A 47002-nucleotide genomic window follows, 5' to 3' on the forward strand; every position below is an offset into this window, starting at 1 on the left:
TGGGGTGTCCGCCCGCCCCGGATCAGGTCAGCTCTCGTCCGGTGTCGGTACGCGTCCGGGGGGCTCCGGTTCGGCGGTCGGCAGGAACCTGCCGATGAGGAACTTGTAGAGGCCGGCTCCCAGCAGACCGCCGATCAGCGGGCCGATGATCGGCACCCAGAAGTAGAAGTGCCCGTACTGATCTCTCCATGCCCCTCCGTACCCGGTGAGGAAGCTGGCCAGCCGGGGGCCGAGGTCACGGGCGGGGTTGATCGCATACCCGGCGTTGGTGCCCCAGGCCATGCCGATCGCCACGACGATCAGCCCGACGATGAACGGGGCGAGGTTGGCACCGGGAGGCGTGCCCAGCAGGTCCGTGACCGCGAGGATCAGCAGGAGCAGGATCGCGGTGCCGATGATCTGGTCGCGCAGTGCGCCCCACTCGGTCACCGGCAGGTTCGTGTTCCCGTTGGCCGGCAGCGTGGAGAAGACGCCCTGCGTCTTGATGGTGTGGCCGGGGTCGGCCTTCGCCAGCGCCTCGGTGTAGTTCCAGCGGACGATCAGGGCGGCAACGAAGGCTCCGGCGAGCTGGGCCAGCGCGTAGGGGGCCACCTTGCTCCACGGGAAGCCCTTGAACGCCGCCAGGGCGACGGTCACCGCGGGATTGAGGTGGGCGCCGCTCAGCCTCGCCGCGACGTAGACGCCCAGGGTCACGCCGAGACCCCAGGCCCAGGCGATGCTGTCGTGGTTTCCGAGGCCGCCCGCAGGGTCAGTCAGGGCTCCGCCGGCGACGACCTGGGCCACGACGCCACAGCCGAAGAGGATGAGGATCATGGTGCCGGCGAATTCGGCCGACAGTTCGCCGACCAGCCCATGTGCTGTGAGGCGCTCCTTCATGGGTGCCCGCTTCCCGCCGGTCCGAAGGCCGGCATTCGACTGCCCCGAGCCCCCCGGTTCAGCGTAAGACGGGTCGCCCGGACCGGAAAGGCGAGGGCGGTCCGGTTGCGCGGAGGCCGGTGCACGCTTCGGGTTCCTCGATCCTCTTCCGAGGCGATCGCCCGAGTTCTCGCGGATGTCCGCGGCGTGGCAGCACACTGTTCGTATGGCGTGCCTCGCTGACGCGCCTGCCCGGCGCGCGGTGATCGGTGCTCCGTGACGGCGTCGGACGCTCACCCGTCGGCTCCGACCGGGAGGCACACGATGAAGATGCTGATCAACAGTCCCCAGACCGTGGTCGCGGACGCCCTGCGGGGGCTGGCCGCGGCCCACCCGGAACTGGACGTGGACGCCGAGGCCCGGGTCGTCGTACGGCGGGACGCGCGGCAGGGCGGGCGGGTCGGTCTCGTTTCCGGTGGCGGCTCCGGACACGAGCCCTTGCACGCCGGCTTCGTCGGATACGGAATGCTGTCCGCCGCCTGTCCGGGCGAGGTGTTCACTTCCCCCGTGCCCGACCAGATGGTGCGGGCGGCCAAGGCCGTGGACTCCGGCCAAGGGGTGCTGTTCGTCGTCAAGAATTACACCGGCGACGTACTGAACTTCGACATGGCCGCCGAGCTCGCAGAGGAGGACGGCATCCGGGTCGAGCGGGTGCTGGTCAACGACGACGTCGCCGTGACCGACAGCCTCTACACCGCCGGACGGCGCGGCACCGGGGCCACGCTCTTCGTCGAGAAGATCGCCGGGGCGGCCGCGGAGGAGGGCGCGCCGCTGGAGCAGGTCGCCGCAGTCGCCCGGCGGGTCAACGAGGCCTCGGGCAGCTTCGGCGTCGCGCTGAGCGCCTGCACCACCCCCGCCAAGGGCAGTCCCACCTTCGACCTGCCGGACGGGGAGCTGGAGCTGGGGATCGGTATCCACGGCGAACCGGGCCGGGAACGGCGCCCGATGATGCCGGCGGGGGAGATCGCCGAGGTCGCGGTGGGTTCTGTGCTGGACGACATGGCGAACGCGGCCCCTGTCGACGGGCCGGTACTGGCCCTGGTGAACGGGATGGGCGCGACGCCGCTGCTGGAGCTGTACGGCTTCCACGCGGAGGTGGCCCGGGTGCTGACGGCTCGGGGCGTCCCGGTGGCCCGGACCCTCGTGGGGAACTACGTCACCTCGCTGGACATGGCGGGGTGCTCGGTGACGTTGTGCCGGGCCGACGAGGAACTGCTGCGCCTGTGGGACGCACCGGTGCAGACGGCAGCGCTGCGTTGGGGCCGCTGACCCCCCAGGCGGTTTCGCCGGGAGCCGGACATGGGCTCTGACCGGCGTGCCGTCCGACTGCACGTAGCCCCTGATCCAGGGGCGGCCTGCCTGGCTGGGTGGTTGTCCGTTCGGTGCCTGACGACGGGCGTGTGGGGAGGGCTTCATGCTTCCCTCGCCCACCGATTCTGAGAGCGGCTGCGTGTGCCGTTCCGCCGGGTCCGAGCGGCCGGGGTCCGGCACACGGCCTCGGGCGCTCCCGCTATGAAACGCCCCGGCCCACGGCACCCTTGCCCAGCAGGCGCAGTCGTCACCCTGCGGCTGGTGGATTGGGCGTTTCGGTGGTGCGGCGGTATTCGGCGTTGATGCGCTGGGCTTCCGCGAGCTGGTCTTCGAGGATGACGATGCGACAAGCGGCCTCGATGGGGGTGCCCTGGTCGACGAGCTCCCGCGCGCGGGCGGCGATGCGCAGCTGGTAACGGGAGTAGCGGCGGTGTCCGCCCTCTGAGCGGAGCGGCGTGATGAGGCGGGCTTCTCCGATGGCGCGGAGGAAGCTCTGGGTGGTGCCGAGCATGGCTGCGGCCCGGCCCATGGTGTACGCGGGGTAGTCGTCGTCGTCGAGACGATCGTCGAACGAGTCGTGTGCTGTCATTTGCACCTCTCTGTGGAACGCGTGGAGGGGCCCTGGTGCCGTACGGCACCAGGGCCCCGAAGGAACTGCTACACCATCTGCCGACCCTAGTACTGCGTCGGCCTTCTGTTTCCGCGGACCTGACCTGTACTCGGCCGGGGGCGCGGGGATCGCGGTTGCTTGACCGGAGACCACCTCACTATCGATGTCCTGCGGTACCCGGGCTCAGCCTTTCGACCCGGGCGATCCTGATGGCGGTCAACTCCTCCGTTCTTCCCTCTGGACCGATCACTTGCCAAACGGGGGACTGCGTACTGCTGGTACTGCGAACTGCACTTGCTGAACTGCCACTGCGTCAACTGCGGTACTGCTCGTGGCAGCCCCTGATCACTGCGGGCCACCCGGTCCGGTCGTCAGTCCCGTCGCCGTCCTGCGACAACCCTGGCTTCGGAACTCCACCACCGCACCGTCCTGCGTACTGCGTGTACTGATGCCCGGCAGATCGTCCCTCCGGGCCTTGCTCGATCTCGGCTACGAGAGAAACCATAACCACGCCGCAATCGGATGTCTACTGCGGCCGTCATAGATTTTCGCGTGTTCGACGAGGAGGTAATCGGGGTCGAACGTGGTCTGCATCCGTGCGCGGGGGCAGCCGACGGGTGTCCCGGCCTCCGGTCGACCCAGCGCCTGGGCGCCTCAGCATGCTGAGCGAGCGGATTGCATACGCCGGGATGCGCCGGTCGGGCCCTCACCCCTGTACGGAGTGCGCCGACAGCCGCGCCCGCCCCTGCGGTCAGGCATTGCGGAAGTCCTGGAACGGGGTGGGTGGGATCAGGCGGCGGGCTGGGGTTGCCGCAGTTCTGCCTGGCCGAAGAGGAGTGCGTAGCCGCCGGGGAGCCGGTGAAGGATTCGGGCGAGGAGGTCGGGGCCTGCGAGGCGGGAGACGACGGCAAGCACGGCGCCGGTGTCCCAGCGTGCGGTGGCCGGGGTGCCCCCGGTGCGGGCGGCCAGGTCTTTGACGAAGCCCCAGCCGGTGAGCTGTTCGGTGTCGGGGATCTGGGCGGTCAGGGTGAGGGCGGCCTCGACGGGCAGGCACTGCGCGAGGTCGACGCGTTCGTCTCCCGTGATCTGCCGGCCGAGGGCGGCGAGGACGGTGCGGACGGCTTCCTCGGCGCGTTCGCGGGTGGGGTAGGCGCCTTCGTAGCGCACGCGTTCCAGCATCTGGTCGAACGTCATGGCCGCGAGGGACGGGTTCGCTCGAGGCTGGTCGTACATGGTGCTGAGGTTGCCTTTCTCTTCGAGGGTTCGGTTTCATGCCGGCCGCGGTCAGGTGGGCTGGGGGTGGCCGAAGAGGAGGTCGTAGCCGGGCGGGAGCTGGAGCAGGACCTCACGCATGAGGACGTCTCCCGCCGCGGCGGCCACGGTGGAGAGGACCGCGCCGATGTCCCAGAGGGCCGTCTTCTCGGTGGCGCCTTCGATCCAGGCCGCGGTCGCGCGGACGAAGCGTTCAGGTGAGAGCGGTTCGGCGGCCTGCAGGGGGTTGAGGAGGATCAGGGCGTACGTCTCGGGGAGCCGGGCGGCGAGCTCGGCCCGCACGGTGCCGACCAGGTGCGCGCCCAGCAGGGCCAGGACGACGCGGGCCGCCCGTTCGGCTTCCTCCCGAGTCGGATACTCGCCGCGTTCCTGGACGTGGTCCAGGAACGCCTCCCGGCGCATCGTCATCACGTCACCTCCGGAGAGGGGTGAAGGGGCGAGGGGTGCGGAGGACGGGGTGCCGGAGGGGGAATCGGTTCCCCGTCCTCCGCCGCTGGAGCCGGCCTGTTCAGCCGGAGATCTGCTTGCGGCCGGACTCGCCGCCAATGCTGATCTTCCGCGGCTTGGCGCGCTCGGCGATCGGGATCCGCAGGGTCAGGACACCCGCGTCGTAGTCGGCTTCGATGTGGTCGGTGTCGAGGGTGTCGGCGAGCATGATCTGGCGGGAGAAGACGCCCAGGGGTCGCTCGGAGAGCTCCATCTGCACGCCGTCGGACTTCTCCGCGGGCCGGCGCTCGGCCTTCACGGTCAGCATGTTCCGCTCGACGTCGATGTCGATCGCCTCGGTGCTCACGCCGGGGAGGTCGAAGGCGATCACGTACACGTCGCCCTGGCGGTAGGCGTCCATCGGCATCACGGACGGCTTGGACCACGTGCCCGACGCACCCGAGAGCTGCTGAACGATCCGGTCCATCTCGCGGAACGGGTCAGTGCGCATCAACATCGCGAAACACCTCCAGTTGGTTCAGGCAGGAACTGCCAATGCGCTTCAACGTGCTCCCGTTGTAACATGTCATCGAAACGATGACAAGCAAGGTGTCATCTGGAGGCTGACAGAGTCACGGAGAACGCAATGAACGAGGCCGCCGAGCCGACCACACCAGTCCCCTTCCTGGCTGCCGCCGCGGCACTGGAGGCCATCAACCAGGCCGTCAAGGACGCGCAGCAACCCTCCGCGAGAACAGCCGCTTCGCCGCCCGCGCCGGACTCGGGCCCGCACCCGGCTCTGGCTGCACTGCTGACGCTGCGCGAGGTCCGTGAGCAGCTCGCCGGCTGGGAGAGCGGCCTGATCGAAACCGCCCGCGGGCACGGGGCGAGCTGGGCCGATCTCGCGGGACCGCTCGGGGTCGCCAGTCGGCAGGCCGCCGAACGCCGCTACCTGCGCCTGCGCCCCGGCACCGCCGGAACCACAGGGGAACAGCGCGTCCAGGCCATGCGCGACACGCGCGCCGCCGACCGGACCGTTACCGCCTGGGCCCGCGACAACGCGGCCGACCTGCGCCGACTCGCCGGGCAGGTCACCGCCCTCACCGGCCTCCCCGCCAACGCCCAGGGCGCCATCGGCGACCTCAACCTGGCCCTCGCCGACAACGACGCTGCCCGTCTCGTTCGCCCCCTGACCGCCACCCGGGTCCATCTGCGGCCCGAGGACGCCGAGCTCGCCGAGCGCATCGACGCCCTGGCCCGGCACACCGACCGACTCCGCCAGGACACCCACGACCAGCGCAGCACGTGACCCGTAACTGCCGAACCATCGACCGGCCAACGGCCGGCGGGAGGGGCCGCGTCCGTAGATTCGAGGAGTGATCGCCGTGGTCGAACACCTTCCCGTGGAGGCCGTCTGTGAGCCGGAGCGGACGTACCTCTACTCTCTCGGCAGCCGGCAGGGCAACGCGCATCTGCACTGGCACATCGCCGCTCTGCCCTCCGGCGTCCCCTACCCCCAGCAGCAGTTCCACGCTCTGATGACGGAGAACGGTGTGCTGTCGCCGTCGCCGGACCAGGCGGCCGAGATGGCCGCACGCCTGCGCGGGGCGCTCATCGCCCGAGGCGTCGTCAAAGAGGGGTGACCGGCGGCGATGGCTGCGTCGTCGCCGTCACGGACCGCCTGCACGGTGTTCCCGATCGTCTCCCCGGCCCGGCGCCCAACGCAGTGCAAGCGGCCGGGCAACCGCCGCTTCGGGAAAGCGAATTCACCCCCCCCGCAGGGTTGAGCATGTCGCAGCTCACCGAAAATGCGTCTCGCGATGTGGGTCGGCTGAGGGCTCACGTGGTGCACGAGAGGGCCTCCGGCCAGGGCATTTCTGCGAGTTGGGGCACGCGTAGGGCACGGCGAGGGTCGAGAGGTCTAGACAACGAAGAAGGCCCAGGTCGCTGACCTGGGCCTTCTTGGAAGAGCGGATGACGGGAATCGAACCCGCGCTATAAGCTTGGGAAGCTCATGTTCTACCATTAAACTACATCCGCACGGCGGTCCAGATGCCTGGATCCGTATCGTTGCTCACTCTACCTCATGATCGACCCCCGGTGAATTTGCCGTGGGGTCGTTGTTGTGTGCTGCGTGCACCGGGGCGCGTGGGGGCGGGAGTTGGGGCGTACCGTGTGGGTGCGGAGCGGCGGCTGGAGTGGGTACCGATCATCCCCTAATGTGGCGATTCGTCGCAGTATCGCTCGTTGGGGAAAGGGACTCGATGGAGCACACCGTCGTCCGTTGTGCCGAAGGGCACGTATTCAGTACCGCCTCCTTCCCGCTGCAGCACCTCGGTGCCGGCCGGATCGGGCCGGGGCGGCTGCTGCGGTGTCCGCGGTGCGCGCGGCTGAGGCAGGCCGTGCCCGTGGGGGCATCGGTCAAGCGGTAGCGGAGACAGCGGACGGGCGCGCGGGCGCCGCTCTCGATTGGGGGTGGCCCGCGCGCTCTGCGTATCCTCGGGACGTGCTTCTCTCTGACAAAGACATCCGGGCCGAGATCGACAGCGGACGGGTTCGCATCGACCCGTTCGAGGAGTCGATGGTGCAGCCCTCCAGCATCGATGTACGTCTCGACCGGTTCTTCCGGGTCTTCGAGAATCACCGGTACGCGCACATCGACCCCGCGGTCGAGCAGTCCGACCTGACCCGCATGGTCGAGCCGGAGGGGGATGAGGCCTTCATCCTGCACCCCGGTGAATTCGTGCTCGCCTCCACGTACGAGGTCATCTCGCTGCCCGACGACATCGCCTCCAGACTGGAGGGGAAGTCCAGTCTCGGCCGGCTGGGGCTGGTGACGCATTCGACCGCCGGGTTCATCGACCCCGGGTTCTCGGGTCACGTGACCCTGGAGCTGTCGAACCTCGCCACACTGCCGATCAAGCTCTGGCCGGGCATGAAGATCGGGCAGCTGTGCATGTTCCGCCTCAGCACGCCCGCGGAGTTCCCGTACGGCAGCGAGCGGTACGGGTCCCGGTACCAGGGGCAGCGCGGCCCGACCGCCTCGCGCTCCTTCCAGAACTTCCACCGCACCCAGGTGAGGCACGAGGCATGAGCGACGACGCAGTGCGCGAGAATCTTGACTACGAGGGGTTCGGGCGGGCTGTGCGCGAGCTCGCGCAGACCATCGCCGACGACGGGTACGAGCCCGACATCATCCTGAGCATCGCCCGGGGCGGAGTGTTCGTCGCGGGCGGGCTGGCGTACGCGCTCGACTGCAAGAACATCCACCTGGTGAACGTGGAGTTCTACACGGGTGTCGGGACCACCTTGGAGATGCCGGTCATGCTGGCACCCGTGCCCGAGGCGATCGACTTCACCGACAAGAAGGTCCTCATCGCCGATGACGTGGCCGACACCGGGAAGACGCTGAAGCTCGTCCACGACTTCTGCCTGGGCCATGTCGCCGAGGTGCGGTCCGCCGTCATCTACGAGAAGTCCCACTCGCTCGTGAAGTGCGAGTACGTGTGGAAGAAGACCGACGACTGGATCAACTTCCCGTGGTCCGTCGAGCCGCCCGTCGTGAAGCGCGAGGGCCAGGTGCTCGACGCCTGAGGTGTGGGTGACGGGCGAAGAGTGAAGGGCGAAGGCCCGCCGGGCTGTGCTCGGCGGGCCTTCTGTCGTTCGTTTTGTCGTCCGGGCGGTTTTAGATCGTGCCCAGCTTGATGATCGACAGGAGTGCGATCAGCTGGATCGCGGAGGCGCCCAGCGCCTTCGGCCACGGCAGGTCGTGGGACTTCGCGATCAGCGAGGTGAAGAGGAAGCCCGCCGCCACCCAGGTGGCCCAGCCCAGGACCTGGACCAGTCCGTTGTCGCCGCCCAGGAACACGGCGAAGATCAGGCGCGGGGCGTCCGTCAGCGACATGACCAGCATCGACAGGCCCACGGTCGGCTGCCAGGCCCCGTCGCCGCCCAGCTGGCGGGCCAGGGTGTGCGTGACGGCGCCCAGGAGCAGGCCGCAGATCAGGAAGGCCACGCCGGCCGACAGGACGATCGGGACGGCCTTCGAGAGGGTCGCGTTGATCACGTCCTTGCGGGCGTCGTCGAGCCCGAAGACCGCGAGCAGCCCGTAGAGGAAGGTCACGGTCAGCGCCGGACCCCAGACGGCGTAGTCGCGCATCTGGAGGAAGGTCTGCCCCGGCCGCGTCACGATCCCGCGGAGCAGTTCCTTCCACGGCAGCCGCGGGCCGGTCGGGGCGGCCGCCGCCGCGCCCGCGTGGTACGTCGCGCCCTGGCTGTACGGGTCCTCGCCGACGGCGAAGACCTGCGTGTGCCCCGGGTTGTTGTCGTTCGTGTAGCCCCCGTGGCCGCCGTGACCTCCGTGGCCGTACGGGGGCTGCGGCGCCTGTGGGTGCTGCTGACCGTACGGGTCGAAGTACTCGGGCTCACCGTGGCCCCCGGCGCCCTGCTGCGGCCACTGCTGCTGCGGGGGCGGGCCTGCGGGAGGGTAGGGCTGCTGTCCGTACGGCGCCTGCGGCGGTTGCTGCTGTCCGTACGGCTGCTGCCGCGGGGGTTGTTGCGGGGTGCGGTTGTTGTCCCGGCCCCGTCCGATCCTGAATCCAGCCACGTGATCGAAAGTACCTGGTCCGGCGGGGCCCGGTGGCCCGGCGGCCGGATTCGTGGCCTTTGCGGCTGACCTGTGACATCCCCTAGGGGAACCCTGGGGGGCTGGCCCCACCCCGGTGTGGGGGCCGGGTAGCTGCCGGCGTGTGTCCGGTTTACGTAGCTGTGCTTGAGTCTGGGGCTCTTCGTTACATTGCCTACGTATTACGCACATATCGGGTCCGTAGCTTCGTGTCTGTAGCCGCCCCCACCGCAGAGCACGAGGAAGAGCCCCACCATGCGCAGCACTCGTCGTACCACCCTCCGTACCGCAGCCGTCGTCGCCGGTGCCGCCGCCGTCCTGGCCGTTCCGGTCGGGTCCGCCTTCGCGGACTCCCCGACCGTGCCGGAGCCGCAGGTGCTGCCCGGCATCGAGCAGCCGTCGGTGGACCCGTCGGTCGAGCCGTCCGTTGAGCCGTCCGTCGATCCGTCCGTGCAGCCCTCGGTCGACCCGTCCGTGCCGCCGACGACCCCGCCCGTCAAGCCGCAGGTCAAGCCGGGCCAGGGTGTCCGCGCGTACGTCACCACGGTGAAGCTGGCGGACGGCTCCGTCGCCAAGGTCTACAAGATCGGCGCCGACCACTTCGAGGCCGACATCTACGCGGGTTCCACGAAGCTGGACACGCTGGTCAGCAAGGGCGGAGCGGCGGCGTACGGGCAGAACAACGGCCTGCACGTGGTGCTCCAGCCGAACGGCACCGTGACCTCGTGGATGGAGGGCGGGGACAAGCCGAAGCCGGTGGAGAAGCCCGTGCAGAAGCCGAAGCCGCAGGTCAAGCCGGAGGTCATCAAGGAGAGCTCGGTCCGGGTCACCATGCCCGACGGGCGGATCGCCAAGCTGGTCGACGGGCCGAAGGGCAAGCGCGTCGAGATCTCGATGCCGAACGGGAACGCCCTCGGCACGATCGACCTGAAGCGTCCGAGCACGCAGAACGACGGCTGGACGTACAAGCTCGTCCAGGACGGCCACCGCGTGAAGTTCGTCGTCATCGACGGCAAGGGCGGCGGGAACAGCTGGGTGTACGACTTCAACGGCAAGCTGATCGAGAAGTACACCGTTGCCGCCGCCCCGGCGAAGAAGCCGGTCGCCGACCGGGTCGTCCCGAAGGGCGGCGTGAAGGCCGGTGCGGAGGGGGTCACCCCGCCGAAGGGCGACACCCCGCTGCTGCTCGCCTCCGGCGGCGGCATGGCCGCGGTGGGTGCGGCGGGGCTGGGCTTCGCCATGCTGCGGCGCAACCGGTCGTCCGACCAGGCCTGACGGTCCTGACGGTCCTGAGGGGTCTGAACGCGGAACGGCCGGTCCCCCGAGCGGGGGACCGGCCGTTCCGGCGTACTGCCGGGACTGCTACGGACTACTTGGCGTTCTCGGCCCCGGCGTCGCCGGCCTTGGCCTCCGGCTCCGACTTCGGCTCGGCTGCCGACTCCGACTCCGGCGCCGTTTCGGCCTCGGTCTCGGCGGCCGGTTCAGCCTCCGCCTCCGGCTCGGACTCCGGCTCGGCCTCAGCGGCGGCCTTGGCCTCCGCCTCCGCCTTGGCCTCGGCTTCGGCCTTCGCGGCAGCCTCGGCGGCATCCGCCTCAGCCTTCGCCTTCGCCTCGGCTTCGGCCTTCGCCTTGGCCTCGGCCTCAGCGGCCGCAGCCGCAGCCGCGGCCTCCGCCTCCGCGACGGCAGCCGCCTCGGCGGCCGCCAGCTCCGCCTCCGTCGGCTCGGGTGCCTTCACCGACTCCAGCAGCAGCTGCGCCACGTCCACGACCTGCACGGACTCCTTGGCCTGGCCCTCGTTCTTCTTGCCGTTCACCGAGTCGGTCAGCATGACGAGGCAGAACGGGCAGGCGGTGGAGACGATGTCCGGGTTCAGGGACAGGGCCTCGTCGACGCGCTCGTTGTTGATGCGCTTGCCGATCCGCTCCTCCATCCACATCCGCGCGCCACCGGCGCCACAGCAGAAGCCCCGCTCCTTGTGGCGGTGCATCTCCTGCTGCCGCAGCCCCGGCACGGCCGACATGATCTCGCGCGGCGGCGTGTAGACCTTGTTGTGCCGGCCCAGGTAGCACGGGTCGTGGTAGGTGATCAGACCGTCGACCGGCGTGACCGGCGTCAGCCGGCCCTCGTCGATCAGGTGCTGGAGCAGCTGCGTGTGGTGGATGACCTCGTACTCGCCGCCCAGCTGCGGGTACTCGTTCGCGATGGTGTTGAAGCAGTGCGGGCAGGTCGAGACGATCCGCTTCGCCGACTTCGGCTTCTTCGTCGACGGGTCGTCGTCGTCCTCGCCGAAGGCCATGTTCAGCATGGCCACGTTCTCCTGGCCGAGCTGCTGGAACAGCGGCTCGTTGCCCAGGCGGCGCGGCGAGTCACCGGTGCACTTCTCGTCGCCGCCCATGATCGCGAACTTGACGCCCGCGATGTTCAGCAGCTCCGCGAAGGCCTTCGTGGTCTTCTTGGCCCGGTCCTCCAGGGCGCCGGCGCAGCCGACCCAGTAGAGGTAGTCGAACTCGGAGAGGTCCTCCGCGTCCTTCCCGATGATCGGGACCTCGAAGTCCACCTCCTTGGTCCACTCGACGCGCTGCTTCTTCGCCAGGCCCCAGGGGTTGCCCTTCTTCTCCAGGTTCTTGAGCATCGTGCCCGCCTCCGACGGGAACGCGCTCTCGATCATCACCTGGTAGCGGCGCATGTCGACGATGTGGTCGATGTGCTCGATGTCGACCGGGCACTGCTCCACGCACGCACCGCAGGTGGTGCAGGACCACAGCACGTCCGGGTCGATGACGCCGTTCTCCTCGGCGGTGCCGATCAGCGGGCGCTCGGCCTCGGCGATGGCCGCGGCCGGGACGTCCTTCAGCTGCTCCGCCGTGGCCTTCTCGTTGCCCTCCATGTCCTTGCCGCCGCCTGCGAGCAGGTACGGGGCCTTGGCGTGCGCGTGGTCGCGCAGCGACATGATCAGGAGCTTGGGGGAGAGGGGCTTGCCGGTGTTCCAGGCCGGGCACTGCGACTGGCAGCGACCGCACTCCGTACACGTGGAGAAGTCGAGGATGCCCTTCCAGGAGAACTGCTCGACCTGGGAGACGCCGAAGACGTCGTCCTCGCCCGGGTCCTCGAAGTCGATCTCCTTGCCGCCGCTGGTCATCGGCTGCAGGGCGCCGAGGGCGGTGGAGCCGTCCGCGTTGCGCTTGAACCAGATGTTCGGGAAGCCGAGGAAGCGGTGCCAGGCGACACCCATGTTGGTGTTGAGCGAGACCGTGATCATCCAGGTGAAGGACGTGACGATCTTGAGCGCCGCGAAGAAGTAGGTGAGGTGCTGCAGCGTGCTCAGGCTCAGCCCGTCGAAGGCGGCGATCAGCGGGTACGAGGCGAAGAAGCCGGGCTCCCAGCCGTCGACGCCGTGCTGGGCGCCCTCCAGCGCGCGCAGCGTCATGATGCAGACGCCGACGATCAGGATGACGGCCTCGACGAAGTACGCCTGGCCGGTCTTGGAGCCCGTGAAGCGGGACTTGCGGCCCGCCCCGCCCGGCCGGTTCAGCTGCCGGATCACGATCAGGGTGACGATGCCGAGCACGGTCATCAGGCCGAGGAACTCGGTGAAGAGCTCGTACGGCAGCCAGTCACCGATGATCGGGATCAGCCAGTCGGCCTGGAAGAGCTGGCCGAAGGCGTTGACGATGGTCAGCAGCAGCGAGAAGAAGCCCACCGCCACGAACCAGTGCGCGAACCCGACGATGCCCCAGCGGTTCATGCGGGTGTGGCCGAGGAACTCCTTGGCCAGCGTGATGGTGCGCTGCGTGGGGTCGCCGGTGCGCGTGCCCGCGGGCACTGGCTGGCCGAGGCGCACGAAGTGGTAGATCTGCGCGACGGCACGGCCGAACAGCGCGACGGCTACCACCGTGATGACCAGCGACACGATGATCGCGGCGAGTTGCATGGGAGGGCTCCTCGGGCGGCACTTACTAAGCGGTAACTTATTGAGTCAAGGCATGAGGTTACCCACTCCCGACGCCGCAATGTAGCTGAGCGCGCGGTGATCTGTGTCGCTCAGGCATGCCTTTGCCGGTAGGCGGCCCGCGGGGTCTGCGCGAGGATCGCCAGGTCCATCCCCAGCCAGTGGTTCTCCACATAGTGTCGGTCCAGCAGCGCCATTTCCTCCCAGGGGAGGTCGGAGCGCGCGCTCACCTGCCAGAGACCGGTCATTCCGGGGCGCACGAGGAGCCGGTCGGGGCGGTCGGTACGGGGCTCCGGGCGCGGGCCGACCAGGGACATCTCCCCGCGGAGCACGTTGAACAGCTGGGGGGCCGCGTCGAGGGCGCAGCGCTCCAGGACGGCTCCGGTCCGCCCTGCCGGGTCCGTACGGAACCGCCAGGTCCGGAAGGGCCGGCCGGCCAGGCCCGCCGCGGGCTCCCGTACGAAGACCCGGCCGCCCCGGGTCGCGCAGAGCGCTGCGGCCGCCGCGGCCAGGACGGGCGCGAGCAGGGTCAGCAGGATCGTCGCTCCGACGAGGTCGACCACCCTTTTCGCAGGCGGGGGGCTGGGTACCCGTACCCGTAGCCGGGGGGCGGTGAGTGTGAGCGGCATGCCAGCACCGTGCCGTACGCCTCCGGCGAGGGTGGTGTGGCGCGCGGCCCGGCCGCCCGGCCCGAACCCGTTCGGGTGCGGCACCGCCGCCGGGGGCTCCGCCCCCGGACCCCCGCGCCTCAAACGCCGGCGAGGCTGAAGATCGGGGCTCCGCCCCAGACCCCGCGCCTCAAACGCCGGCGAGGCTGAATTGCAGGGTTGCGCGTAAGGGTGGGCTAAAGGTTGAGCCGACCACGCTCAGCTCTGTTGACGCCCGCGCGGCGGTGGGGCATCCTTGAGTCTGTTCCACTCAAGTCAGCTGGAGGAATCGAAATGGCACGTGCGGTCGGCATCGACCTGGGCACCACTAACTCCGTCGTCAGCGTTCTGGAAGGCGGCGAGCCCACCGTCATCACCAACGCCGAGGGCGCCAGGACCACGCCGTCCGTCGTCGCCTTCGCCAAGAACGGCGAGGTCCTCGTCGGCGAGGTGGCCAAGCGCCAGGCGGTCACGAACGTGGACCGGACCATCCGCTCCGTCAAGCGCCACATGGGCACTGACTGGAAGATCAACCTGGATGGCAAGGACTTCAACCCGCAGCAGATGAGCGCCTTCATCCTGCAGAAGCTGAAGCGCGACGCCGAGGCGTACCTGGGCGAGAAGGTCACGGACGCGGTCATCACCGTCCCGGCCTACTTCAACGACTCCGAGCGTCAGGCGACGAAGGAGGCCGGTGAGATCGCGGGCCTCAACGTCCTGCGCATCGTCAACGAGCCCACCGCCGCCGCCCTGGCCTACGGTCTCGACAAGGACGACCAGACCATTCTCGTCTTCGACCTCGGTGGCGGCACCTTCGACGTGTCGCTCCTGGAGATCGGCGACGGCGTCGTCGAGGTCAAGGCCACCAACGGTGACAACCACCTCGGTGGCGACGACTGGGACCAGCGCGTCGTCGACTACCTGGTGAAGCAGTTCGCCAACGGCCACGGCGTCGACCTGTCCAAGGACAAGATGGCGCTCCAGCGTCTGCGCGAGGCCGCCGAGAAGGCGAAGATCGAGCTGTCCTCCTCCACGGAGACCTCGATCAACCTGCCCTACATCACGGCTTCCGCCGAGGGCCCGCTGCACCTGGACGAGAAGCTCACCCGCGCCCAGTTCCAGCAGCTGACCGCGGACCTGCTCGACCGCTGCAAGACCCCGTTCCACAACGTCATCAAGGACGCCGGCATCCAGCTGTCCGAGATCGACCACGTGGTCCTGGTCGGCGGCTCCACCCGCATGCCGGCCGTCGCCGAGCTCGTCAAGGAGCTCACCGGCGGTCAGGACGCCAACAAGGGCGTCAACCCGGACGAGGTCGTCGCCATCGGCGCCACCCTCCAGGCCGGTGTGCTCAAGGGTGAGGTCAAGGACGTCCTGCTCCTCGACGTGACCCCGCTGTCCCTCGGCATCGAGACCAAGGGCGGCATCATGACCAAGCTCATCGAGCGCAACACCACGATCCCGACCAAGCGGTCCGAGATCTTCACCACGGCCGAGGACAACCAGCCGTCCGTGCAGATCCAGGTCTACCAGGGCGAGCGCGAGATCGCGGCGTACAACAAGAAGCTCGGCATGTTCGAGCTGACCGGCCTGCCGCCGGCCCCGCGTGGCGTCCCGCAGATCGAGGTCTCCTTCGACATCGACGCGAACGGCATCATGCACGTCACGGCCAAGGACCTTGGCACGGGCAAGGAGCAGAAGATGACCGTCACCGGCGGCTCTTCGCTCGGCAAGGACGAGGTCGACCGCATGCGCCAGGAGGCGGAGCAGTACGCGGACGAGGACCTCCGTCGCAAGGAGGCGGCCGAGTCCCGCAACCAGGGCGAGCAGCTCGTCTACCAGACGGAGAAGTTCGTCAAGGACAACGAGGACAAGGTCCCGGCCGACGTCAAGACCGAGGTCGAGGCCGCCGTCTCCGAGCTGAAGGAGACCCTCAAGGGCGAGGACACGGCCGAGATCCGCACCGCGACCGAGAAGCTCGCCGCGGTCAGCCAGAAGCTCGGCCAGGCCATCTACGCCGATGCCCAGGCCGCTCAGGGCGCCGCCGGTGCCGCGGGCGCCGAGGGTGCCCAGGCCAAGGCCGACGACGACGTCGTCGACGCCGAGATCGTCGACGACGAGAAGCCGAAGGGCGGCGCTGCCTGATGTCGGAGGAGACCCCGGGGTTCGAGGAGAAGCCCGAAGTCCCCGTCGACGGCACGCCCGACGAGCCGCAGGCCGCCGACTCCGCCACGGAGGAGGCGGCGGCCCCGGCCGGGGACGCAGTACAGGACGTTGCGCTGCTGGCGCAGCTGGACCAGGCCCGTACGGCGCTCGGTGAGCGCACCGCGGACCTCCAGCGGCTCCAGGCGGAGTACCAGAACTACCGCCGCCGGGTGGAGCGGGACCGGATCACCGTCAAGGAGATCGCGGTCGCGTCCCTCCTGACGGAGCTGCTCCCGACCCTGGACGACATCGGCCGGGCGCGGGAGCATGGCGAGCTGGTCGGCGGCTTCAAGTCGGTGGCCGAATCGCTGGAGACGGTCGCCGCCAAGATGGGTCTGCAGCAGTTCGGCAAGGAGGGCGAGCCCTTCGACCCGACGATCCACGAAGCGCTGATGCACTCGTACGCGCCGGACGTCACCGAGACGACCTGCGTGGCGATCCTTCAGCCGGGGTACCGGATCGGCGAGCGTACGATCCGTCCCGCACGGGTCGCGGTGGCCGAGCCCCAGCCGGGCGCGGCCCCCAAGTCCGAGTCCTCGGACGGCGAGTCATCGTCGGACAAGGACGCGGATGCCCCCGAAAAGGGCTGAATCGATTAGCACGTCACGAGAGGAGGGACACCGGGGATGAGCACGAAGGACTTCGTCGAGAAGGACTACTACAAGGTCCTCGGTGTCCCGAAGGACGCCACCGAGGCCGAGATCAAGAAGGCGTACCGGAAGCTCGCACGCGAGTTCCACCCGGACGCCAACAAGGGCGACGCCTCCGCCGAGGAGCGCTTCAAGGAGATCTCCGAGGCGAACGACATCCTCGGCGACGCCAAGAAGCGCAAGGAGTACGACGAGGCGCGCGCCCTGTTCGGCAACGGAGGCTTCCGCCCCGGGCCGGGCGGGGCCGGCGGCTCCTTCAACTTCGACCTGGGCGACCTCTTCGGGGGTCAGCAGCCGGGCGGTGCGGGCGGCGGCTTCGGCGGCGGCCTGGGCGACGTCTTCGGCGGCCTGTTCAACCGCGGCGCCGGCGCCGGTGCGGGGACCCGCACCCAGCCGCGCCGCGGCCAGGACATCGAGTCGGAGGTCACCCTCTCCTTCACGGAGGCGGTGGACGGGGCCACGGTCCCGCTCCGGATGTCCTCCCAGGCCCCCTGCAAGGCCTGCTCGGGCACCGGCGACAAGAACGGCACGCCCCGCGTGTGCCCGACCTGCGTCGGCACCGGCCAGGTCTCGCGGGGCAGCGGCGGCGGTTTCTCGCTGACCGACCCCTGCGCGGACTGCAAGGGCCGCGGCCTGATCGCGGAGACCCCCTGTGACGTCTGCAAGGGCAGCGGGCGCGCCCGCAGCTCCCGCACCATGCAGGTCCGGATCCCGGCGGGCGTCTCCGACGGCCAGCGGATCCGGCTGCGCGGCAAGGGCGCGCCGGGCGAGCGCGGAGGTCCCGGCGGTGACCTCTACGTCGTCGTGCACGTCGATTCCCACCCGGTCTTCGGCCGCAAGGACGACAACCTGACGGTGACCGTCCCGGTGACCTTCGCCGAGGCGGCGCTGGGTGCCGACATCAAGGTCCCGACCCTGAACGGCCCCTCGGTGACGCTGAAGCTGCCGCCGGGCACCCCCAACGGCCGCACCATGCGGGCCCGCGGCAAGGGAGCGGTCCGCAAGGACGGCACCCGCGGCGACCTGCTGGTGACGGTGGAGGTCTCGGTCCCGACCGAGCTGTCGGACAAGGCCCGCGAGGCGCTGGAGATGTACCGCGAGGCGACGGAGTCCCAGGACCCGCGCTCCGCGCTGTTCGAGTCCGCGAAGGGAGCATGAGATGGACGGCCGCCGACGACAGTCCTCCCGTTTGGGTGGGGGCTACCAGCTCACCGACGAGACCCCGGTCTACGTGATCTCGGTGGCCGCCCAGCTCTCGGGCCTGCATCCGCAGACCCTCCGCCAGTACGACCGCCTCGGCCTGGTCTCCCCGGACCGTACGGCCGGCCGCGGCCGGCGCTACTCGGCCCGTGACATCGAACTGCTCCGCACGGTCCAGGCGCTGTCCCAGGACGAGGGCATCAACCTGGCGGGCATCAAGCGGATCATCGAGCTGGAGAACCAGGTCGCCGCGCTCCAGCAGCGCGTGGCCGAGCTCTCCGCCGCCGTCGACGGCGCCGCGGCCGCGCTCCAGGCCCGCGAGGCCCAGGTGCACGCCTCCTACCGGCGCGACCTGGTCCCGTACCAGCCGCCGCAGCCGGGCAGCGCCCTGGTCGTCTGGCGGCCCAGCCCCAAGCGTCCGATGGACTGACCGGGGCGGGCCCGGCCCAGGAGCTCAGAACGCGTACGAAGGCCCCGTCCGGGGCCCCTTCCGGCAGCAGCCGGGGGAGGCACCCGGGCGGGGCCTTTCGCGTACCACGGGCTCAGCGGCCAGTGGCTCAGAGGCGCGGCTCGCGGTCCGGTCCCGAGACCTGGCCCAGGATGCCCGACTGGGCGATGAGGAAGCCGAGTTGGGCGCGGCTGCCGCTGCCGAGGGCGGTGGCCAGCTTGGCGATGTGCGCGCGGCACGTCCGTACGTTCATGCCCAGCCGGCGTGCGATGGCCTCGTCCACGTGCCCCTCCACGAGGAGCTGGGCGATGGACCGCTGCACGCCGGAGATGCCCGACGGCGTCGGGTCGTACGGGATCTGCTCGTTGAGCGGGGTGGCCCGCCGCCACAGCTGTTCGAAGACCCGGACGAGGTAGCGCACGAGGGCCGGGTGGCGCAGCTCCAGGGCGATCTGCTGGTCGTCGCTGGCCGGGATGAAGGCGACCGACTCGTCGCAGATGATGAGCCGTTCGACGAGCTCCTCCAGGGTCCGGATCTCGACCTTTCCGCTGGCCATGCGGTCGACGTAGGCCATCGTGCCGCGGCTGTGGCGCACCGTGTGCTGGTAGAGGGTGCGCATGCTGACGCCGCGCCGGATGAGCGGCTGGTCCCGCTCTATCGCCTGGTTGAGAATGTTTTCCGAACGCCCGCCGCCGGGCTGAATGGTCAGCATTTCGGCCTGGCACTCCGCGGTGGCCACATTGAGTGCCGCGTTGATCCTGTTGAATCCTTCCAGCACCGTGATGGCGTGCGTGGGCGCGGGAGTCAGCGCGCTGATGGCCATGAATGGCTCAAACGCTTCGGTGAGCTCAATGGAGGAGCGCCGGCGTTGCAGGATCTCCCGTTCCAGCGGGTGCAGTCGCTGGGCAAGTGCCACCGAAGGTGGAACCGGACGGAGCCAGTTGTCGTCGTCTGGATCAGGGTGCAGCAGCGCGAATTCCAGCAGGCAGGGAGTCTGCTCCACTTCCTCGCGGGCGATTCGACCTGAGCTGAGCGCACTTGCGTACAGCTCGGTCCCGAGGTCGCACAGATCCGTCACCGCATGGGGATGTGTCTGGTTCGTGCGCATAATCGGCAAATCTCCCACCCCCAGGGTCCTGCATGTACAGGAACATGATGCATCGCCACGGTGGCAATGGCGTGGCTCGATAAGTCATCGTCTGAGATGCGGGGGAGAGGAATCCATCAAGTGAGGACAACGTCGACCATGTACAAGAAATTGGCTCGCTCGGTGGCTGCCATTGCTCTCTCTACGGCTGCTGCTGTCGGTGGAATCTCGCTCGCGGACAGCGGCTGGGGCAGCGCTCCCGCCGACAGCGGCTGGGGGGCCGGTCCGACCGGCAATGACAGCGGATGGGGAACTCCCGGCTCGGACGACAGCGGCTGGGGCAGCGCGCCGGCAGGCACGCCGTCCGACAGTGGCTGGGGTGTGGGTGGGAAGACTTCGAACGCATGACCCCCGACGACCGCGGTTTCCGCCGCGAAATGGCCTCCGCTTACCGGTCGGGATGGCAGTTCATCGACCTGGCCACGGCGATCCCGTACCCCGGGGATTCGCTGATGGTGACCCTGTTCGGCCAACCGATCGTCGTCGTGCGCGAGGAGGACGAGGACGTACGTGCGTACCGGTGCCTGCGCCGCCCGCGGGGCGCGCCGCAGCCCGTCCGCTGCGAGGTGCGCTACGGAATGGTCTTCGTCAATCTTGATCAGCGCGACCACCAGCTCTTCGAACCCGATATCACCACCGCCACCCCCCGCAGTGCCTGAAGCGATTCCCCCGTCGTTGCAGATCGCTCAGGCGCTACCCCCACACAACGGCGCCATCGTGGACCTGACCACGATGGCGCCGTTGTGCTGTCCGCGTCCAGATGCGGACCGGACAAGATGAAGAAGTCAGCCGCCGGCTAGGGCGCGCAGCACGCCGGTTGCGTCACGCGCGGCCCATGGCCCGGTCCAGCGTGATCTCCATGACCACCCGGTCGGGATTGGGCGAGGGCGTCCGCCCGTAGCGCTCCGCGTAGCGCGCCACCGCGTCGGCGACCGACGCCTCGTCCGTACGGATCACCGCGCGCCCCTCCAGAGTGGCCCAGCGGCGCCCCTCCATCTGGCAGACCGCCACCCGGGCCCCGCCCGGCTGGGCGGCCTGGGCCGCCAGGATGTTGCGGACCTTCTTGCTGTGCTTGTTGCTGATCACCCGGGCCAGCCCCGCCTCCGGGTCGTAGGTCACGCCCACCGGCACCACGTGGGGCGTGCCGTCGGGGCGCGGGGTGGTCAGCGTGCAGACGTGCCGCTCCCGCCAGAAGGCGAGGTACTCGGGCGTCGGGTTGAGTACGTCATGGGACATGGCCGAAGGGTACGGCCGCAGGGTGCCGAATCCTGCCTTGAGTGGAATAGACTCAACTTTGCATAGGTTGTCTTTGTCATAGTTCTGCCATTGCCTCCGGAGAGGAGAAGTCACCCGTGGACGCCGAGCTGACCAACAAGAGCCGGGACGCGCTGAACGCAGCCACCAGCAGGGCCGTCAAGGACGGCCACGCCGATCTCACCCCCGCGCACCTGCTGCTGGCCCTGCTCGCCGGCGAGGACAACGAGAACATCACCGACCTCCTCGCGGCCACCGACGCCGACCAGGCCGCCGTGCGGGCCGGAGCGGAGCGGCTGCTCGCCGCCCTGCCCAGCGTCACCGGCTCCACGGTCGCGCCGCCGCAGCCCACCCGCGAGCTGCTCGCCGTACTCGCCGAGGCGGACGCCGAAGCCGGCCGGCTGGGCGACGACTACCTCTCCACCGAGCACCTGCTCATCGCCGTCGCCGCCAAGGGCGGCGCGGCCGGTGAGGCCCTTTCCACCCAGGGCGCGACAGCGAAGAAGCTGCTGGACGCCTTCCAGAACGCACGAGGAGCACGGCGGGTGACCACCCCCGACCCCGAGGGTCAGTACAAGGCGCTGGAGAAGTTCGGCACCGACTTCACGGCGGCCGCCCGCGAGGGCAAGCTCGACCCGGTCATCGGCCGCGACCAGGAGATCCGGCGCGTCGTCCAGGTGCTGTCGCGCCGTACGAAGAACAACCCTGTGCTCATCGGCGAGCCCGGCGTCGGCAAGACGGCCGTCGTCGAGGGTCTGGCCCAGCGCATCATCAAGGGCGACGTCCCCGAGTCCCTGAAGAACAAGCGCCTCGTCGCCCTCGACCTCGGCGCCATGGTCGCCGGCGCCAAGTACCGCGGCGAGTTCGAGGAACGGCTCAAGACCGTCCTCGCCGAGATCAAGTCCAGCGACGGCCAGATCATCACCTTCATCGACGAGCTGCACACCGTCGTCGGCGCGGGCGCCGGCGGCGACTCGTCCATGGACGCGGGCAACATGCTCAAGCCCATGCTGGCCCGCGGCGAGCTGCGCATGGTCGGCGCGACCACCCTCGACGAGTACCGCGAGCGCATCGAGAAGGACCCTGCGCTGGAGCGGCGCTTCCAGCAGGTGCTGGTCGCCGAGCCGTCCGTCGAGGACACCATCGCGATCCTGCGCGGGCTCAAGGGCCGCTACGAGGCCCACCACAAGGTCGTCATCAACGACAGCGCACTGGTGGCCGCCGCGACCCTCTCCGACCGGTACATCACCTCCCGCTTCCTCCCCGACAAGGCCATCGACCTCGTCGACGAGTCCATGTCCCGGCTCCGCATGGAGATCGACTCCTCCCCGCTGGAGATCGACGAGCTCCAGCGCTCCGTCGACCGCCTGCGGATGGAGGAGCTGGCGCTGAAGAACGAGTCCGACCCGGCCTCCCTGGAGCGCCTGGAGAAGATCCGCAAGGACCTGGCCGACAAGGAGGAGGACCTGCGGGGCCTGACCGCCCGCTGGGAGAAGGAGAAGCAGTCCCTCAACCGGGTCGGCGAGCTCAAGGAGCGCCTGGACGACCTGCGCGGGCAGGCCGAGCGCGCCCAGCGCGACGGGGACTTCGACGCCGCCTCCAAGCTGCTCTACGGGGAGATCCCGGCCCTGGAGCACGAGCTGGCGGAGGCCACCGAGGCCGAGGCCGAAGTCTCGAAGGACACGATGGTCAAGGACGAGGTCGGCCCGGACGACATCGCGGACGTGGTCGCCGCCTGGACCGGCATCCCGGCGGGCCGGCTCCTCGAAGGCGAGACCCGCAAGCTGCTCCGCATGGAGGACGAGCTGGGCCGCCGCCTGATCGGCCAGGGCGAGGCCGTACGGGCCGTCTCGGACGCCGTACGCCGCACCCGCGCCGGCATCGCCGACCCGGACCGTCCGACCGGCTCCTTTCTCTTCCTGGGCCCGACGGGCGTGGGCAAGACCGAGCTGGCCAAGGCACTGGCCGACTTCCTCTTCGACGACGAGCGGGCCATGGTCCGGATCGACATGTCGGAGTACGGCGAGAAGCACAGCGTGGCCCGCCTCGTCGGCGCCCCGCCCGGCTACGTCGGCTACGAGGAGGGCGGCCAGCTCACCGAGGCCGTGCGCCGCCGCCCGTACAGCGTGGTGCTCCTGGACGAGGTCGAGAAGGCCCACCCCGAGGTCTTCGACATCCTGCTCCAGGTCCTGGACGACGGCCGCCTCACGGACGGCCAGGGCCGCACCGTGGACTTCCGCAACGCCATCCTGGTCCTCACCTCGAACCTGGGCAGCCAGTTCCTGGTGGACCCGGTGACCCCGCCGGACCAGAAGAAGCAGCAGGTCCTGGACGTGGTGCGGGCGAGCTTCAAGCCGGAGTTCCTCAACCGCCTGGACGACCTGGTGGTCTTCTCCGCGCTGACCGGCGACGAGCTCGCGCACATCGCCCGGCTCCAGATCGACCGCCTCGCCCAGCGCCTCGCCGACCGGCGCCTGACCCTGGAGGTCACCCCCGAGGCGCTGGCCTGGCTGGCGGACAAGGGCAACGACCCCGCCTACGGCGCCCGCCCGCTGCGCCGGCTGATCCAGACGGCCATCGGCGACCGCCTGGCGAAGGAGATCCTGTCGGGCGAGGTCCGGGACGGCGACACCGTACGGGTCGACGTGGCCGGCGAAGACCTGCTGGTCGGCAAGGCGCTCTGACCCGGACGGGGCCCCGCGGCCGGGGGATCTCCGGCCGCGGGGTTCCGCCGGGAGCGGATCGCACGTGCGGGGGTGGACACGGGGTAGGCGGGATGGGGGAGGATGCAGTTATCCGCACGAAGGGAAGTACACGGTGAGCATCGACCCGGCCTCGATTCCGAACTTCGGAGGGCAGCAGCCCGAGCCGCAGGCCACAGGACCGGCGGGCCCCGTCGTCCCCGACCAGGATCTGGTCAAGCAGCTGCTGGAGCAGATGGAGCTCAAGTACGTCGTCGACGACGAGGGTGACCTCGCGGCGCCGTGGGAGGAGTTCCGTACGTACTTCATGTTCCGCGGCGAGGACGAGCAGCAGGTCTTCTCGGTGCGGACCTTCTACGACCGTCCGCACAAGATCGACGAGAAGCCGCAGCTGCTCGAGTCGATCGACGACTGGAACCGCCGCACCCTGTGGCCCAAGGTCTACAGCCACACCCATGACGACGGCTCGGTCCGTCTGATCGGTGAGGCGCAGATGCTGATCGGCACCGGCGTCAACCTGGAGCACTTCGTGTCCTCCACGGTGAGCTGGGTCCGCGCCTCCATCGAGTTCGACAAGTGGCTCGTCGAGCAGTTCGGCCTGGAGAAGGAGATCGACTCCACCGACGGCGACGACGAGAAGAACGGCGACGACAACTAGTCGCCCGCTGCTAGAGCGGTACGCGCGCCACCAGCATCAGGTAGAGCCCGTAGCCGTACGAGAGCCCGGCCAGCCCCGCGGTCACCAGGACCGCGGTGCGCGGCCGGGCTCTCGCCATGACGGCGGCCACCGGCAGCAGCAGCGGGAAGGCGGGCAGCAGGAACCGCGGCTTCGACTCGAAGAAGCCGGCCCCGCCGTAGGTGATCACCAGCAGTATCGCCGTGTACGCGAGCAGCGGCAGCGGCGTCCGGTCCAGGAACAGCAGCAGGGCGAGGAGCCCGGCCGCGGCCAGCAGGACCACGGTCACGGTGGTGGCGAGCGGTACGTGCCCGCCGGTCAGCACCCGCTCCGCCGAGCGCAGCGCCCCGACGCCGAAGTCGAAGCGGGAGCCCCAGCGCCGCTGCACGGTGAAGTACCCGCCCAGGGGATCGCGCACGTGGATCCCGACGGCCAGGACGTACGCCGCCCAGCCCGCCGGGGCCAGCAGCCCGGCCGCCCACACCTCGGGCGCGCGGGATCTGCGGACGAGGATCGTGTACAGGGCCATGGCCGAGACGGCCGCCGCGACGGCGAGCCCGGTGGGCCGGGTCAGCCCGGCGAGCACGGCGAGGCCGGCCGCCCACATCCAGCGGCCCCGCAGCAGGGCGTAGAGGGCCCAGGCGGCGAGCGCGGCGAGCAGCGGTTCGGTGTAGGCCAGGGACAGCACCACGGAGTGCGGCAGCGCCGCCCACAGCCCCACCAGGAGCAGCCCGGCGCGCGGCCCTATGACCCGCTCCCCGATCCGGTAGACGCCGAGGGCGGCCACGGCGGCGCAGACCCAGGCGATCAGGATCCCGGCGGGGATGAGCCCGCCGGGGAGCACGGCGGAGACCGCCCGCATCAGGGCGGGGAAGAGCGGGAAGAAGGCGTAGTCGCTCTGGATGTAGCCCGTGCCGGTGACGGCGTCGGGCCACATCTGGGTCCGGCCGTAGCCGTTCGCGGCGATCCCGAGGTACCAGACGGAGTCCCAGGAGCTGCCGAGCACCCGCATCGGGTCCCGGCCGGCCCACAGGGAGCCGAGGGCGAGCACCAGTACGCCGAGCCCGCGGACGGCGGCGAAGACGCCGAGTGCCAGGACGGTCGTCGGCGCGGCCGAGCGTACGGCCCTGACCGCGCGGATCTCCAGGGGCGACGCGGTCACCGTCGCTCTGCCCGTTGCCATGTATCCCGACTTTCCAGCTCTTGTGACGACGCTCACCGGATGGTGAGGGCTTCGGGCACGTGCACGAACGTCAGCTTCACACCGGCCTCAGTCACCCCGCAACCACCGGCCGGAACCGACTCCGCCGCCTACAGCCGGCCCAGCCGGGAGGCGGCCTCCTGGAGGACCTCGGTCCGCTTGCAGAAGGCCCAGCGGACCTGGCTGGCTCCGGCGGACTTGTCGTCGTAGAAGACCTGGTTCGGGATGGCGACCACACCGCAGCGCTCGGGCAGGGCGCGGCAGAAGGCGAGGCCGTCCTTCTCGCCGAGGGGGGTGATGTCCGTGGTGATGAAGTACGTGCCCTGCGGGCGGTAGACCTCGAAGCCGGCCGCCGTGAGGCCGTCGGCGAGGATGTCGCGCTTGGCGGCCAGGTCCGCGCGGAAGGCGTCGTAGTAGGAGTCGGGCAGGGCGAGGGCCTCGGCGATCGCGTACTGGAAGGGGCCCGAGGAGACGTAGGTCAGGAACTGCTTCGCCGAGCGGACCGCCGTCACCAGCTCCGGGGGCGCGGTGACCCAGCCGACCTTCCAGCCCGTGAAGGAGAAGGTCTTCCCGGCGGAGGAGATGGTGACCGTGCGCTCGCGCATGCCGGGGAAGCCCGCCAGGGGGGTGTGGGCGCCCTCGAAGACCAGGTGCTCGTACACCTCGTCCGTGATGACGAGGAGGTCCCGCTCGACGGCGAGCTCCGCGATCGCGGCGAGCTCCGGCGGGGTCAGGACGGTGCCCGTGGGGTTGTGCGGGGTGTTCAGCAGGAGCAGGCGGGTGCGCGGGGTGACGGCGGCGCGCAGCTCGTCCAGGTCGAGGGCGAAGGCTCCGGCGTGGGGGCGCAGGGTGACGGGGACCCGTACGGCGCCGGCCATCGCGATGCAGGCCGCGTACGAGTCGTAGAAGGGTTCGAGGGCGATGACCTCGTCACCCGGTTCGAGGAGGGCCAGGAGGGCGGCGGCGATGGCCTCCGTGGCGCCGGCGGTGACCAGGACCTCGGTGTCGGGGTCGTAGGGCAGTCCGTAGAAGCGCTTCTGGTGGGCGGCGACGGCCGCGCGGAGCTCGGGGATGCCGGGGCCCGGCGGGTACTGGTTGCCGAGGCCGGTCAGGATCGCGCGGGAGGCCGCCTCGGCGATCTCGGCGGGGCCGTCGGTGTCGGGGAAGCCCTGGCCGAGGTTGATCGACCCGGTGCGGGCGGCCAGCGCGGACATCTCCGCGAAGATCGTCGTGCCGAAGGCCGCCAGCCGGCGGTTCAGGAAGGGGCGGTCGCTGCTCACGGGTGCGCTCATGGGCGCCATCCTGCGGGGAACCTCTGGACTTGCTCAAGTGTGCTTTGGGCCGCGTGGCCTGCGGGCATCCCCCTGTCACGCGGGACGCGGGGATCCCGTCCCCCGGGAGGACCGGGGTGTGAGAAAGGGGGCGGACATGGAGTTCGTCTTCATCGGGATCGGTGTTTTCTTCGTCTTCATCCTCGCGTTCATCGTGCTGGTGGCGGTGCGCGCGTTCAGGAGCGGCTACAGCGGGTCGTCGTCCGGCTCCGGCAGCAGCAGCAGCAGTAGCAGCAGCTGGTGGGGAGGCGATGGCGGGTCGTCCTCCTGCGGGTCGTCCTCCTGCGGGTCGTCCTCCTCGTGCGGGTCGTCTTCCTCCTGCGGTGGCGGGGGGTGCGGTTCCAGCTGACACGGGGCAGCGGGCACCGCGTGGACGGGGGCGCTCGACGGTCGTTTTTCCGTCGGGCGCCCTCCCGTTCGCCCATGCATCACGACGCGCGGGACGCAAGTTGTTGAACACGTGAACTGCGAAGCCCCCGGGGGGATGTAAACCCCGTCAAGTTGGGTAAAAACGCTGTGAGTGCCGTGCCTTTCATGATTCCCTCGGTTGAGTAGACCAGTCCCCGGACCTCCCGGGACTTCCTGTGGACCCGTGCCGGTGTCCCCCCACCCGTTGACTACCGCTGGCGGGCCCCGGCCCATCTCCCTCGCGCGTTTGCGGAGCCGACTCATGCTCACGACCCTCCAGACCACCTATACCGACACGCGTGCCGCCGATCTCGCCTGGGCCCTGGGTCGGGACCGGCTGCCCGCCCTGGCCGTACTGAAGCTCGAACTGTCGTGCGCGAAGGTCGAGTTGCGCCTGCTCGGAGCCTCCCATCAGGTGCTTCTCGAGGAAGGTGAGGTGCTCTGCTCGGAGACGGTCGCCTGCATGCCCGGCAGCAGTACGCCGCTGCCGCTCGGCGTGGCCAAGCGGGTGGGCGACTGGGAGTACGAGTTCGCCGCGCGGGTCGAGACCCTGTCCCGCGGATCCTTCGCGGGGCGGGCGCAGGAGCTGCTCGCACTGGTCGCCGACCACCCGAACGGACTAGCGGGCACCTTCCCCGGCAGTCCGCACGCCTTCACCGCCATGCTGGCGCAGCGCTACGAGGGCCAGGTGCGCTGGCGGACCTGGCACGCGTACCCGCAGGAGGGCCAGCTGGTGGCCACCCGCACCCGGGTGGGCGTACGGATGGGCGCGGCCGCGGCGGCCGCCGCCGCGTTGGAGTCGCCCGTGTTGCGTTAGGGGGGTGCCCCGGGCGGGCCCGGGCCCTGCCGTGGGGGCCCGGGCCCTGCCGTGCGGGGGACGGGGCGCTGCCGTGCGGGGCCGGGGCGCCCGGAGGTCCACCGGGGCGCGGGCGTTCTGGCGCGGTTACGCCAACTGGCTGGATCGGTACGCCACTTGCACCCATGTGGGTGACCGGATGTGGGTGGGCGGTGACGTACGGTTCGCTTCATGATCGACCGTTCCGTCCCGCGCCGGGTGCTCCCGGCTCCGGAGCCTCGGCGCGCCGCGACCGTCCCGGCCGCCCTGCCCGTACGGCCCCGGACCGGCCGACTCCTCGTCCTGGCCACCGTGTTCGTCTGCGCCGCCTGCGGGCTCGTATACGAACTGGAGCTGCTCGCCCTCGGCTCCTACCTCATCGGCGACTCCGTCACCCAGGCGTCGGTCGTGCTGTCCGTCATGGTCTTCGCCATGGGCGTCGGCTCCCTGCTCGCCAAACGGCTGCGGAACCGGCCCGCCTTCGGCTTCGGCGCCATCGAGGCCGGGCTGGCCCTGCTCGGCGGGCTCTCGGCCATAGCGCTGTACGCGAGCTTCGCCTGGCTGGGGGAGTCCCGGCCCGCCCTCGTCGCCTTCTCCTTCGCCATCGGGGTGCTCATCGGCGCGGAGATCCCGCTGCTGATGGTCCTCATCCAGCGCATCCGCAGACAGGACGCGGGCGGGGCCGTCGCCGACCTGTTCGCCGCCGACTACGTGGGCGCCCTCGTCGGCGGCCTGGCCTTCCCCTTCCTGCTGCTCCCCGTGCTCGGGCAGCTCACCGGAGCCATGCTCACCGGCACCGTCAACGTGGTCGTCGGCGGCGGGCTGGTGCTGTGGCTCTTCCGCCGCGACCTCGGCCGGCGCGAGCGCTGGACGCTGATCGCCGCCAACGCCACCGTGCTGGCCGTCCTCGGCTGCGCGACCGTCCTCGCCGACGACTTCGAGCGGTCCGCCCGCCGCGCCGTCTACGGCGCGGAGGTCCGGGTCGCCCTCCAGACCGGGGTGCAGGAGCTGGTGCTCACCGGGCCCACGACCGGCTCCCCGCGCTCCCTCGACCTGTACCTGGACGGGCGGCTGCGGGTCAGCGGCTACGACGAGTACCGCTACCACGAGGCCCTCGTCCACCCCGCCATGACCGGCCCGCACGCCCGCGTCCTGGTCCTCGGCGGCGGCGACGGGCTCGCCGCCCGCGAAGTGCTGCGCTACCGGGACGTCGCCTCCGTCACCATCGTCGAGCTCGACCCCGGCGTGGTCCGGCTCGCCCGCACCGACCCGATGCTCTCCGCGCTCAACGCCGGGGTCTACGGGGACCCGCGCCTCGGGGTCGTCACGCAGGACGCCTTCCGCTGGCTGCGCGGGCCGGCCGCCCGGGACCGGTTCGACGTCATCGTCTCCGACCTCCCGGATCCCGCCATCACCCCCAGCACGAAGCTGTACTCGCAGGAGTTCTACGGACTGGCCGCGCGGGCCCTGCGCCCCGGCGGCCGGCTCGCCGTACACGCCGGGCCGATGGCCACGCGGCCCCGTACGTACTGGACCGTCGAGTCCACCCTCCGCGCGGCCGGGCTGCAGACCGCCCCCTACAGCGCCGGCGGCCGCCTCTCCGGCTTCGCCGCAGGACCCGACCGCACCCCGCTCGGCGTCACCGGCACACCGCCGCAGGACTGGGGCTTCGTCCTGGCCGCCCGCGAACAGGTGCCGGCGCTGCGCGTGGACCGCGACACGCCGGGGCTGCGCTCGCTGTCGACCGGCTCCCTCCAGGACGCCGCACGCGACACGGAGCGCACCCGGATGACCGGACTCCCCCCGTCGACCCTGCCGCACCCGCGGTATTCGTGACCCGGTGCGGTTCTCGTCGGTAGGCTCGACCACATGGAGCATCAGGTGTTCGTTCCGGTACCGGCAGACAGTCTCCGCGCCGTGCTGCGCGACCCCGTCCGGGTGGCCCGGTGCGTTCCGGGACTCCAGCAGGACGCCGACACCGACTCCGGACCCGTCTCGGGCCGGCTGAAGGTCCGGGTCGGCGGGAGCACCGTGACCTACCGGGGGGCGCTGACCGTCACCGAGCGGGACCCCGGCCGCTTCGACCTCGACGGCGAGGGCACGGAGGTCCGGGGCAGCGGGACCGTCACCCTCTCGCTCGTGCTGCGGCTGCTCCCCCGGGAGGACGGGACCCGGCTGGACTTCACCGCCGGGGCCACCGCCGAGGGCCGGGCCGCCGCCTTCACCGCCGAGGCCACCGCGACCGCCGTGCGGCGGCTGCTGGAGCGGTCCGCCGAACTGCTGGCCGTGGCCGCCGCGCCGGGCTCGGCGGGTACGGAGCCGGGGCCCGACAAGGTCGCCGATCCCGTGGCCGAGGCCGAGGAGGCGGAGGAAGCCGAGGGCGCCGGGGACGCCGAGGACACGGGGTTCGTCGAGGACGACGTCACCGAGGTCACCGCGTCCGTGTTCGACACCGACGTGCCGCCGCCCTCCCTGGACCCCTTCCTGGCGAGTGAGTTCGACGAGATCGACGGATCCCCGCGGCCCCCGGCCGAAGCCGCGCACGCCCGCCGCACGATGATCGGCCGCAGCGCCGAGGAGGTGGACCACGCGCCCCCGCGCGGCCGCTACGCCCCGGTCCCCGCGCCCACCGCCACCACGGCCGGCGACAACCTGCGCTGGATCGCCCCCGCCGCCGCCCTCGCCCTCGCCTCGGCGGTGGTCATCGGCCGCGCCCTGCGCCGCCGCCGCTGACCGGCCACAGCACTAGGGTCGGCGGTATGAGTACGCAACTGAGCGCCGGCGGCGCCGAGGTGATCGTCGACCAGGAGAACGGCTGCCGGATCAGCAGCCTGCGCATCGACGGGACCGAGCTGCTGCGCCAGGGCCCGCATTACGGGTCCTTCCCGATGGTCCCGTGGTGCGGCCGGACCGAGAACGGCCGCTTCAGGGACGGCGCCACCGTCCACCAGATGCCGGTCAACCACCCGCCGCACGCCCTGCACGGCTTCGGCCGCGACGCGGCCTGGCGCCCGGCCCGCGTCACCGACACCGCGGCGGTCTTCACCTACGACCTCGCCGACCCGTGGCCGTACCCCGGCCGGGTCACGCAGATCTTCGAGCTGTCCGAGGACGCGCTCACCCTCACCCTGGGCATCGAGACGTACGAGAACTCCTTCCCCGCCCAGGCCGGCTGGCACCCCTGGTTCCGCCGGAACCTCGGAGCCGGCGGCGAGGACGTGCGCCTCGACTTCCACCCCGCCTGGCAGGAGGAGCGCGGCGACGACCACCTCCCCACCGGCCGCCGCATCGACCCGAAGCCCGGCCCCTGGGACGACTGCTTCGGCATGCCGGAGGGGGTCGACGCCACCCTGACCTGGCCCGGCGCGCTGGAGCTGAAGGTCACCAGCCGGGCCGAATGGGTGGTCGTCTACGACGAGGAGGCCGAGGCCGTGTGCGTCGAGCCCCAGTCGGGCCCGCCGAACGGGCTGAACACCCTGCCGCGCCTGGTCACCCCCGTCGACCCGCTGGAGATTTCCAGCACCTGGACGTGGCGGCGCCTCTCCTAGAGCGCAATTAAGCTCAGGGGCATGAGTGACGTACGCGATGCGCTTCTGCAGCAGATCAAGGACAAGGCCGTCGTGCACGGCAAGGTGATCCTCTCCTCCGGCCGGGAGGCCGACTACTACATCGACCTCCGCCGGGTCACCCTCGACGGCGAGGCGGCCCCGCTGGTCGGTCAGGTCATGCTCGACCTGACCGCCGAGCTCGACTTCGACTGCGTCGGCGGCCTGACCCTGGGCGCCGACCCGGTCGCCACCTCGATGCTGCACGCCTCGGCCGCACGCGGGCAGCGCCTCGACGCCTTCGTCGTCCGCAAGGCGCAGAAGGCGCACGGCATGCAGCGCCGCATCGAGGGCACCGAGGTGAAGGGCAAGCGCTGCCTGGTCGTCGAGGACACCTCCACCACCGGCGGGTCCCCGCTGACGGCCGTCGAGGCGGTCCGCGAGGCCGGCGGCGAGGTCGTCGCCGTCGCCACGATCGTCGACCGCGGCGCGTCCGGCGCCATCGCCGAGGCGGGCCTCCCGTACCTCACCGGCTACCGCCTCGAAGACCTCGGCCTGTCCTAGGAGCGGCCGGATCCCGGCCAGGCACAACTGGTGACGAAGGTCCTCCGCAGTGCCCGAGCAGGTCCTGACCTGCTCTTTTTCGGGCGGCCGGGATGTTTCACGTGAAACGTCCCGGCCCGTTCGGCTCGCACTCTGGACAGCTGGGGTGGAGTGTCGCGCAGAGTCTGGAAAGATGGGCGCGACGGTGACGTCGCCCCCAGGTCAGGGCCCGCAATAAGCACACTCCCCGCACATCCAAGGAGCGGACAGATGCCCATCGCAACCCCCGAGGTCTACAACGAGATGCTCGACCGGGCGAAGGCAGGCAAGTTCGCCTACCCGGCCATCAACGTGACCTCGTCCCAGACCCTGCACGCTGCCCTGCGCGGCTTCGCGGAGGCCGAGAGCGACGGCATCATCCAGATCTCCACCGGTGGTGCGGAGTTCCTGGGTGGCCAGCACAAGAAGGACATGGTCACCGGCGCGGTCGCCCTGGCCGAGTTCGCGCACATCGTCGCCGCCAAGTACGACATCACGGTCGCGCTGCACACGGACCACTGCCCCAAGGACAAGCTGGACGGCTACGTCCGCCCGCTGCTCGACATCTCCGCCGAGCGCGTGGCCAAGGGTCTGAACCCGCTCTTCCAGTCGCACATGTGGGACGGTTCCGCCGAGACCCTGGCCGACAACCTGGCCATCGGCCAGGAGCTGCTCGCCAAGGCCGCCGCCGCGAAGATCATCCTTGAGGTCGAGATCACCCCGACCGGCGGCGAGGAGGACGGCGTCAGCCACGAGATCAACGACGAGCTGTACACCACCGTCGAGGACGCGATCCGCACCGCCGAGGCCCTGGGCCTGGGCGAGAAGGGCCGCTACCTGCTGGCCGCCTCCTTCGGCAACGTGCACGGCGTCTACAAGCCGGGCAACGTCGTCCTGCGCCCCGAGCTCCTCAAGGACCTCCAGGCCGGCGTCGGCGAGAAGTACGGCAAGGCTTCGCCGTTCGACTTCGTCTTCCACGGCGGCTCGGGCTCCACGGCCGAGGAGATCGCCACCGCGCTGGAGAACGGCGTCGTGAAGATGAACCTCGACACCGACACCCAGTACGCCTTCACCCGCCCGGTCGTGGACCACATGTTCACCAACTACGCCGGTGTCCTGAAGGTCGACGGCGAGGTCGGCACGAAGTCCAAGTACGACCCCCGCACCTGGGGCAAGGCCGCCGAGGCGGGCATGGCCGCGCGTGTCACCGAGGCGTGCGCGAACCTGCGCTCGACCGGCACCAAGCTGAAGTAGTCCTTCCCGCGTACTGCGCGACAAAGGGCCCGGCCCCGTCTCACGACGGTGGCCGGGCCCTTTGGTTTCCCCCTGCATCCCCCGCTCCCCGCGGCGCCCCCCGACGCCCGGGAACTCGTTATGCCGTTAGGCAGTCATGCAGTCATGCAGTCATGCCGTACGGCAGGGCATCGATCACTCCGGTGCCGACGAGGGCCTCGAAGACCTCCTCGCCGTTCTGCGTGCCGGTGACCTTGACCAGGGCGGGGCCGGTGCGCTCCGCGCGGATCCAGATCGGCGAGCCGAACTCCGCGTACCGCTGGTAGGTACTGGTCACGGAGGCCGGCAGGACGGCGGGGGCCGGGGTCAGCGCCACCGCGGCCTGGCGGGCGGCCTCCAGCAGGACCATGCCCGGGAGGTGGTCGCCCGGGTGGTCGAAGAGGACCGGGTGCCGGGTGTCGTACCGCAGCTGCCAGACGGCGCCGGTGCACTGCTGAGGCGCGGCGGCGAGCACCACGTCGAAGGGCGAGTAGCGGCCGACCTGGGCCGGCTGGAGCGGGTTGGCGGGCAGCGAGGGCTCGGGCCGCTGGTCCACCTGTCCGCCGCGCAGCCGCCGGTACACGGCGGGCGAGGCGACGTTGTAGCCGACGTCCCCGGTGGCCACCACGACGTTCTCGTGACGCACCGTCACCTGGTAGCGCAGTGCCTGGAGTTGGGTGCCGCGGCGGCGGACCTCGGTGCATATGACGTCGAGGTCGAGGGAGGCGGGCGCATCGCCGATGACCAGGTTCTCGGGGATGGTCGTGTAGTCGAGGCCCCACAGCAGGAACTGGTGGCCGAGCGGGACGTCGAAGGCCTCGTGGGCGACGTAGGAGCCGACCTGGCGGATGGTCTCGCAGATCAGCATCGGGTCGTAGTGGGTTCCGGCGATCGGCGCGAAGAAGCTGTGTCCGCGCGGCAGCTGCGCGGTGACGTGGAACCGGTCCTCGGCGGGACGGCACATGCCCGTCAGGAAGACCTCGGCGATCGCCGCGCGGTGCACGAGCTCGCGGGGGACGGTGGTGGTGAGCCCCCCGTCCTGCCGGTCCGAGCAGCGGCAATCGCCGGCGGGGGAGGCCAGGTTGGCGAGGACGTCCGTCGGTTCCAAGGTCGTGATCATGAAGTCCCTCGAGATCATGGCCGAAAGCCGAGCCGCACTGCTTGCCTTACGCAAAGTACGTACTTTCGGGTTTGCTGTCAGGTAGAGGATTACCCGAAGATCACTGGTCAGCGGGACCGAAGGTGACGCAAACCACAGCACTGGGAGTAGTGGAATGAATGCTTCCAGTGGATATTTCCGCAGGTCAGTGACTCAAAGATGAGACCGCGCTCACGCTGTGTCTATTTTCGGCCGCCGGACCGTTTCGGGGTTGGCGTCCGGTATCTTTTGCTCAGCGGCAGCCGCGTACCCGGGAGTATTTTTTGGGGGTCCCCCGGGCGCTCCGTGGCTGCCGCATCTCCTCAGCGGCGCACCGCGTCCAGCCACCGCCGGGCCCCCGCCGATTGGAGACCGATGAACGTCCGGCACGTCCGCCCGCTGGGACACCTGCGGCTCGCCGCGGTGAACATCGACGGGGTCCTGCTCAACGACACCTTCAGCCCGGTGATCCACCACTTCGTCACCAGCCGCGGCGGAACCTACGACGCGGGCGTGGAGCGCGCGGTCTTCTCGCAGTCCCGGACCACGGCCGCCCGGGCGCTCGGCGCCGCGGCCGGGGTGGACTGGACCCCGGAGAAGGTCCTGGAGGTCTACTTCGAGGAGCGCGCCGCCTACCTGGCCGCGCACCCCCTCCAGGTACTGCCGGGCGCGGAGGCCCTGCTGCACCGGCTGCGCGCCCTCGGCCTGCGCACCATCTGCTACGGCGGCCTCGACAAGAGCCACTTCGACGCCTACCTGGGCCACTACGCGCACCTCTTCGACGAGCCGGGCTACATCTGCACCAACGACTTCCGCCCCGGCCTCCGCGAGATCACCGTGGACGCCTTCGGCCTCGACTACGACGAGGTGGTCTTCATCGACGACGTCGCCCGGGTCTCCGAGGCCGCGCGCGACCTGCGGGTCCCCTTCATCGGGCACCCCAGTACCTTCGAGCACGGTTTCCAGGGGCACCTGATGCGCGACGCGGGCGTGCGGCACATCGTCCGCTCGCTCGACGAGATCGACGAGGACCTGCTGCGGGTGCTCGACGGGGAGGCCGCCGCCGGTCTCGCCTGGGCCGCCTGATACCCGTAGGCCGGGAACCGTCACCGCATCGTCGTACGAAGGAGAGCCATGGCAGGGGAGCGCACGCTCGAGGGCAAGGTCGCGCTGATCACCGGCGCGAGCAGCGGCATAGGCGCCGCCGCGGGCCGGGTGTTCGCCCGTGAGGGAGCCCGGATCGTCCTGGTGGCGCGCCGCGAGGACCGGCTCGCGGAGCTCGCCGAGGAGCTGCGCGCCGGGGGAGCGGAGGTCGAGTACGCCGTGGCGGACGTGACCCGCCGCGCGGACACGGCGCGCGCCGTGGACCTGGCCGTGAGCCGGTTCGGGCGGCTGGACTGCGCCTTCAACAACGCGGGTTGGGGGACCGGCCGGACGCCGCTGCACGAGATGGACGACGAGCTGTACGACCGGATCATGGACGTCAACGTGCGCGGGGTGTGGAACTGCCTGCGCGACGAGATCGCCGCGATGCTGAAGACCGGCGGCGGCACGATCGTCAACAACAGCAGCGTCGCCGGCCTGCTGGCCACCCCGGTGGCGGCGCCCTACGTGGTCGCCAAGCACGCGGTGATCGGGCTGACCAAGGCCGCCGCCGCCGAGTACGCGGCCCAGGGCGTCCGGGTCAACGCGGTGGCCCCGGGCACCACCCGTACCGAGGTGGTCGAGGAGTGGTTCGCGGCCGTGCCGGGGATGGAGAAGCGGCTGCACGAGGCCACCCCGCAGCCGCGCACCGCGGAGCCGGCGGAGATCGCCGAGGCGGCGGCCTGGCTGTGCAGTTCCCGGTCATCCTTCGTGACCGGGGTGGCGATGCCGGTGGACGGGGGCTTCACGATGGTGTGAAACTGTACTCAAAGGTACGTACCCGGGGGCATGTATTGCCGATCGATCGGGGGGCATGGAGAGGGACGGACACACACATGAGGACCGAACGACCGCAGGTGAAGCAGGACCGCGCCGTGCGCACACGGCAGGCGATCCTGGAGGCCGCCGCCGTGGTGTTCGAGGACCGCGGCTACGACGCGGCGAAACTGACGGACATCGTCAGGCTCGCCAACGTCACCAAGGGCGCGCTCTACTTCCACTTCGACTCGAAGGAAGACCTGGCGCAGGCGGTCATAGACGCCCAGGTGGGCATTGAACCGACGTACACCCCACAGGAGTTCAAGGCGCAGGAGTTCGTCGACATCGGCATGATCTTCTCGCACCGCCTCCAGCACGACGTGCTGATGCGCGGCAGCGCGCGGCTCACCCTGGAGCAGAACGGCCGGGCGCTGGACCGCGCAGCGCCCTACCAGGGGTGGATCGACCTGCACACCGCCCTGATGGTCGAGGCGAAGGAACGCGGCGAGCTGCTCTCGCACGTGGATCCGGGGGGTCCTTCGCGGCTGGTGGTCGGGGCCTTCGCGGGGCTCAACGTCATGTCCCAGACCTTGGGGCTGGAGCTGGACCAGGAGGTCTCGGCGCTCTACACGAGCGTGATGCCGAGCCTGGTGGTCTCGGCCGTGGCGATCCGGCTCGACACAGCGCCCGGCCGGGGGGCCCGGGCGCTGCACGGCCCGAACGGCGCCCACCTGTGCGACTGTTCGGGCCCGCTGGTCGCCCTCGCGGCCGAGGCGGCCGTCGCCGGCTGATCCCGGCTCCGTCCCGCCTCTCCTCCTTCGCGATCCCCCGCCCTTCCGGGCGGGGGATCGCGTGTTTTCGGGGGTGTGCCGGGAGTCACCGGCTGGGGCCACCGTGATCGGTAGCCAAAAACAAAATCCCGGGTATTCTTTTTTCAGCGGAGCCGCGCGCCGACCGGGCTCCCGCCTTGCCCTGGGAGAAGACTGTGGACATAGACGTGCTCGGAGGGCTGGAGGTCCTCGAGAACGGTGTTCCCATCGCGCCCGCCACGCCGCCCGCGCGACAGGTTCTGGCCATGCTGGCCGCGCACGCCGACCAGGTGGTTCCGGTCGCCGTCCTCGCCGAGGAGCTCGCGGTGCTCGTACCGCCGGAGCACGCGCGCGCGGCGCTGGACTCATGCGTGCGCCTGGTGCGCCAGCGGGTCGCCGCGGCCGCCGCCCCGGGTGGGGGCCGCACCGCGGAGTCGGTTCTGCTCCAGACTCCTGGCGGCTACCTCCTGGACACCGGCAACGGCCGCTCTGACCTGCATGAATTTGCCCGCGAGGCGGGAGCGGGGTATCGCGCGATGGCCCGCGGGGACCATGAGTCGGCGGCGCGCCGGCTGCGCGGCGCGCTCCGGCTCTGGAAGGGTCCGGCCTTCGACGGGGTGACCCCCGGGCCCCGACTCGGCGAGCGGATCGCGGAGCTGGAAGCCACCCGCAAGGCGGTCGCGGAGCAGTGGGTGGAGGCCGAACTGGCCCTCGGCCGGCACCGCGAAATCCGCTCAGAACTGGCTGAATTGACCCCTATACCCGGCATATCCGGCCTCCGGGAAACGGACTCCGGCTGGGGCCGCCGCCGAGGGACGGTACCGCCGTGGGAGGCCGCCCGTACGGCCGTACGCACCGCTCCGTACCCCTCGCGCCCCACCCGGACCCCCTCCCGCGGGGCTGCCGGAAGGGACGAAACATACCGGGAGCTGGCCGCCGTGGTCCGCGCGGACTTCGGTCGCGGTTCCGCGGTCGCCGACGGCCCCCTGCGGCGCTCCCCGCGGCGCGGGGCCCCGGCTCCTTCCCTGGCGTGATCCGGCGGCCCGCCCAGCGGACCGCCCCCTGATCGGCCCCCCGGGCACCCCCGCCTCGGGGGGCTTCGCCATGCCCTGAACTCTCTTGAACCGCAACCGACTTGGACGCCGGCCGGGTGGCGGGGAGGGCAATCTGACGCACTGCCCGCGGTACTTGACGGATCGCACCGTCAGGCGTTGGCGAGGCCCCCGGCCCTGCCACACGATCGACTTGACCACCCCACCGGACGCACATCATTCCGGCGGGTCTTTTTCCACCGATCTGTCGAGGTGCCCCGGACATGACCACCGTCGTCGTCAACCACCACTCGGCCACCAGAACGACCCTGAGCCGCCGCGTCCTGTGCCCGGCGGGAGCGGGAGACGAGAGGGACCAGGGCTGGGGCTTCGCGCCGGCCCCGTGACCGCGGCCGGCGGAAACCGTGGCGGCCCCGATGTCCCCGCCCCCGTACACCCCCTGTGACCTGCGGCCGCTTGACCGTAGCCGAACGGGAACCTAGGTTCGGATGGCCTGATTCCGATCCTTTCGGGTCTTCGGAACGGCACCGCACATCGGGGGATGAGGGGCTATGACGGGGGATCAAGGGACAGGTGCGCTCGCCGTGCTGGAACTCCTCGCCCAGGAGGCCCCGGCCGCCCGCATCGAGGCCCTGCTGCACGAGGCCCGCCGCGCCGGCGCCGCGGACGCCGAACTCGCCGAGCTCGCCAGGGCCGTGGAACTGGCCCGCACCGTCCAGGCCAGCGCGTACCGCGGCCGCGACCGCGAGGCGGCCCTCGCCGCGCTCGTGGACACCGCGCACGACCTCACCTCCCCCTACGACCTCGACAGCCTGCTCCGCGTGATCGCCCGCCGAGCCCGCCGCCTGCTGACCTTCGACATGGCGTACGTGAGCCTGCGCCGCACCGACGGAACCTCGTACGTCCGCACCTCCGAGGGCGACACCACGGCCCTCAACGCCGGCCGCGAACTCGGCGAGGGCCCCAGCCTGGGCAGCCTCGCGGAGGAGCGCAGGGCACCGGTGTGGAGCGCCGACTACCTCGACGACGACTCCGTGCCCCACCGGCCCGGCATCGACGCCGTGGTCCGCGCCGAGGGCCTGCGCGCGATCATCGCGGTCCCGCTGCGGTCCGGGGACACCACCCTGGGCGCCCTGTACGGCGCCGACCGCAAGGTGCGCCACTTCACCCCCGACGAGATCGGGGTGCTGCTCTCCCTCGCCGACCTCGCGGCGCTGGCCATCCAGCAGGCGGCCCTGCTGGAGCGCACCCGCGAGGAGGTCACCGAGCTGGAGCGGTTCGGCTCCGTCACCAACACCACCCTCACGCGCGTACGGCACCTGTGGGACTGCCACACCCGGCTGGCGCGGATGGTGCTGGACGGGGCCCGGCTGTCCACGCTCGCGCGGGCGGCCGCCGACGCGCTGGACGGCGTACTGCAGGTGCGGGACCCGGGCGGGCGGCCGCTGACCGCCGCCGACGAACTCCCGGACCTGGACGAGGAGGCCGTCACCCGGGCCGCCCTGCAGGCACACACCGGCCGGAGCCCGGTCCCCCTTCCGGGGGACGTGTGGGTGGCGCCGGTGACGGCCGGGGCCGAGGACCTGGGGGTGCTGGTGCTGCGCGCCTCGGCGGCGCTCACGGACGAGGACGTACGGCTGCTGGAGCTGGCGGCCCAGTCGGTGGCCGCGCTGCTGCTGATCCAGCGCGGCACGGCGGCCGCCGAGGGCCCGGTCCGCGACGAGCTGCTCCAGGACCTGCTGGACCGGCCGCACCACGCCGACCTGCACGTGCGGGAGCGGACCCGGCGGCTCGGCATCGACCTCGACGTGCCGCACGTGGTGGTGGTGGCCCGGCCCGAGGGCGGGGAGTTGGGCAAGGCGGTGGCGTGGTCGAGCTCGTACGCCTACCGGTGCGGTGGGCTGAAGGCGGTGCGGCGGGGCTGCATCGTGCTCCTGCTGCCCGGGTCGGACGCGTCGGCGGTGGCCCGCAAGGTCTCGGCGGAACTCTCGCCGCTGCTCGGCCACCCGGTGTCCACGGGCGCGGCGGGCCCGGCGCGCGGGGCGGCGGGGGTGGCGGGCGTGTACGAGGAGGCCGGGCGCTGCCTGGACGCGCTGACGGCGCTGGACGGGGCCGGGGGGACGGCGTCGCTGCGCGAGCTGGGCTTCCTGGGCCTGCTCCTGTCCACGGACCATGACGTGGACGCGTTCATCGCGTCGACGATCGGCCCGGTGCTGGAGTACGACGAGACGCGCATGACGGACCTGACCCGCACCCTGGACGCGTACTACGAGTCCGGCGGCAGCCCCACGCACGCCGCCGAGGCGCTGCACGTCCACCCGAACACGGTGTCGCGGCGCCTGGAGCGGATCGCGGAACTCCTGGGCGAGGCCTGGCAGAAGCCCGCCCAGGCCCTGGAGATCCAGATGGCCCTGCGCCTGCGCAAGGCCCGAGCGGCCCTCCGCGCCCACCGCACCCCCTGACCGCCTCGGGCCGGGCAGCGGGGCAATTCCAGCCCCGCCGGCGTTTGAGGCGTGGGGGTCCCCCCGGACGGAGTCTGGGGGAGGGTCTGGGGCGGAGCCCCAGGAGGTTGGGCGGAGCCCAGGGCCCGGGCTCAGCGGGCCGCCGCGTACGGGCGCAGGGCGGGAGCCGTTCGGCGGACCGGCCGTGCCGACGGGAGGTACTGCGCGGGCACGGCCGACAGCGCGTGCCCGCCGACCCCGACGGAGTCGCCGAGGCAGCGGGCCGCATGCGCCACCGACGCCATCGTCACGTGCCGGTGCCACCCCGACAGCGACCGCCCGGCGAAATCCCGCAGCCCGACGTCCTGCACGCTCGCCGACGCGGCCGCCGACACCCGCCGCGCCTGCTTCGTCAGCCGCAGCAGCGCGGCCGGCGTCAGCCGCGTCATGTCCGTCACCCACAGCTGCGACGGCAGCCGCCGAGGATCCGTCCACTCGCCCACCAGCAGCACCTGGCGCCGCCGCGCCGACGACGGGTCCGGCATCATCACGCGGACCGCCGCCACCAGCGACGTGCGCCGCGCGCCCGGGTGCGAGGGGTCCGGCCATTCCACCGGGACCCGCAGCCCCTTGACGTTCTGCAGGATGTCCCGCGCGGTCAGCGTCCCGGCCCCGTACCCCGGCAGCGCCGGGTCGGTGACCAGCAGCCGCGCCGTGGAGCCGATCCGTGCCAGCACCGGCAGCTGCGCCTCGGCGAAGCGGTTCATGGTCGACCGGGTCCCGATGTCGCGGATGTCGAGGACCACCGGCCGCGACGGCATCCGGCACTCCCGCATGCTGTCCAGCACCCCGGTGACCGCGCACTCCTCGTACGGCTCGTACTTCTCCCGGGCCGCTTCGAGCGAGGGCGACGGTGACGGCGACGGCGGCGCCGGAAGCGAACCCGCCTCCTCCGGCGGCAGGAACAGCCGCCACCCCACCGGAGTGATCACCTCCGTCGACGTGAACCAGATCCCGAAGGCCTGCTGCCCGCGGAACATCTGCCCCTGGTGCGGATCGAAGCGGTGTCCGACGCCCACCGAGTGGTCGCCGCCCTTGGGGATCGCCATGGGCTGCACGACCCACGCCGTGAGCGGGGCGGACCGCTCCAGGTAGTGCGACAGGGCGGTGCGGATGGGCTGCCAGTCCCACGTCGAGCCGGCGATGAAGTGGTGCAGGCTCTGCTCGGCGGCGGGACCGCCGAAGTGCTGGGCGATGTTGCGGATCGACTTGCGGCCCTCGGTGGCGAGCAGCCCGCGTACGTACTGGCGCCCCCGCTCCCGCTGATCCCTGCGCCGCAGCGAGCCGAACACCGCCTTGCACAGCTCCTCGGCCGCTTCGTCGACCGGATCGCGCCGGACCCGTACCGGTCCCCTCGCCGGCTGCCGACCCGTGCCGCGGACGTCATGGTCGATGGTGGTGGTCACGACATACCCCCTTCGTCGATTACCCCCCAACCGTCCGCCCGGCACCCCCACCACCGGGAGGTGCGCCGGCCACACGGCTGGGCCGCCGAGTGGTGGGGCGCCCACCACCACCCCCTCCAGCGGTCAGCCGGCGTCGGCGACCAGGAAGTCCCGCACCACCTTGGTGAATTCCTCGGCGCGCTCACCGATCACGGCGTGGCCGCTCTCGATCTCGGCATAGGTGCCGTCCACCAGCAGGCCGTGCACCTCGCGGGCGTTCTGCACCGGGCGAGTCATGGTGGAGACGCCGGGGCGCGGCGTCAGCCGCTCCCGCGACAGTCCGTCAACTGGCCCCCGCCCGCCGGTCCGGACCTGACGGACTCGGCGCCGACCCGTGGCGCGTTCCCCGTTCCGCTCCGCAATCTGCCGATGTCCAGGGCCCGGCGCCCTCGGCATCGGCAGCGCTCCGGCGGTCTGCTTCGCCGCAAGAACCCCCGGCCCGGGCGGGCCACCGTCGATGCCCATCGAAACGGCCCGCCCGGAACCGGGTCCGCAGAGGCACCCTGACCCCGCGGGAGGCGCCCGGTCGGCCAGACTAGGGACATGTCCATTCACCAGAACCTCCTCGGGGGCCCCGCCCCCACCCACCTCCCCGACGAGCCCGGCCGCGAGGCCCTGGCCGCCGGCACCCCCGCCGTCGAGGTGGCGGCCGCGCACCCCACCTCCTCCCTCGCCTGGGCGATCCTCGCCGACGAGGCCTTCGCCGCCGGCCGCACGGTCGAGTCGTACGCGTACGCCCGTACGGGCTACCACCGCGGCCTCGACGCCCTGCGCCGCGCCGGCTGGAAGGGCCACGGCCCGGTCCCGTGGGAGCACGAGCCGAATCGCGGCTTCCTCCGCGCCCTGCACGCCCTGGCCCGCGCCGCCGAGGCGATCGGCGAGAAGGAGGAGTACGAGCGCTGCTCGACCTTCCTCCGGGACTCCTCCCCGACGGCGGCGGATACCCTCACCGCCTGAGGTCACACCCCCCGGGAAGTGACGTACGTCACTCCCCGCTGGAGCCCCGCCCCGACCGGGTCCTATGATGCGGGCAGGGGACCGGGGCTCCACTCACCTCACGGAAGGAGCGGACCGCTACCCGGAAGCACGTGTCGAGGAGACAGCGATGTCGAACACCCTTGATGCCTCCGGAGTCGGCGGGTCGGACACCCCGAACCTCGACTTCGCCGGCACGACCCCGTACGAGGACTACGTCCAGGCGGACGTCCTGACCCACCTCCAGCACCTCCGCTCGGACGACCCGGGCGAGATGGTCTTCCTGGTCACCACCCAGGTCATGGAGCTGTGGTTCACGGTCATCGTCCACGAGTGGGACACCGCGGCGGAGGCCCTGCGCAAGGACGACCTCCCGGTCGCGATGGATGCGCTGAAACGTTCCCTCCGCGAACTGGAGGCCCTGAACTCCTCCTGGCGCCCCCTCGCCCAGCTCACCCCGGGCCAGTTCAACGCCTACCGCGCGGCCCTCGGCGAGGGCTCCGGCTTCCAGTCGGCGATGTACCGCCGGATGGAGTTCCTGCTCGGCGAGAAGTCCGCCTCCATGCTGGTCCCGCACCGCGGCGCGCCGCGCGTCCACGCGGAGCTGGAGAAGGCCCTGCACGAGCCGAGCCTCTACGACGAGGTCCTGAGCCTGCTCTCCCGCCGCGGCCTGCCGGTCCCGGCCGCCGTCCTGAACCGCGACCTCTCCCAGCGCTACGAGCCTTCGCCCGAGGTGGAGGCCGTCTGGACGGCCCTGTACGCCGCCCCGGACGACCACCTCGACCTCCACCGCCTCGGCGAGGTCCTCACGGACGTGGCCGAACTGGTCTGGCGCTGGCGCAACGACCACCTGGTCGCCACGCGCCGCGCGATGGGCGCGAAGACGGGCACGGGCGGCTCGGCCGGCGTGACCTGGCTGGAGAAGCGCGCCACGAAGAACGTCTTCCCGGAGCTCTGGACGGCGCGCAGCCATGTCTGAGCCGATGCAGCCGACCCAGGCAGATCCAGCCCCGCCTGGGGGTACCCCCGGACGGAGTCTGGGGGGGGAGTTTGAGGCGCGGGGCGCGGGGCAGAGCCCCGATCCTGTACCCGCACCCACCCCCTCAGGCGAGCCGATTCCAGCCCCGCCGGCGTTTGAGGCGCGGGGCCTGGGGCAGAGCCCCAGCAGCCCCCGCGAGGCGGAGCTGGCGGCACGGGCCGAAGCCCTCGACACGGCCGACGACCTCGCCAAACTCCGCACCCGCTTCACGCTCCCCGACGGAGTCGTCTACCTGGACGGCAACTCCCTGGGCGCCCTCCCGGCCGGCGTGACCGACCGCCTCGCCGACGTCGCGTCCCGCGAATGGGGCGAGCTCCTCATCCGCTCCTGGGACGAGAGCAACTGGTGGACCGCCCCCGAGCGGATCGGCGACAAGCTCGCCCCCCTCATCGGCGCGGCCCCCGGCCAGGTGGTCGTCGGCGACTCCACCAGCGTCAACCTCTTCAAGGCCCTGGTCGGCGCCGCCCGCCTGGCGGCGGCCGCAGCCCCGGGCCGTACCCGGATGCTGGTCGACGCCACCACCTTCCCCACCGACGGCTACATCGCCACGTCGGCAGCCCGCATGACGGGGCTGACCGTCACCCCGGTGGACCCGGCCCACGCGGCCGAGGCCATGGGCCCGGACACGGCCGTCGTCCTCCTCAACCACGTCGACTACCGCACCGGCCGCCTCCACGACCTCCCCGCCCTCACCACCGCGGCCCACGCCGCCGGGGCGATCACCGTCTGGGACCTCTGCCACTCGGCCGGCGCCCTCCCCGTCGGCCTCGACGCCCACTCCGTCGACCTGGCCGTCGGCTGCACGTACAAGTACCTCAACGGCGGCCCCGGCGCCCCCGCCTACCTCTACATAGCCGACCGCCACCAAGCCGCGTTCGACTCGCCCCTCCCCGGCTGGAACGGGCACGCGGACCCCTTCGCGATGACCCCGGACTACGTCCCCACCCAGGGCGTGGCCCGGGCACGCGTCGGCACTCCGGACATCCTGTCCATGCTGGCCCTGGAGTCGGCGCTCGACGCCTGGGACGGGGTCTCCGTCGAAGCCGTCCGCGCCAAATCCCTCGCGCTGACCGACTTCTTCCTCGAATGCGTGGCGGCGTACGTGCCCCCGGGCACGGTCGAATCGGTCACGCCGACCCCGCACGCCCACCGCGGCAGCCAGGTCTCGCTGCGCACCGAGAACGCCCGTGAGGTCATGGCGGAACTCATCTCCCGCGGCGTCATCGGCGACTTCCGGGCGCCCGACGTCCTGCGCTTCGGCTTCACCCCGCTGTACGTCGGTTTCGCCGACGCCGAGCGCGCCGCGCGCACACTGGGTCACATTTTCGGGTGACCCGGTAGCGAAACGTCACATCACCGGGCGGGCGGGGCTACGGCTCCGCCCGCCTTCCCGCATCCCGGACCCCGCACGGAACGCCCCGTTCCAGCCTGATACGGTCCCGCTCTGCCGGACCACCGGAACATCTGTCCCCGCTGTCCCACGCGTTACCGAGAGGTTGAGCCGATGACGGACCCCGCCGCAGTGGAACGGGACGCCGCCGAGGCCGCCTCGGCCTTCTCCCATCCGGCGGTCGCGCCGGACGCGACCGCCGCGTACGGGGAACACCCCGACCAGGTCGTCGACTTCTACGCCCCGCGCGGCGAGAGCCGGGACTCCGCCTCCGCCCCCCTCGTCGTCCTCCTGCACGGCGGCGCGTGGCGGGCGCCGTACGACCGGCAGCACATCACCCCCCTCGCGGACTTCCTGGCCCGCCAGGGTTTCGCCGTCGCCAACGTCGAGTACCGGCGCGGCAGCTCCCTCCCGCACCAGAACGCCGACGCCCCGATCGCCGGACGCTGGCCGGAGACCTTCGACGACGTCGCCGCCGCGATGGACGCCCTCCCGGACCTGACCGCGGCGACGCTCCCGGCAGCCGACGTCCGCCGCACCGTGGTCACCGGCCACTCCGCCGGCGGCCACCTCGCCCTGTGGGCGGCGGCCCGCCACCGGCTCCCGCAGGAGTCGGCGTGGAGGCTGCCCTCCCCGCCGCCGTTGCGCGGCGTCGTGGCGCTGGCCCCGATCGCGGACTTCGCGGTGGCGGAGGAACTCGGCGTGTGCGGCGGCGCCTCGGCCCAGCTGCTGGGCGGCCCGGAACACTTCACCGACCGGCTCCCGTACGCGGACCCGGCGTCCCTGCTCCCGACGGGCATCGCCACCGCGGTGGTCCACGGCCGCGACGACATCGTGGTGCCGGCCCGGGTGGCGGAGTCGTACGTGGCCGCGGCCGCGAAGGCGGGGGAGATGGTCGGCCTGACCCTCCTCGACGGGGTCGGCCACTTCCCGCTGATCGACCCGGCGGCGGACGCCTGCGCGGTGGTCTCGGAGGAGATCTCGCAGCTGGCCTGGTAGGGCCGCGCGCCACGGTGACGTCGGCCGCGCCACGGTGACGTCGGGCCCACCGCTTCGTTGAGCAGGGCATGAAGATCAAGAACATGCTGGCCGCCGGCGCCCTCGCCCTGGCCGCCGTCTCCGCAGCCGCCCCCATGGCCTCCGCCGCCGCGGCGGACGACACCCCCGCCATCGCCGACGCCGCCGCCCTCGCGGGCGCGCCCGACGACCTCGACTTCCACCACGTCGGCGACCTCACGAACGCCGACGCCCTCGGCGACTCCCCCCTCGTCGGCAAGGAGAGCTGGGGCGCCGAGGAGTCCCCCAGCGCCCTGTCGGACCTCGCGAACTTCACGGACGGCCTGGACGAAGCCGCCCGGCAGGCCCTCGAAGACGGTCAGTAGGCCCTGGCGGACGAAGACCCGGTACGACGGAGGGGGGGGGGGGCGCGAAGCGCCCCCCCCCCCCCCGCGGGGAAGGAACGGAACCATAGAGGTAACACATTATGTAAAAAAGGTCGGGGGGGCCCCCCCCGCCGCCCCACGCCGAGGACAGGGCGCCCC

General features: G+C 71.2%; 46 protein-coding genes and 1 tRNA gene. 30 read left to right on the forward strand and 17 right to left on the reverse strand.

Annotated elements, in window-relative coordinates; translation table 11 throughout:
- Positions 1–27: 27 nt before the first annotated feature.
- Positions 28–876, reverse strand: a complete 849-nt coding sequence (locus ACFWBN_RS03570) for an MIP/aquaporin family protein (protein ID WP_385169912.1) — start codon at positions 874–876, stop codon at positions 28–30.
- A 303-nt stretch (positions 877–1179) separates the two neighbouring features.
- On the opposite strand from ACFWBN_RS03570, the gene dhaK reads away from it, so the two are divergent.
- The gene (dhaK, locus tag ACFWBN_RS03575; protein WP_385169915.1) at positions 1180–2184 is read left to right on the forward strand and encodes a dihydroxyacetone kinase subunit DhaK; all 1005 of its coding nucleotides are present in this window, start codon (positions 1180–1182) and stop codon (positions 2182–2184) included.
- A 289-nt stretch (positions 2185–2473) separates the two neighbouring features.
- On the opposite strand, the gene ACFWBN_RS03580 is transcribed toward dhaK, so the two are convergent.
- The 4 genes from ACFWBN_RS03580 to ACFWBN_RS03595 all read right to left on the reverse strand — a co-directional run bounded on the left by ACFWBN_RS03580 (position 2474) and on the right by ACFWBN_RS03595 (position 5051).
- Positions 2474–2815 (reverse strand): MerR family transcriptional regulator, encoded by a 342-nt coding sequence (locus ACFWBN_RS03580; protein ID WP_385169918.1) that lies wholly within the window; start codon positions 2813–2815, stop codon positions 2474–2476.
- Between the two features lie 810 nt (positions 2816–3625).
- Positions 3626–4069 carry a DUF2267 domain-containing protein gene (locus ACFWBN_RS03585; RefSeq protein ID WP_385169920.1) on the reverse strand — a complete coding sequence of 148 codons (444 nt, stop codon included), beginning with the start codon at positions 4067–4069 and terminating at the stop codon, positions 3626–3628.
- 51 nt (positions 4070–4120) lie between these two features.
- Positions 4121–4516 carry a DUF2267 domain-containing protein gene (locus ACFWBN_RS03590; protein WP_385169922.1) on the reverse strand — a complete coding sequence of 132 codons (396 nt, stop codon included), beginning with the start codon at positions 4514–4516 and terminating at the stop codon, positions 4121–4123.
- Between the two features lie 100 nt (positions 4517–4616).
- The gene (locus tag ACFWBN_RS03595) at positions 4617–5051 is read right to left on the reverse strand and encodes an Hsp20/alpha crystallin family protein (protein WP_385169925.1); all 435 of its coding nucleotides are present in this window, start codon (positions 5049–5051) and stop codon (positions 4617–4619) included.
- Between the two features lie 129 nt (positions 5052–5180).
- Between ACFWBN_RS03595 and ACFWBN_RS03600 the strand changes: the two genes are divergently transcribed.
- Both ACFWBN_RS03600 and ACFWBN_RS03605 read left to right on the forward strand, forming a co-directional pair.
- Positions 5181–5843 carry an HSP18 transcriptional regulator gene (locus tag ACFWBN_RS03600; protein ID WP_385169928.1) on the forward strand — a complete coding sequence of 221 codons (663 nt, stop codon included), beginning with the start codon at positions 5181–5183 and terminating at the stop codon, positions 5841–5843.
- Between the two features lie 76 nt (positions 5844–5919).
- Complete coding sequence (locus ACFWBN_RS03605; protein WP_385169931.1) at positions 5920–6177, forward strand: hypothetical protein; 258 nt, start codon at positions 5920–5922, stop codon at positions 6175–6177.
- Positions 6178–6503: 326 nt separating this feature from the next.
- Here ACFWBN_RS03605 and ACFWBN_RS03610 read toward each other — a convergent pair.
- A tRNA-Gly gene (locus ACFWBN_RS03610) sits at positions 6504–6574 on the reverse strand.
- Positions 6575–7040: 466 nt separating this feature from the next.
- On the opposite strand from ACFWBN_RS03610, the gene dcd reads away from it, so the two are divergent.
- Entirely contained in the window at positions 7041–7628 is a 588-nt protein-coding gene (gene dcd / locus ACFWBN_RS03615) for a dCTP deaminase (protein ID WP_385169934.1), read from the forward strand.
- Entirely contained in the window at positions 7625–8128 is a 504-nt protein-coding gene (locus ACFWBN_RS03620; RefSeq protein ID WP_385169937.1) for a phosphoribosyltransferase, read from the forward strand. The genes dcd and ACFWBN_RS03620 overlap by 4 nt, the downstream gene beginning before the upstream one ends.
- A 91-nt stretch (positions 8129–8219) precedes the next feature.
- On the opposite strand, the gene ACFWBN_RS03625 is transcribed toward ACFWBN_RS03620, so the two are convergent.
- Complete coding sequence (locus ACFWBN_RS03625; RefSeq protein WP_385169940.1) at positions 8220–9140, reverse strand: Yip1 family protein; 921 nt, start codon at positions 9138–9140, stop codon at positions 8220–8222.
- Between the two features lie 273 nt (positions 9141–9413).
- On the opposite strand from ACFWBN_RS03625, the gene ACFWBN_RS03630 reads away from it, so the two are divergent.
- Positions 9414–10433 (forward strand): hypothetical protein, encoded by a 1020-nt coding sequence (locus ACFWBN_RS03630; RefSeq protein ID WP_385169943.1) that lies wholly within the window; start codon positions 9414–9416, stop codon positions 10431–10433.
- Positions 10434–10527: 94 nt separating this feature from the next.
- On the opposite strand, the gene ACFWBN_RS03635 is transcribed toward ACFWBN_RS03630, so the two are convergent.
- Together ACFWBN_RS03635 and ACFWBN_RS03640 are read right to left on the reverse strand one after the other, a co-directional pair.
- Entirely contained in the window at positions 10528–13089 is a 2562-nt protein-coding gene (locus tag ACFWBN_RS03635) for a (Fe-S)-binding protein (protein WP_385169946.1), read from the reverse strand.
- Positions 13090–13199: 110 nt separating this feature from the next.
- Positions 13200–13736 (reverse strand): sugar transferase, encoded by a 537-nt coding sequence (locus ACFWBN_RS03640; protein WP_385169949.1) that lies wholly within the window; start codon positions 13734–13736, stop codon positions 13200–13202.
- A gap of 312 nt (positions 13737–14048) precedes the next feature.
- Between ACFWBN_RS03640 and dnaK the strand changes: the two genes are divergently transcribed.
- The 4 genes from dnaK to ACFWBN_RS03660 are packed head-to-tail and all read left to right on the forward strand — an operon-like array spanning position 14049 to position 18239.
- The gene (gene dnaK / locus ACFWBN_RS03645; RefSeq protein WP_385169952.1) at positions 14049–15899 is read left to right on the forward strand and encodes a molecular chaperone DnaK; all 1851 of its coding nucleotides are present in this window, start codon (positions 14049–14051) and stop codon (positions 15897–15899) included.
- A complete protein-coding gene (gene grpE / locus ACFWBN_RS03650; RefSeq protein ID WP_385169955.1) occupies positions 15899–16549 on the forward strand; it encodes a nucleotide exchange factor GrpE in 651 nt (216 codons plus the stop codon). The genes dnaK and grpE overlap by 1 nt, the downstream gene beginning before the upstream one ends.
- 36 nt (positions 16550–16585) lie before the next feature.
- On the forward strand, positions 16586–17767 hold the full coding sequence (gene dnaJ / locus ACFWBN_RS03655) for a molecular chaperone DnaJ (RefSeq protein WP_385169957.1): 1182 nt from the start codon (positions 16586–16588) through the stop codon (positions 17765–17767).
- Between the two features lies 1 nt (position 17768).
- The gene (locus ACFWBN_RS03660; RefSeq protein ID WP_385169960.1) at positions 17769–18239 is read left to right on the forward strand and encodes a heat shock protein transcriptional repressor HspR; all 471 of its coding nucleotides are present in this window, start codon (positions 17769–17771) and stop codon (positions 18237–18239) included.
- Between the two features lie 127 nt (positions 18240–18366).
- On the opposite strand, the gene ACFWBN_RS03665 is transcribed toward ACFWBN_RS03660, so the two are convergent.
- Positions 18367–19365: a helix-turn-helix transcriptional regulator gene (locus ACFWBN_RS03665; RefSeq protein WP_385169962.1), complete on the reverse strand. Its 999-nt coding sequence runs from the start codon at positions 19363–19365 to the stop codon at positions 18367–18369.
- Between the two features lie 383 nt (positions 19366–19748).
- Here ACFWBN_RS03665 and ACFWBN_RS03670 point away from each other — a divergent pair, with 383 nt between their 5' ends.
- Entirely contained in the window at positions 19749–20063 is a 315-nt protein-coding gene (locus ACFWBN_RS03670) for a (2Fe-2S)-binding protein (protein ID WP_073917230.1), read from the forward strand.
- A gap of 163 nt (positions 20064–20226) precedes the next feature.
- Here the strand turns inward: ACFWBN_RS03670 and ACFWBN_RS03675 are convergent, their stop codons facing one another.
- A complete protein-coding gene (locus ACFWBN_RS03675) occupies positions 20227–20640 on the reverse strand; it encodes a pyridoxamine 5'-phosphate oxidase family protein (RefSeq protein ID WP_385169965.1) in 414 nt (137 codons plus the stop codon).
- Positions 20641–20756: 116 nt separating this feature from the next.
- On the opposite strand from ACFWBN_RS03675, the gene clpB reads away from it, so the two are divergent.
- Both clpB and ACFWBN_RS03685 read left to right on the forward strand, forming a co-directional pair.
- Positions 20757–23342: an ATP-dependent chaperone ClpB gene (gene clpB, locus ACFWBN_RS03680; RefSeq protein WP_385169968.1), complete on the forward strand. Its 2586-nt coding sequence runs from the start codon at positions 20757–20759 to the stop codon at positions 23340–23342.
- A gap of 133 nt (positions 23343–23475) precedes the next feature.
- A complete protein-coding gene (locus tag ACFWBN_RS03685) occupies positions 23476–24018 on the forward strand; it encodes a YbjN domain-containing protein (RefSeq protein ID WP_385169971.1) in 543 nt (180 codons plus the stop codon).
- A 10-nt stretch (positions 24019–24028) separates the two neighbouring features.
- On the opposite strand, the gene ACFWBN_RS03690 is transcribed toward ACFWBN_RS03685, so the two are convergent.
- The 3 genes from ACFWBN_RS03690 to ACFWBN_RS03700 form a co-directional block, all read right to left on the reverse strand.
- On the reverse strand, positions 24029–25219 hold the full coding sequence (locus ACFWBN_RS03690) for a hypothetical protein (protein WP_385169974.1): 1191 nt from the start codon (positions 25217–25219) through the stop codon (positions 24029–24031).
- A gap of 128 nt (positions 25220–25347) precedes the next feature.
- Complete coding sequence (locus tag ACFWBN_RS03695) at positions 25348–26538, reverse strand: pyridoxal phosphate-dependent aminotransferase (RefSeq protein ID WP_385169976.1); 1191 nt, start codon at positions 26536–26538, stop codon at positions 25348–25350.
- A 216-nt stretch (positions 26539–26754) separates the two neighbouring features.
- Positions 26755–26934 carry a hypothetical protein gene (locus tag ACFWBN_RS03700; RefSeq protein ID WP_385169978.1) on the reverse strand — a complete coding sequence of 60 codons (180 nt, stop codon included), beginning with the start codon at positions 26932–26934 and terminating at the stop codon, positions 26755–26757.
- 304 nt (positions 26935–27238) lie between these two features.
- Here ACFWBN_RS03700 and ACFWBN_RS03705 point away from each other — a divergent pair, with 304 nt between their 5' ends.
- The 6 genes from ACFWBN_RS03705 (at position 27239) to fbaA (ending at position 33192) form a co-directional block, all read left to right on the forward strand.
- Positions 27239–27793, forward strand: coding sequence for a DUF2617 family protein (locus ACFWBN_RS03705; RefSeq protein ID WP_385169980.1), 555 nt, complete (start codon positions 27239–27241; stop codon positions 27791–27793).
- A 210-nt stretch (positions 27794–28003) separates the two neighbouring features.
- A complete protein-coding gene (locus ACFWBN_RS03710) occupies positions 28004–29647 on the forward strand; it encodes a polyamine aminopropyltransferase (RefSeq protein ID WP_385169982.1) in 1644 nt (547 codons plus the stop codon).
- A gap of 33 nt (positions 29648–29680) precedes the next feature.
- Positions 29681–30544, forward strand: coding sequence for an SRPBCC domain-containing protein (locus ACFWBN_RS03715; protein WP_385169984.1), 864 nt, complete (start codon positions 29681–29683; stop codon positions 30542–30544).
- A 26-nt stretch (positions 30545–30570) separates the two neighbouring features.
- Positions 30571–31359, forward strand: a complete 789-nt coding sequence (locus ACFWBN_RS03720) for an aldose 1-epimerase (protein ID WP_385169987.1) — start codon at positions 30571–30573, stop codon at positions 31357–31359.
- 21 nt (positions 31360–31380) lie between these two features.
- Positions 31381–31920, forward strand: a complete 540-nt coding sequence (pyrE, locus tag ACFWBN_RS03725; RefSeq protein WP_385169989.1) for an orotate phosphoribosyltransferase — start codon at positions 31381–31383, stop codon at positions 31918–31920.
- 249 nt (positions 31921–32169) lie between these two features.
- Positions 32170–33192 (forward strand): class II fructose-bisphosphate aldolase, encoded by a 1023-nt coding sequence (fbaA, locus tag ACFWBN_RS03730; protein WP_385169992.1) that lies wholly within the window; start codon positions 32170–32172, stop codon positions 33190–33192.
- Between the two features lie 142 nt (positions 33193–33334).
- Here the strand turns inward: fbaA and ACFWBN_RS03735 are convergent, their stop codons facing one another.
- Positions 33335–34348: a ScbA/BarX family gamma-butyrolactone biosynthesis protein gene (locus ACFWBN_RS03735; RefSeq protein WP_385169995.1), complete on the reverse strand. Its 1014-nt coding sequence runs from the start codon at positions 34346–34348 to the stop codon at positions 33335–33337.
- A gap of 375 nt (positions 34349–34723) precedes the next feature.
- Between ACFWBN_RS03735 and ACFWBN_RS03740 the strand changes: the two genes are divergently transcribed.
- The 6 genes from ACFWBN_RS03740 (at position 34724) to ACFWBN_RS03765 (ending at position 40573) form a co-directional block, all read left to right on the forward strand.
- Positions 34724–35434 (forward strand): HAD family hydrolase, encoded by a 711-nt coding sequence (locus ACFWBN_RS03740; protein WP_385169997.1) that lies wholly within the window; start codon positions 34724–34726, stop codon positions 35432–35434.
- Positions 35435–35482: 48 nt separating this feature from the next.
- A complete protein-coding gene (locus ACFWBN_RS03745; protein WP_385170001.1) occupies positions 35483–36250 on the forward strand; it encodes an SDR family NAD(P)-dependent oxidoreductase in 768 nt (255 codons plus the stop codon).
- 77 nt (positions 36251–36327) lie between these two features.
- Complete coding sequence (locus ACFWBN_RS03750; RefSeq protein ID WP_385170004.1) at positions 36328–37041, forward strand: ScbR family autoregulator-binding transcription factor; 714 nt, start codon at positions 36328–36330, stop codon at positions 37039–37041.
- 194 nt (positions 37042–37235) lie between these two features.
- Positions 37236–38093, forward strand: a complete 858-nt coding sequence (locus tag ACFWBN_RS03755) for a BTAD domain-containing putative transcriptional regulator (protein ID WP_385170006.1) — start codon at positions 37236–37238, stop codon at positions 38091–38093.
- 281 nt (positions 38094–38374) lie between these two features.
- A complete protein-coding gene (locus ACFWBN_RS03760; RefSeq protein WP_385170009.1) occupies positions 38375–38497 on the forward strand; it encodes a hypothetical protein in 123 nt (40 codons plus the stop codon).
- Between the two features lie 165 nt (positions 38498–38662).
- A complete protein-coding gene (locus ACFWBN_RS03765; RefSeq protein ID WP_385170012.1) occupies positions 38663–40573 on the forward strand; it encodes a GAF domain-containing protein in 1911 nt (636 codons plus the stop codon).
- Positions 40574–40704: 131 nt separating this feature from the next.
- Here ACFWBN_RS03765 and ACFWBN_RS03770 read toward each other — a convergent pair whose 3' ends face one another.
- Together ACFWBN_RS03770 and ACFWBN_RS03775 are read right to left on the reverse strand one after the other, a co-directional pair.
- The gene (locus ACFWBN_RS03770) at positions 40705–42018 is read right to left on the reverse strand and encodes an IS701 family transposase (RefSeq protein WP_385170015.1); all 1314 of its coding nucleotides are present in this window, start codon (positions 42016–42018) and stop codon (positions 40705–40707) included.
- Positions 42019–42141: 123 nt separating this feature from the next.
- Positions 42142–42294, reverse strand: a complete 153-nt coding sequence (locus ACFWBN_RS03775; RefSeq protein ID WP_385170018.1) for a hypothetical protein — start codon at positions 42292–42294, stop codon at positions 42142–42144.
- A gap of 306 nt (positions 42295–42600) precedes the next feature.
- Between ACFWBN_RS03775 and ACFWBN_RS03780 the strand changes: the two genes are divergently transcribed.
- The 5 genes from ACFWBN_RS03780 (at position 42601) to ACFWBN_RS03800 (ending at position 46843) form a co-directional block, all read left to right on the forward strand.
- Positions 42601–43014: a DUF3151 domain-containing protein gene (locus ACFWBN_RS03780; protein WP_385170021.1), complete on the forward strand. Its 414-nt coding sequence runs from the start codon at positions 42601–42603 to the stop codon at positions 43012–43014.
- A gap of 148 nt (positions 43015–43162) precedes the next feature.
- Positions 43163–44011: a tryptophan 2,3-dioxygenase family protein gene (locus ACFWBN_RS03785; protein ID WP_385170024.1), complete on the forward strand. Its 849-nt coding sequence runs from the start codon at positions 43163–43165 to the stop codon at positions 44009–44011.
- Positions 44004–45404, forward strand: coding sequence for a kynureninase (gene kynU, locus ACFWBN_RS03790; protein WP_385170027.1), 1401 nt, complete (start codon positions 44004–44006; stop codon positions 45402–45404). Before ACFWBN_RS03785 ends, kynU begins: the two co-directional genes overlap by 8 nt.
- A gap of 171 nt (positions 45405–45575) precedes the next feature.
- Positions 45576–46460: an alpha/beta hydrolase family protein gene (locus ACFWBN_RS03795; protein ID WP_385170029.1), complete on the forward strand. Its 885-nt coding sequence runs from the start codon at positions 45576–45578 to the stop codon at positions 46458–46460.
- Between the two features lie 68 nt (positions 46461–46528).
- The gene (locus ACFWBN_RS03800; RefSeq protein ID WP_385170032.1) at positions 46529–46843 is read left to right on the forward strand and encodes a hypothetical protein; all 315 of its coding nucleotides are present in this window, start codon (positions 46529–46531) and stop codon (positions 46841–46843) included.
- Positions 46844–47002 lie beyond the last annotated feature (159 nt).

It is taken from the genome of Streptomyces sp. NPDC059989, assembly GCF_042736975.1.
Taxonomy (GTDB): domain Bacteria; phylum Actinomycetota; class Actinomycetes; order Streptomycetales; family Streptomycetaceae; genus Streptomyces.

Bases quoted from the DNA above. Each gene is read 5' to 3' on its own strand.
- ACFWBN_RS03720 (WP_385169987.1), top strand. From the start codon at position 30,571: ATGAGTACGCAACTGAGCGCCGGCGGCGCCGAGGTGATCGTCGACCAG.
- ACFWBN_RS03745 (WP_385170001.1), top strand. From the start codon at position 35,483: ATGGCAGGGGAGCGCACGCTCGAGGGCAAGGTCGCGCTGATCACCGGC.
- ACFWBN_RS03695 (WP_385169976.1), bottom strand. From the start codon at position 26,538: ATGGCGCCCATGAGCGCACCCGTGAGCAGCGACCGCCCCTTCCTGAAC.
- ACFWBN_RS03595 (WP_385169925.1), bottom strand. From the start codon at position 5,051: ATGTTGATGCGCACTGACCCGTTCCGCGAGATGGACCGGATCGTTCAG.
- ACFWBN_RS03765 (WP_385170012.1), top strand. From the start codon at position 38,663: ATGACGGGGGATCAAGGGACAGGTGCGCTCGCCGTGCTGGAACTCCTC.
- ACFWBN_RS03590 (WP_385169922.1), bottom strand. From the start codon at position 4,516: ATGACGATGCGCCGGGAGGCGTTCCTGGACCACGTCCAGGAACGCGGC.
- dnaJ (WP_385169957.1), top strand. From the start codon at position 16,586: ATGAGCACGAAGGACTTCGTCGAGAAGGACTACTACAAGGTCCTCGGT.
- ACFWBN_RS03570 (WP_385169912.1), bottom strand. From the start codon at position 876: ATGAAGGAGCGCCTCACAGCACATGGGCTGGTCGGCGAACTGTCGGCC.
- ACFWBN_RS03585 (WP_385169920.1), bottom strand. From the start codon at position 4,069: ATGTACGACCAGCCTCGAGCGAACCCGTCCCTCGCGGCCATGACGTTC.
- ACFWBN_RS03710 (WP_385169982.1), top strand. From the start codon at position 28,004: ATGATCGACCGTTCCGTCCCGCGCCGGGTGCTCCCGGCTCCGGAGCCT.
- ACFWBN_RS03665 (WP_385169962.1), bottom strand. From the start codon at position 19,365: ATGCGCACGAACCAGACACATCCCCATGCGGTGACGGATCTGTGCGAC.
- ACFWBN_RS03640 (WP_385169949.1), bottom strand. From the start codon at position 13,736: ATGCCGCTCACACTCACCGCCCCCCGGCTACGGGTACGGGTACCCAGC.
- dhaK (WP_385169915.1), top strand. From the start codon at position 1,180: ATGAAGATGCTGATCAACAGTCCCCAGACCGTGGTCGCGGACGCCCTG.
- ACFWBN_RS03580 (WP_385169918.1), bottom strand. From the start codon at position 2,815: ATGACAGCACACGACTCGTTCGACGATCGTCTCGACGACGACGACTAC.
- fbaA (WP_385169992.1), top strand. From the start codon at position 32,170: ATGCCCATCGCAACCCCCGAGGTCTACAACGAGATGCTCGACCGGGCG.
- ACFWBN_RS03690 (WP_385169974.1), bottom strand. From the start codon at position 25,219: ATGGCAACGGGCAGAGCGACGGTGACCGCGTCGCCCCTGGAGATCCGC.
- ACFWBN_RS03785 (WP_385170024.1), top strand. From the start codon at position 43,163: ATGTCGAACACCCTTGATGCCTCCGGAGTCGGCGGGTCGGACACCCCG.
- ACFWBN_RS03675 (WP_385169965.1), bottom strand. From the start codon at position 20,640: ATGTCCCATGACGTACTCAACCCGACGCCCGAGTACCTCGCCTTCTGG.
- kynU (WP_385170027.1), top strand. From the start codon at position 44,004: ATGTCTGAGCCGATGCAGCCGACCCAGGCAGATCCAGCCCCGCCTGGG.
- ACFWBN_RS03760 (WP_385170009.1), top strand. From the start codon at position 38,375: ATGACCACCGTCGTCGTCAACCACCACTCGGCCACCAGAACGACCCTG.
- ACFWBN_RS03750 (WP_385170004.1), top strand. From the start codon at position 36,328: ATGAGGACCGAACGACCGCAGGTGAAGCAGGACCGCGCCGTGCGCACA.
- ACFWBN_RS03620 (WP_385169937.1), top strand. From the start codon at position 7,625: ATGAGCGACGACGCAGTGCGCGAGAATCTTGACTACGAGGGGTTCGGG.
- ACFWBN_RS03705 (WP_385169980.1), top strand. From the start codon at position 27,239: ATGCTCACGACCCTCCAGACCACCTATACCGACACGCGTGCCGCCGAT.
- ACFWBN_RS03670 (WP_073917230.1), top strand. From the start codon at position 19,749: ATGACCCCCGACGACCGCGGTTTCCGCCGCGAAATGGCCTCCGCTTAC.
- ACFWBN_RS03775 (WP_385170018.1), bottom strand. From the start codon at position 42,294: ATGACTCGCCCGGTGCAGAACGCCCGCGAGGTGCACGGCCTGCTGGTG.
- ACFWBN_RS03800 (WP_385170032.1), top strand. From the start codon at position 46,529: ATGAAGATCAAGAACATGCTGGCCGCCGGCGCCCTCGCCCTGGCCGCC.
- ACFWBN_RS03740 (WP_385169997.1), top strand. From the start codon at position 34,724: ATGAACGTCCGGCACGTCCGCCCGCTGGGACACCTGCGGCTCGCCGCG.
- dnaK (WP_385169952.1), top strand. From the start codon at position 14,049: ATGGCACGTGCGGTCGGCATCGACCTGGGCACCACTAACTCCGTCGTC.
- ACFWBN_RS03735 (WP_385169995.1), bottom strand. From the start codon at position 34,348: ATGATCTCGAGGGACTTCATGATCACGACCTTGGAACCGACGGACGTC.
- ACFWBN_RS03780 (WP_385170021.1), top strand. From the start codon at position 42,601: ATGTCCATTCACCAGAACCTCCTCGGGGGCCCCGCCCCCACCCACCTC.
- ACFWBN_RS03600 (WP_385169928.1), top strand. From the start codon at position 5,181: ATGAACGAGGCCGCCGAGCCGACCACACCAGTCCCCTTCCTGGCTGCC.
- ACFWBN_RS03660 (WP_385169960.1), top strand. From the start codon at position 17,769: ATGGACGGCCGCCGACGACAGTCCTCCCGTTTGGGTGGGGGCTACCAG.
- pyrE (WP_385169989.1), top strand. From the start codon at position 31,381: ATGAGTGACGTACGCGATGCGCTTCTGCAGCAGATCAAGGACAAGGCC.
- grpE (WP_385169955.1), top strand. From the start codon at position 15,899: ATGTCGGAGGAGACCCCGGGGTTCGAGGAGAAGCCCGAAGTCCCCGTC.
- ACFWBN_RS03630 (WP_385169943.1), top strand. From the start codon at position 9,414: ATGCGCAGCACTCGTCGTACCACCCTCCGTACCGCAGCCGTCGTCGCC.
- ACFWBN_RS03635 (WP_385169946.1), bottom strand. From the start codon at position 13,089: ATGCAACTCGCCGCGATCATCGTGTCGCTGGTCATCACGGTGGTAGCC.
- ACFWBN_RS03795 (WP_385170029.1), top strand. From the start codon at position 45,576: ATGACGGACCCCGCCGCAGTGGAACGGGACGCCGCCGAGGCCGCCTCG.
- ACFWBN_RS03715 (WP_385169984.1), top strand. From the start codon at position 29,681: ATGGAGCATCAGGTGTTCGTTCCGGTACCGGCAGACAGTCTCCGCGCC.